53 protein-coding genes and 1 riboswitch (1 of these 54 only partly in view) are annotated in these 56868 nt (G+C 73.0%); of the genes, 23 read left to right on the forward strand and 30 right to left on the reverse strand.

Features of this window, described 5'->3' with window-relative positions:
* The first annotated feature begins 922 nt into the window (after window positions 1–922).
* Entirely contained in the window at window positions 923–2140 is a 1218-nt protein-coding gene (gene serB, locus IO36_RS27635) for a phosphoserine phosphatase SerB (protein WP_037623739.1), read from the forward strand.
* Between the two features lie 72 nt (window positions 2141–2212).
* On the opposite strand, the gene IO36_RS27640 is transcribed toward serB, so the two are convergent.
* From IO36_RS27640 to IO36_RS27650, 4 genes are all read right to left on the reverse strand, one after another.
* Window positions 2213–2731, reverse strand: a complete 519-nt coding sequence (locus IO36_RS27640; RefSeq protein ID WP_037623740.1) for a SixA phosphatase family protein — start codon at window positions 2729–2731, stop codon at window positions 2213–2215.
* A 157-nt stretch (window positions 2732–2888) separates the two neighbouring features.
* On the reverse strand, window positions 2889–3104 hold the full coding sequence (locus tag IO36_RS27645; protein WP_037623741.1) for a hypothetical protein: 216 nt from the start codon (window positions 3102–3104) through the stop codon (window positions 2889–2891).
* A 592-nt stretch (window positions 3105–3696) separates the two neighbouring features.
* Window positions 3697–3813 (reverse strand): SGM_5486 family transporter-associated protein, encoded by a 117-nt coding sequence (locus IO36_RS49025; RefSeq protein ID WP_107065829.1) that lies wholly within the window; start codon window positions 3811–3813, stop codon window positions 3697–3699.
* A gap of 61 nt (window positions 3814–3874) precedes the next feature.
* On the reverse strand, window positions 3875–5302 hold the full coding sequence (locus IO36_RS27650) for a CynX/NimT family MFS transporter (RefSeq protein ID WP_037623742.1): 1428 nt from the start codon (window positions 5300–5302) through the stop codon (window positions 3875–3877).
* A gap of 100 nt (window positions 5303–5402) precedes the next feature.
* Between IO36_RS27650 and IO36_RS27655 the strand changes: the two genes are divergently transcribed.
* Window positions 5403–6089: a FadR/GntR family transcriptional regulator gene (locus IO36_RS27655; protein WP_037623744.1), complete on the forward strand. Its 687-nt coding sequence runs from the start codon at window positions 5403–5405 to the stop codon at window positions 6087–6089.
* 54 nt (window positions 6090–6143) lie between these two features.
* Here IO36_RS27655 and IO36_RS27660 read toward each other — a convergent pair whose 3' ends face one another.
* From IO36_RS27660 to fabG, 3 genes are all read right to left on the reverse strand, one after another.
* On the reverse strand, window positions 6144–6527 hold the full coding sequence (locus IO36_RS27660) for a hypothetical protein (RefSeq protein WP_037623745.1): 384 nt from the start codon (window positions 6525–6527) through the stop codon (window positions 6144–6146).
* Between the two features lie 158 nt (window positions 6528–6685).
* Window positions 6686–7453, reverse strand: coding sequence for an enoyl-ACP reductase FabI (fabI, locus tag IO36_RS27665; RefSeq protein WP_037623747.1), 768 nt, complete (start codon window positions 7451–7453; stop codon window positions 6686–6688).
* 3 nt (window positions 7454–7456) lie between these two features.
* The gene (gene fabG / locus IO36_RS27670) at window positions 7457–8161 is read right to left on the reverse strand and encodes a 3-oxoacyl-[acyl-carrier-protein] reductase (protein ID WP_037623748.1); all 705 of its coding nucleotides are present in this window, start codon (window positions 8159–8161) and stop codon (window positions 7457–7459) included.
* A gap of 271 nt (window positions 8162–8432) precedes the next feature.
* Between fabG and IO36_RS27675 the strand changes: the two genes are divergently transcribed.
* From IO36_RS27675 to tyrS, 3 genes are read left to right on the forward strand one after another with little or no spacing between them, the layout of a single operon-like run.
* Window positions 8433–9956, forward strand: coding sequence for a TldD/PmbA family protein (locus IO36_RS27675; RefSeq protein WP_037623749.1), 1524 nt, complete (start codon window positions 8433–8435; stop codon window positions 9954–9956).
* Window positions 9953–11347: a metallopeptidase TldD-related protein gene (locus IO36_RS27680; protein WP_037623750.1), complete on the forward strand. Its 1395-nt coding sequence runs from the start codon at window positions 9953–9955 to the stop codon at window positions 11345–11347. Before IO36_RS27675 ends, IO36_RS27680 begins: the two co-directional genes overlap by 4 nt.
* A 44-nt stretch (window positions 11348–11391) precedes the next feature.
* Complete coding sequence (gene tyrS / locus IO36_RS27685) at window positions 11392–12660, forward strand: tyrosine--tRNA ligase (protein WP_037623751.1); 1269 nt, start codon at window positions 11392–11394, stop codon at window positions 12658–12660.
* A 73-nt stretch (window positions 12661–12733) separates the two neighbouring features.
* Here the strand turns inward: tyrS and IO36_RS27690 are convergent, their stop codons facing one another.
* Complete coding sequence (locus tag IO36_RS27690) at window positions 12734–13018, reverse strand: GlsB/YeaQ/YmgE family stress response membrane protein (RefSeq protein WP_037623844.1); 285 nt, start codon at window positions 13016–13018, stop codon at window positions 12734–12736.
* A 241-nt stretch (window positions 13019–13259) separates the two neighbouring features.
* Here IO36_RS27690 and IO36_RS27695 point away from each other — a divergent pair, with 241 nt between their 5' ends.
* Both IO36_RS27695 and IO36_RS27700 read left to right on the forward strand, forming a co-directional pair.
* The gene (locus IO36_RS27695) at window positions 13260–13649 is read left to right on the forward strand and encodes a DUF3099 domain-containing protein (RefSeq protein ID WP_037623752.1); all 390 of its coding nucleotides are present in this window, start codon (window positions 13260–13262) and stop codon (window positions 13647–13649) included.
* Window positions 13650–14001: 352 nt separating this feature from the next.
* Window positions 14002–14253 (forward strand): hypothetical protein, encoded by a 252-nt coding sequence (locus tag IO36_RS27700; protein ID WP_037623753.1) that lies wholly within the window; start codon window positions 14002–14004, stop codon window positions 14251–14253.
* A gap of 155 nt (window positions 14254–14408) precedes the next feature.
* Here IO36_RS27700 and moaA read toward each other — a convergent pair whose 3' ends face one another.
* The 3 genes from moaA to IO36_RS27715 all read right to left on the reverse strand — a co-directional run bounded on the left by moaA (window position 14409) and on the right by IO36_RS27715 (window position 17595).
* A complete protein-coding gene (gene moaA / locus IO36_RS27705) occupies window positions 14409–15398 on the reverse strand; it encodes a GTP 3',8-cyclase MoaA (RefSeq protein WP_037623754.1) in 990 nt (329 codons plus the stop codon).
* Window positions 15399–15604: 206 nt separating this feature from the next.
* Window positions 15605–17242 (reverse strand): solute symporter family protein, encoded by a 1638-nt coding sequence (locus IO36_RS27710; protein WP_037623755.1) that lies wholly within the window; start codon window positions 17240–17242, stop codon window positions 15605–15607.
* The gene (locus IO36_RS27715; RefSeq protein ID WP_037623756.1) at window positions 17239–17595 is read right to left on the reverse strand and encodes a DUF485 domain-containing protein; all 357 of its coding nucleotides are present in this window, start codon (window positions 17593–17595) and stop codon (window positions 17239–17241) included. Before IO36_RS27715 ends, IO36_RS27710 begins: the two co-directional genes overlap by 4 nt.
* Before the next feature lie 407 nt (window positions 17596–18002).
* Here IO36_RS27715 and IO36_RS27720 point away from each other — a divergent pair, with 407 nt between their 5' ends.
* Together IO36_RS27720 and IO36_RS27725 are read left to right on the forward strand one after the other, a co-directional pair.
* Window positions 18003–19532: a S8 family peptidase gene (locus IO36_RS27720; RefSeq protein ID WP_037623757.1), complete on the forward strand. Its 1530-nt coding sequence runs from the start codon at window positions 18003–18005 to the stop codon at window positions 19530–19532.
* A 107-nt stretch (window positions 19533–19639) separates the two neighbouring features.
* On the forward strand, window positions 19640–21247 hold the full coding sequence (locus tag IO36_RS27725; protein ID WP_051901006.1) for a CoA transferase: 1608 nt from the start codon (window positions 19640–19642) through the stop codon (window positions 21245–21247).
* 54 nt (window positions 21248–21301) lie between these two features.
* Here IO36_RS27725 and IO36_RS27730 read toward each other — a convergent pair whose 3' ends face one another.
* The 8 genes from IO36_RS27730 to IO36_RS27765 form a co-directional block, all read right to left on the reverse strand.
* A complete protein-coding gene (locus tag IO36_RS27730) occupies window positions 21302–22345 on the reverse strand; it encodes a zinc-dependent alcohol dehydrogenase family protein (protein WP_037623759.1) in 1044 nt (347 codons plus the stop codon).
* Between the two features lie 38 nt (window positions 22346–22383).
* The gene (locus IO36_RS27735) at window positions 22384–23055 is read right to left on the reverse strand and encodes a lysoplasmalogenase (protein ID WP_037623761.1); all 672 of its coding nucleotides are present in this window, start codon (window positions 23053–23055) and stop codon (window positions 22384–22386) included.
* Entirely contained in the window at window positions 23052–23927 is an 876-nt protein-coding gene (locus tag IO36_RS27740; protein ID WP_037623762.1) for a sterol desaturase family protein, read from the reverse strand. Before IO36_RS27740 ends, IO36_RS27735 begins: the two co-directional genes overlap by 4 nt.
* Before the next feature lie 122 nt (window positions 23928–24049).
* Window positions 24050–24709, reverse strand: a complete 660-nt coding sequence (locus tag IO36_RS27745; RefSeq protein WP_051901009.1) for a VIT1/CCC1 transporter family protein — start codon at window positions 24707–24709, stop codon at window positions 24050–24052.
* Between the two features lie 242 nt (window positions 24710–24951).
* On the reverse strand, window positions 24952–26298 hold the full coding sequence (locus IO36_RS27750) for an amidohydrolase family protein (protein WP_078943476.1): 1347 nt from the start codon (window positions 26296–26298) through the stop codon (window positions 24952–24954).
* Complete coding sequence (locus tag IO36_RS27755; RefSeq protein WP_037623764.1) at window positions 26295–27578, reverse strand: amidohydrolase family protein; 1284 nt, start codon at window positions 27576–27578, stop codon at window positions 26295–26297. The genes IO36_RS27750 and IO36_RS27755 overlap by 4 nt, the downstream gene beginning before the upstream one ends.
* A gap of 9 nt (window positions 27579–27587) precedes the next feature.
* Window positions 27588–28472: an SDR family NAD(P)-dependent oxidoreductase gene (locus tag IO36_RS27760; RefSeq protein WP_037623766.1), complete on the reverse strand. Its 885-nt coding sequence runs from the start codon at window positions 28470–28472 to the stop codon at window positions 27588–27590.
* On the reverse strand, window positions 28472–29269 hold the full coding sequence (locus IO36_RS27765; protein WP_037623767.1) for an acetoacetate decarboxylase family protein: 798 nt from the start codon (window positions 29267–29269) through the stop codon (window positions 28472–28474). The genes IO36_RS27760 and IO36_RS27765 overlap by 1 nt, the downstream gene beginning before the upstream one ends.
* A gap of 296 nt (window positions 29270–29565) precedes the next feature.
* On the opposite strand from IO36_RS27765, the gene IO36_RS27770 reads away from it, so the two are divergent.
* The 6 genes from IO36_RS27770 to IO36_RS27795 all read left to right on the forward strand — a co-directional run bounded on the left by IO36_RS27770 (window position 29566) and on the right by IO36_RS27795 (window position 37151).
* The gene (locus IO36_RS27770) at window positions 29566–32145 is read left to right on the forward strand and encodes an MXAN_6230/SCO0854 family RING domain-containing protein (protein WP_037623768.1); all 2580 of its coding nucleotides are present in this window, start codon (window positions 29566–29568) and stop codon (window positions 32143–32145) included.
* A 155-nt stretch (window positions 32146–32300) separates the two neighbouring features.
* Window positions 32301–33296 carry a DEDDh family exonuclease gene (locus tag IO36_RS27775; RefSeq protein WP_037623769.1) on the forward strand — a complete coding sequence of 332 codons (996 nt, stop codon included), beginning with the start codon at window positions 32301–32303 and terminating at the stop codon, window positions 33294–33296.
* Window positions 33297–33374: 78 nt separating this feature from the next.
* A complete protein-coding gene (locus tag IO36_RS27780; protein ID WP_078943477.1) occupies window positions 33375–33608 on the forward strand; it encodes a hypothetical protein in 234 nt (77 codons plus the stop codon).
* An 85-nt stretch (window positions 33609–33693) separates the two neighbouring features.
* On the forward strand, window positions 33694–34482 hold the full coding sequence (locus IO36_RS27785; protein ID WP_037623771.1) for an SURF1 family cytochrome oxidase biogenesis protein: 789 nt from the start codon (window positions 33694–33696) through the stop codon (window positions 34480–34482).
* A gap of 84 nt (window positions 34483–34566) precedes the next feature.
* Window positions 34567–36381, forward strand: a complete 1815-nt coding sequence (locus tag IO36_RS27790) for a glycoside hydrolase family 15 protein (RefSeq protein WP_051901007.1) — start codon at window positions 34567–34569, stop codon at window positions 36379–36381.
* A gap of 14 nt (window positions 36382–36395) precedes the next feature.
* Window positions 36396–37151, forward strand: coding sequence for an SDR family oxidoreductase (locus IO36_RS27795; protein ID WP_037623772.1), 756 nt, complete (start codon window positions 36396–36398; stop codon window positions 37149–37151).
* A gap of 278 nt (window positions 37152–37429) precedes the next feature.
* Here the strand turns inward: IO36_RS27795 and amaP are convergent, their stop codons facing one another.
* From amaP to IO36_RS27820, 5 genes are all read right to left on the reverse strand, one after another.
* Window positions 37430–38008 carry an alkaline shock response membrane anchor protein AmaP gene (amaP, locus tag IO36_RS27800; RefSeq protein WP_037623848.1) on the reverse strand — a complete coding sequence of 193 codons (579 nt, stop codon included), beginning with the start codon at window positions 38006–38008 and terminating at the stop codon, window positions 37430–37432.
* A gap of 5 nt (window positions 38009–38013) precedes the next feature.
* Window positions 38014–38700: a DUF6286 domain-containing protein gene (locus tag IO36_RS27805; protein WP_037623773.1), complete on the reverse strand. Its 687-nt coding sequence runs from the start codon at window positions 38698–38700 to the stop codon at window positions 38014–38016.
* Window positions 38697–39119, reverse strand: coding sequence for an Asp23/Gls24 family envelope stress response protein (locus IO36_RS27810; RefSeq protein ID WP_037623774.1), 423 nt, complete (start codon window positions 39117–39119; stop codon window positions 38697–38699). The genes IO36_RS27805 and IO36_RS27810 overlap by 4 nt, the downstream gene beginning before the upstream one ends.
* 3 nt (window positions 39120–39122) lie before the next feature.
* Window positions 39123–39308, reverse strand: coding sequence for a hypothetical protein (locus IO36_RS27815; RefSeq protein ID WP_037623775.1), 186 nt, complete (start codon window positions 39306–39308; stop codon window positions 39123–39125).
* Between the two features lie 82 nt (window positions 39309–39390).
* A complete protein-coding gene (locus IO36_RS27820) occupies window positions 39391–39876 on the reverse strand; it encodes an Asp23/Gls24 family envelope stress response protein (RefSeq protein WP_037623776.1) in 486 nt (161 codons plus the stop codon).
* 87 nt (window positions 39877–39963) lie between these two features.
* Here IO36_RS27820 and IO36_RS27825 point away from each other — a divergent pair, with 87 nt between their 5' ends.
* On the forward strand, window positions 39964–40761 hold the full coding sequence (locus IO36_RS27825) for a hypothetical protein (RefSeq protein WP_037623777.1): 798 nt from the start codon (window positions 39964–39966) through the stop codon (window positions 40759–40761).
* A gap of 160 nt (window positions 40762–40921) precedes the next feature.
* On the opposite strand, the gene IO36_RS27830 is transcribed toward IO36_RS27825, so the two are convergent.
* From IO36_RS27830 to IO36_RS27840, 3 genes are all read right to left on the reverse strand, one after another.
* Complete coding sequence (locus IO36_RS27830) at window positions 40922–41725, reverse strand: enoyl-CoA hydratase/isomerase family protein (protein ID WP_037623778.1); 804 nt, start codon at window positions 41723–41725, stop codon at window positions 40922–40924.
* A 142-nt stretch (window positions 41726–41867) separates the two neighbouring features.
* Entirely contained in the window at window positions 41868–42089 is a 222-nt protein-coding gene (locus IO36_RS27835; RefSeq protein ID WP_006123601.1) for a helix-turn-helix domain-containing protein, read from the reverse strand.
* 372 nt (window positions 42090–42461) lie between these two features.
* Complete coding sequence (locus IO36_RS27840; protein ID WP_037623779.1) at window positions 42462–44060, reverse strand: ABC-F family ATP-binding cassette domain-containing protein; 1599 nt, start codon at window positions 44058–44060, stop codon at window positions 42462–42464.
* Window positions 44061–44320: 260 nt separating this feature from the next.
* Here IO36_RS27840 and ypfJ point away from each other — a divergent pair, with 260 nt between their 5' ends.
* Window positions 44321–45208: a KPN_02809 family neutral zinc metallopeptidase gene (ypfJ, locus tag IO36_RS27845; protein ID WP_037623780.1), complete on the forward strand. Its 888-nt coding sequence runs from the start codon at window positions 44321–44323 to the stop codon at window positions 45206–45208.
* A gap of 96 nt (window positions 45209–45304) precedes the next feature.
* Window positions 45305–45718 carry a VOC family protein gene (locus tag IO36_RS27850; protein ID WP_037623782.1) on the forward strand — a complete coding sequence of 138 codons (414 nt, stop codon included), beginning with the start codon at window positions 45305–45307 and terminating at the stop codon, window positions 45716–45718.
* 46 nt (window positions 45719–45764) lie between these two features.
* Here IO36_RS27850 and IO36_RS27855 read toward each other — a convergent pair whose 3' ends face one another.
* The 3 genes from IO36_RS27855 to IO36_RS27865 form a co-directional block, all read right to left on the reverse strand.
* Window positions 45765–47174, reverse strand: coding sequence for a hypothetical protein (locus IO36_RS27855; protein ID WP_209441278.1), 1410 nt, complete (start codon window positions 47172–47174; stop codon window positions 45765–45767).
* A gap of 202 nt (window positions 47175–47376) precedes the next feature.
* On the reverse strand, window positions 47377–48504 hold the full coding sequence (locus IO36_RS27860; protein ID WP_037623785.1) for an alpha/beta hydrolase family protein: 1128 nt from the start codon (window positions 48502–48504) through the stop codon (window positions 47377–47379).
* 366 nt (window positions 48505–48870) lie between these two features.
* Window positions 48871–49611 carry a class II aldolase/adducin family protein gene (locus tag IO36_RS27865; RefSeq protein ID WP_037623787.1) on the reverse strand — a complete coding sequence of 247 codons (741 nt, stop codon included), beginning with the start codon at window positions 49609–49611 and terminating at the stop codon, window positions 48871–48873.
* Between the two features lie 537 nt (window positions 49612–50148).
* Here IO36_RS27865 and IO36_RS27870 point away from each other — a divergent pair.
* From IO36_RS27870 to cobN, 5 genes are all read left to right on the forward strand, one after another.
* Entirely contained in the window at window positions 50149–51390 is a 1242-nt protein-coding gene (locus tag IO36_RS27870; protein ID WP_037623788.1) for an inorganic phosphate transporter, read from the forward strand.
* Window positions 51391–51410: 20 nt separating this feature from the next.
* Window positions 51411–51629 carry a hypothetical protein gene (locus IO36_RS27875; protein ID WP_037623789.1) on the forward strand — a complete coding sequence of 73 codons (219 nt, stop codon included), beginning with the start codon at window positions 51411–51413 and terminating at the stop codon, window positions 51627–51629.
* A gap of 137 nt (window positions 51630–51766) precedes the next feature.
* Window positions 51767–51907: riboswitch (cobalamin riboswitch) on the forward strand.
* Between the two features lie 107 nt (window positions 51908–52014).
* Entirely contained in the window at window positions 52015–52986 is a 972-nt protein-coding gene (locus IO36_RS27880; protein WP_037623791.1) for a cobalamin biosynthesis protein, read from the forward strand.
* Complete coding sequence (locus IO36_RS27885) at window positions 52983–54575, forward strand: cobyric acid synthase (RefSeq protein WP_037623792.1); 1593 nt, start codon at window positions 52983–52985, stop codon at window positions 54573–54575. The genes IO36_RS27880 and IO36_RS27885 overlap by 4 nt, the downstream gene beginning before the upstream one ends.
* Window positions 54572–56868, forward strand: the 5' portion of a protein-coding gene (gene cobN / locus IO36_RS27890; RefSeq protein ID WP_037623793.1) for a cobaltochelatase subunit CobN. It continues 1360 nt past the right edge of the window; the window shows 2297 of its 3657 coding nt (coding positions 1–2297); the start codon lies at window positions 54572–54574; its stop codon lies off the right edge, out of view. The genes IO36_RS27885 and cobN overlap by 4 nt, the downstream gene beginning before the upstream one ends.

Raw genomic sequence — 56868 nt, forward strand, 5'->3', positions numbered from 1 at the left:
GGGGGGTGGGGGGTGCGGGGGGTGAGGTCGAAGCTGGTGTCGTTACCGGCTCCGGCTTCGGCTCCGGCTCCGGCTCCGGTGAGGTGGCTGGGCCCTATCGGCCTCGGGGGTCGTACCGGGCGCCGAATCCTGACACCAATCCGTATCTGAGGGTGCCGGACGAGGTGCGGGAGCCCGAGGATCGGGCGCCGGGTGATGTGTACGGGGCACCGACGATGGTGGGGCCGGTGGAGCCGTCCTCGAAGCGCAGGCCGGACGGGCCGCCGCCGCTGCCTCCTCCCCCGCCGCCGATTCCGCCGCCGCCGGGCGAGGGACCGCGTCGACCGCGGCGCTGAGGCACGCGTCGGCGGTTCGGGTCCGGTGGGTGGGTCGGGGCCGCGCCGGTACATCCGCCCGTATCCGAACGGATCGAACCGGGGTGAGAAGGTGCGGGCGGCTTCCGATCCATCCGGATACGGGCATCTGATGTACCGGCACGTCCCCTCCCGAGCACGGCCGACTGCGGGTGCATGGTGGCTGACGCCGTGGCCTCGAAGCCGGATCCCGGCCGCGGGAGCACCGTGGCCCCATGGGTGACGCCGGATCCCTAGCGGGAGCGTCGTGGCTGAGCCGTGGGCTTCGGTTGACTCTGACGCCCCCGGGCACCTTGCGGCTCCGGCCGGGGAAATTCAGCCCCTCCGGCGTTTGAGGAGCGGGGTCTGGGGCGGAGCCCCAGGGGTGGGACGGGTAGGGGCGGAGGGGGCGAGAAAGGCTTGGCTTGTAGGGCGTGGCCGCTGGGCTGGGGTGGCTGGAGGGTGCGGGGCTCGGCGGGTGGGTGGGGTTCTTCATCCTGGGGATTCCCGGGTGTCACCCAGTGTTCCGTGTCCGCTAGGCGGACCGGGCGGGCGGGAGGCACTGGGTGCCGGATACGGTGGGAAATACCATGAGCGCTTCACATACCCCTGATGTGCCCACTCTTCTTGTCAAGATCTTCGGCAAGGACCGGCCGGGCATCACCGCCGGACTCTTCGACACCCTCGCCGCCTTCTCCGTCGACGTGGTCGACATCGAGCAGGTCGTCACCCGCGGCCGGATCGTGCTGTGCGCGCTCGTGACCGAGCCCGCCGGGGGCCTCGAGGGCGATCTCCGGTCGACCGTCCACAGCTGGGCCGAGTCGATGAAGATGCAGGCCGAGATCATCTCCGGCCTCGGCGACAACCGCCCCCGCGGCCTGGGACGTTCGCTGGTCACGGTGCTCGGGCACCCCCTCACCGCGGAGTCCACGGCCGCCATCGCCGCCCGGATCACCAAGACCGGCGGCAACATCGACCGCATCTTCCGCCTGGCCAAGTACCCGGTGACCGCGGTCGAGTTCGCGGTGTCCGGTACGGAGACCGAGGAGCTGCGCACCGCGCTGGTCACCGAGGCCTCGGCACTCGGTGTCGACATCGCGGTCGTCGCCGCCGGCCTGCACCGGCGGGCCCAGCGTCTGGTCGTGATGGACGTGGACTCCACCCTCATCCAGGACGAGGTGATCGAGCTCTTCGCGGCGCACGCCGGCTGCGAGGCCCAGGTCGCCGAGGTCACGGCCGCCGCGATGCGCGGTGAGCTCGACTTCGAGCAGTCCCTGCACGCGCGGGTGGCGCTCCTCGAAGGGCTCGACGCCTCCGTGGTGCACAAGGTGCGCGAGGAGGTGCGGCTGACGCCGGGCGCACGGACCCTCATCCGTACGCTGAAGCGGCTCGGCTTCCAAGTCGGTGTCGTCTCCGGCGGGTTCACCCAGGTCACCGACGATCTGAAGGAACGGCTCGGGCTGGACTTCGCCCAGGCCAACACCCTGGAGATCGTCGACGGGAAGCTGACCGGCCGGGTCACCGGCGAGATCGTGGACCGGGCCGGCAAGGCTCGGCTGCTGCGCCGCTTCGCCGCCGAGGCCGGGGTCCCGCTGGCCCAGACCGTGGCGATCGGCGACGGCGCCAACGACCTCGACATGCTGAACGCCGCCGGCCTCGGCGTCGCCTTCAACGCCAAGCCGGTCGTACGGCAGGCCGCGCACACCGCGGTGAACTTCCCGTTCCTCGACACGGTCCTCTATCTGCTGGGCGTCACCCGCGAAGAGGTCGAGGCCGCCGACATGCACGTGGACGACGCCCCCCGCTGAGGGGCGGTCCCGTGACGGACGGGGGCCCGGCACCGTGGCGGTGCCGGGCCCCCGTCCTTCGTCGGGACGGGTTCACTCCGTGGGAGCCCAGTATTCGGTCAGGACCGCCGATCCGGGCTCCAGGGACTTCCAGGGGCCGTCGAAGGTGAGGACCGCGAACGCGGCGGTGTGGAAGCCGTGGGCGTTCATCCGGGCACGGGTGTCACCCTCCGCACGGCCCGCCAGGATCTCGGTGAGGCCGTGCATGCCCGGGTTGTGACCGATCAGGATCGCGTTCTGGGTGTCGTCCGGGGTCTCGTTGATCACCGCGATCAGCTCGCCGGGCGAAGCTTCGTAGATCCGCTCCTCGTAGACCGTTTTCGGCCGGTGCGGGAGCTCCTGGACGGCGTGCTTCCATGTCTCGCGGGTCCTGATCGCGGTGGAGCACAGGGCCAGGTCCAGGGGGATGCCGCTGTCCGCCAGTTTGCGGCCGGCTATGGCGGCGTCCATGCGGCCCCGGTCGGCGAGCGGCCGCTCATGGTCGGAGACCTGGGGCCAGTCGGCTTTCGCATGCCGGAAGAGGATGATCCTGCGGGGTTCTGCGACGCTCATGCGTCCCAGCTTCGCACGAAACATGCCATGGGGCGCAGGGAGTTGATGCGGTGCCCCGGCGGGGGTGACGCCCCGCCCCGTCAGGGGTGATGACGTGCGCCTCGGGGGCGTGCGGGCCCGGCTGCCGGGCTCCGGGGAGCGGGCCGGGTTCCTGGGATCAGGAGGCGTTGTGCTGGACCGCCTGCTGGACGCGTTCGAACAGATGAGTGATCGCCGGGTCGCCGGTCGCCGCGTGCGCGTCCACCGGGTTGAGGATCATGATCAGCAGCGTGATGAAGGCGAGCGTGGGCAGGGCGAGGGCCCACCAGGGCAGCCGGATGTCGACACGGCCCGTGGTCGCCGGGTGGGGCCGGGTGTGCGTTGGGGCCGACATGCCGCCTCCGTGAGTCTTCGCGTGCTCCCCGACCGCGATTGCGGTCACGATTCGAAGGTACGGAATCCGCGGTCGCGGGCCCATCCGGTGATCCACCCACTTGACCCTGACACCCACCCCCTAGGGGATGGGGGGGTTATCCCCACCCCGGGTCCCGGGTCGCGGGTCGCGGGTGCGGTGGGAGGGGGCGGGGGCGGGGGCTGCCGGGCATGTGGCGGTGGTCTGCGGCGGGGCGCCGTCGGGTGGGGGCTGCCCCGGCCACGGCCTCGTGCGGTCGGTCGGTGGCGGCCACGCGGACAGGTGGGTTCCCTCGGGCGCGGGGGCCTGCCGGCCGGGTCCGCGGCGGGGGTCGGGGTCCTGACGGCCGGCACGCGGGGCGCTCCCCGCAGGCGCGCGGGCCCATCGGCAAGCGCGAGGGCTCATGGGCGGGCATGGAGGCCCTGACGGCTATCGGCTGGCGCGGGCTCGGTCGCCGGTCGCAGGAGGCAGCGGGCTGCCGCGCAGGCCCCGTGGGCCGGCGGGTCGCCTCGCAGGTCATGGGGGCTGGCGTACCGCCCCGCAGATCACCGGGACCGGCGTGCCGCCCCGTGCCTCACGGGGACGCGACGGACGCGATGATCCCGATGATCACCGTGATGGCCAGCATCGCGCCGAGCACGATGAGCAGCTTCTTCTGGCCGTTCTGGGGGTTCGGGTCGAGCACAGGCATGCGGTCAGTCTCGCATCCCCCGCCCGCCGTGCCGTCGCCGGGGCCCGTTCGCGGCGGCCGGTCAGCCGGCGGCCTCGTCCTCCACCGTACGGTCGCGGCCGGCCAGGATGCCGACCGCGATCTGCGGGATCATCAGCCCGGCCATCAGCGCGATGGGCAGGCCCCAGCCGCCGCTGTGCTGGTAGAGCACGCCCACGAGCAGGGGGCCCGGGATCGAGATCAGATAGCCCGCGCTCTGTGCGAACGCCGACAGCTTGGCCACACCCGCGCCGGTCCTGGCCCGCATGCCGACCATGGTCAGGGCCAGCGGGAAGGCACAGTTGGAGATGCCCAGCAGCAGGGCCCAGGCCCAGGCGCCCGCCGCCGGGGCCAGGTACAGGCCCGCGTATCCGGCGAGTCCGCACAGGCCGAGGACGACCACGATGGGACCCTGCCGGGGCAGTCGGGTGGCCAGGCGCGGGATGACGAAGGCCAGCGGCACGCCCATGACCATGGTGACGGCGAGGAGCAGTCCGGCGGTGCCCGCGGCGACGCCCGCGTCCCGGAAGATCTGTGCCATCCAGCCCATCGTGATGTAGGCGGCGGTGGCCTGGAGGCCGAAGAAGACGGCCAGGGCCCAGGCGGTCCGGCTGCGGGTGATGCGCAGGTCGTCGCCGTCGGTGGACGCGTGGCGGGGGACGGTGCGCGCGGCGGGCGCGGCCGGATCCTGGGTGCCGGTGGGGGCCATGGCGGCAGGGGGCACGGGGGCGTCGGCTCGGAGCGCGCCGGGTGACGTCGTCGCGCGGTCGGCCGCGCCGTGCGTCCGTGTCAGCACGATCCAGGGCAGGACGGCCGCCGCCGCGAGGCCCGCCCACACCACGAGGCCGAGGTGCCAGTCGTCGCCCAGGGCGCCGGTCAGGGGCACGGTCACCGCGGCGGCGGCCGAGGTGCCGAGCGCGAGGGCCATCGAGTACAGCCCGGTCATCGAGCCCACCCGGTCGGGGAACCAGCGCTTGACGATCACCGGCATCAGGACGTTGCTGACGGCGATGCCCATGAGGGCGAGCGCGCTGGCGGCAAGGAAGCCCGCCGTACCGCCGAGGTAGGGCCGTATGACGAGGCCCGCCGTGATGGCCGCCATGCCCGCACAGACGACGGCGGCGGGCCCGAAGCGGCGGGCGAGCCGCGGTGCCGTGATGCCGAAGACGGCGAAGCACAGGGGCGGTACGGAGGTGAGCAGTCCGGCGACGCTGCCGCTCATGCCGAGTCCGTCGCGCACCTCCTCGAGGAGGGCTCCGAGGCTCGTGATGGCCGGGCGCAGGTTGAGGGCGGCGAGCACGATGCCGGCGACCACGAGCCGTATCGTCCACGCGCTCGGAGCGGGCGGCTCGGCCGCCGGGTCCGCGAGGGAACGGGTGTCCGCGAGGGGACGGGTGTCCGCGGCGGGGCGCGGCAGCGGCGGGGACGGGGTCGGGGTGCGGGTTTCCTCGGGGGCCATGAACCCCATCATAGAATCATGGGATGATTGGCTGTCCAATCCCGCTGCGTTACTCTCCGGAGCCTCCGGCCTCGCGCGAACGATCACACCCGGGCCCGTACGAAGGACCGTCATGCCGCTGAGCCATCCCCGCCGTTCGGCCCTGTCCGAGCAGGTCATCGCCGAGCTGCGGAACCAGATCACGTCGGGCGAGTGGCCGGTGGGCTCCCGTATCCCCACCGAGCCGGAGCTCGTCGACCAGCTCGGCGTCGCCCGCAACACCGTGCGCGAGGCGGTCCGGGCGCTCGCCCACAACGGGCTGCTGGACATCCGGCAGGGGTCGGGGACGTACGTCGTGGCGACGAGCGAGCTGGCGGGCGTGATGCACCGCCGGTTCGCGGACGCCGACCCCCGGCACATCGCCGAGCTGCGGTCCACGCTGGAGTCGAGCGCGGCGCGGCTGGCCGCCGAGCGGCGCACCGAGCGCGATCTCAAGCAGTTGGAGGCTCTTCTGGTGCGCCGGGAGGAGGCCTGGGAGTCGGGCGACGCGGAGGCCTTCGTGGCCGCGGACGCGACCTTCCATCTGGCGGTGGTGGCCACGTCCCGCAACGACGTGATGACGGCGATGTACGCCGACCTCGGGGAGGTGCTGCGGGACTGGCTGCGGGTGGACGTCGGCAAGGAGCTGACGCCGGAGTCGTACATGGACCACGCCCTGCTCGTCGACGCGATCCGGGCGGGTGACGCGGACGCGGCGGCCGCGGAGGCGGCGAGCTACCCCTTCCAGTGCCGGCCCGGCCCGGCGGCCGGCACGGAGTGAGGGTCGCGGCGTGAGGGGGCGCACCGGTCCGCCTCGCACCGGAAACCTCGCGGCTCACTCCTCGTGGGTGATCCAGACCGTTCGGATCTCCTCCCAGCAGCGGCCCGTCAGCCGGACCGTCATCGCCGGTCCGACCTCGACGGGGTCGCTGTCGGTGTCGATGTCCCACCAGCGGGCGCATTCGACGTGCAGAGCGACGTGGTCGGTGCCCACATAGGGGTTGTGGCAGTACGCGACGACATGGGAGCCGGAGACGACGGTCCGGCACTCGGCGCCGAAGGGCTGGGGAACGGCGGGCGGCCCCGCCGTGTCGCCGCCCGCCGGGCGGGGGCCCTGGCTCACGCCCCCCGCGCGCGGGTGCGGCATCGCGTCGTGCGGGACGGCCAGGACCAGGGCGACAGCGGCGAACACCGGAGCAAAGCGGCGGGACAGGCGCACAAGGGGACCTCCTCGGCCGTACGGCTGCGGGGCGGGCGGTGCGTACTCCCAGGGTGCCGTCGGCGGGGTCCGGGCCGCCCGGCCGACTGGGCCGAACGGGCGACGCCCCGCTCCCCGCGAGCGGCGGGGAACGGGGCGTCGGAACGAGCGTGAGGCGGTTACGCGCCGATGGCGTGCAGGCCGCCGTCCACGTGGATGATCTCGCCCGTGGTCTTCGGGAACCAGTCGCTCAGAAGGGCGACGACGCCCTTGCCGGCCGGCTCCGGGTCCTTCAGGTCCCACTCCAGCGGGGCGCGGGTGTCCCACACGGAGGCGAGCTCGCCGAAGCCCGGGATCGACTTGGCGGCCATGGAGCCGATGGGGCCGGCGGAAATGAGGTTGCAGCGGATGTTCTGCTTGCCCAGGTCGCGGGCCATGTAGCGGCTGGTGGCCTCCAGGGCGGCCTTGGCCGGGCCCATCCAGTCGTACTGCGGCCAGGCGTACTGCGCGTCGAAGGTGAGGCCGACGACGGAGCCGCCGTTCTGCATCAGCGGCAGGCAGGCCATCGTGAGCGACTTCAGGGAGAACGCCGAGACGTGCATGGCCGTGGCGACCGACTCGAACGGCGTGTTCAGGAAGTTGCCGCCGAGGGCGTCCTGCGGCGCGAAGCCGATGGAGTGCACGACGCCGTCGAGGCCGCCGAGCTCCTCGCCGACGACGTCGGCCAGGCGCCCCAGGTGCTCTTCGTTGGTGACGTCGAGCTCGATGACCTTGGTGGGCTTCGGCAGCTTCTTGGCGATGCGCTCGGTCAGCGTGGGCCGCGGGAACGCGGTCAGGATGATCTCGGCGCCCTGCTCCTGGGCCAGCTTGGCGGTGTGGAAGGCGATGGAGGACTCCATCAGCACACCGGTGATCAGGACGCGCTTGCCCTCAAGAATTCCGCTCATGGTTCAGTGACCCATTCCCAGTCCGCCGTCAACCGGGATGACGGCTCCAGTGATGTACGAGGCGTCGTCCGAGGCGAGGAACCGCACCGTCGCGGCGATCTCCTCGGGCTGCGCGTAACGGCCGAGCGGCACCTGGGACACGATGTTCGCGCGCTGCTCCTCGGTGAGCGCCTGCGTCATGTCGGTGTCGACGAAGCCTGGCGCGACGACGTTGAAGGTGAGATTGCGCGAGCCGAGCTCCCGGGCGAGCGAGCGCGCGAAGCCGACGAGGGCGGCCTTGGACGCGGCGTAGTTCGCCTGGCCCGCCGAGCCGAGCAGCCCGACGACGGAGGAGATCAGCACGACGCGGCCCTTCTTGGCGCGCAGCATGCCGCGGTTGGCCCGCTTGACGACGCGGAAGGTGCCGGTGAGGTTGGTGTCGATGACCGAGGTGAAGTCCTCCTCGGACATACGCATCAGGAGCTGGTCCTTGGTGACGCCGGCGTTGGCGATCAGGACCTCGACCGGGCCGTGCTCGGCCTCGATCTCCTTGTAGGCCTGCTCCACCTGCTCGCTGTCGGTGATGTCGCACTTGACCGCGAGGAAGCCAGCCGGCGGCTCACCGGAACGGTACGTGATGGCGACCTTGTCGCCTGCGTCTGCGAATGCGCGGGCGATGGCGAGGCCGATGCCCCGGTTGCCTCCGGTGACGAGAACCGAGCGGCTCAACGGATCACCCTTTCGTTAGCGGACTGAAACCCCTGCAGTACAGGCGCCTTCCTCGAAAACCTATCGGTCCGCCCGGCCTCTCAGGGAATCGGGCACCGACAGTGGGTTCGGGCGACTGCTGTCGGGTCTCTACAGAAATTCGCGGGCGTACGCCCGGAAGACGGACGGCCCCCGGCCGAAAGACGCGCCCGGTCACGCCAAAGGCGTGGCCGCAGGACCCGCCCGCGCGACATGATCGGACCTGACGGGCCACGACAACAGGGAGACCTCGGTGCCTCATTCCATCGACGAAGCCTTCACGGCGCTACCGCTGCGCGCCCTCGCCGACGCCGCGCTCGCGCGGGCGCGGGCGCTGGGCGCCGAGCACGCGGACTTCCGCTTCGAGCGGGTGCGCAGCGCGTCCTGGCGGCTGCGGGACGCCAAGCCGGCCGGGTCGTCGGACACCACGGACCTGGGGTACGCGGTGCGGGTCGTGCACGGCGGGACCTGGGGGTTCGCGTCGGGGGTCGACCTGACGATGGACGCCGCCGCGAAGGTCGCCTCGCAGGCCGTGGCGATGGCCAAGCTGTCGGCGCAGGTGATCAAGGCTGCCGGGTCGGAGGAGAGGGTGGAGCTGGCCCGGGAGCCGGTGCACGCCGAGAAGACGTGGGTCTCGTCGTACGAGATCGATCCCTTCTCCGTGCCGGACGAGGAGAAGGCGGGGCTGCTGGCCGACTGGAGCGCGCGGCTGCTGGCGGCCACGGGCGTCAACCACGTCGACGCGTCCCTGCTGACCGTGCACGAGAACAAGTTCTACGCCGACACCGCCGGGACCGTGACCACGCAGCAGCGGGTGCGGCTGCACCCGCAGCTGACCGCGGTGGCCGTCGACGACTCCAGCGGCGAGTTCGACTCGATGCGGACGATCGCGCCGCCGGTCGGGCGCGGCTGGGAGTACCTGCTGGGCACCGGCTGGGACTGGGACGCGGAGCTGGAGCGGATCCCGGAGCTGCTCGCGGAGAAGATGCGGGCACCGAGCGTCGAGGCGGGGGTGTACGACCTCGTCGTCGACCCGTCCAACCTGTGGCTGACCATCCACGAGTCGATCGGGCACGCCACCGAGCTGGACCGCGCGCTCGGCTACGAGGCCGCGTACGCCGGGACCTCGTTCGCCACCTTCGACCAGCTCGGCAAGCTGCGCTACGGCTCGGATCTGATGAACGTGACCGGTGACCGCACCGCCGAGCACGGCCTGGCGACCATCGGGTACGACGACGAGGGCGTCGAGGGCCAGTCCTGGGACCTGGTGAAGGACGGGACGCTCGTCGGCTACCAGCTGGACCGGCGGATCGCGAGCCTGACCGGCTTCGAGCGCTCCAACGGCTGCGCGTACGCCGACTCCCCCCGGCACGTGCCCGTGCAGCGCATGGCCAACGTCTCGCTGCAGCCGGACCCCGGCGGACTGTCCACCGAGGACCTGATCGGGGGCGTCGACCGCGGCATCTACGTCGTCGGCGACCGGTCCTGGTCCATCGACATGCAGCGCTACAACTTCCAGTTCACCGGCCAGCGCTTCTTCAAGATCGAGAACGGCCGGATCACGGGCCAGCTCCGTGATGTCGCGTACCAGGCGACGACCACCGACTTCTGGGGTTCGATGGCCGCCGTGGGCGGCCCCCAGACGTATGTCCTCGGCGGTGCCTTCAACTGCGGCAAGGCCCAGCCGGGCCAGGTCGCCGCGGTGTCGCACGGCTGCCCCTCCGCCCTGTTCAAGGGCGTCAACATTCTCAACACCACGTCGGAGGCCGGTCGATGAGCGCGCGTACGAGCAAGCCGCACGAGGTCGTCGAGCGTGCCCTCGAGCTGTCCCGGGCCGACGGCTGTGTGGTGATCGCCGACGAGCAGTCCACGGCCAATCTGCGCTGGGCGGGCAACGCGCTCACCACGAACGGGGTCACGCGCGGGCGCACGCTCACCGTGATCGCGACCGTCGACGGCCGCGAGGGCACCTCGTCCGGGGTGGTCTCGCGCTCCGCGGTGACCGCCGACGAGCTGGAGCCCCTGGTGCGGGCGGCCGAGGCCGCGGCGCGGGGCGCCGGTCCCGCCGAGGACGGCCGGCCGCTGGTGACGGGCGTACCGGAGTCCCCCGACTTCGCGGACGCGCCCGCCGAGACCTCCTCCGGCGTGTTCGCCGACTTCGCGCCGGCGCTCGGCGAGTCCTTCGCCCGGGCGCGGGCGGGCGGCCGCGAACTGTACGGTTTCGCCAACCACGAGCTCGTCTCCAGCTACCTCGGCACCTCGACGGGGCTGCGGCTGCGGCACGATCAGCCGAACGGCACGCTGGAGCTCAACGCCAAGTCCCCGGACCGTACGCGGTCGGCGTGGGCGGGACGCTCGACGCGGGACTTCAAGGACGTCGACCCGGCCGCGATGGACGCGGAGCTGGCGGTACGGCTCGGCTGGGCCGAGCGGCGCGTCGAACTGCCCGCCGGGCGCTACGAGACCCTGCTGCCGCCGACCGCGGTCGCGGACCTGCTGATCTACCAGATGTGGTCGGCGGCCGCCCGGGACGCGGCGGAGGGCCGGACGGTCTTCAGCAAGCCCGGCGGCGGCACCCGCATCGGCGAGCGGCTCAGCGAGCTTCCGCTGACGCTGCGCAGCGACCCGAACGAGCCGGGCCTGGAGTCCGCCCCCTTCGTGCTCGCGCACTCCTCGGGCGACGACGCCTCCGTGTTCGACAACGGACTGCCGCTGAAGGCCACGGACTGGATCCGGGAGGGCGAGCTGCGGCATCTGTCGACCACCCGGCACAGCGCCGCGCTGACCGGGCTGCCGGTGACGCCGTCGATCGGGAACCTCGTCCTGGACGGGGGCGAGGACCGCTCCCTGGAGGAGATGGTCGCCGCCACGGAGCGCGGGCTGCTGCTGACCTGCCTGTGGTACATCCGCGAGGTGGACCCGGCGACGCTGCTGCTGACCGGGCTCACCCGGGACGGCGTGTACCTCGTGGAGGACGGCGAGGTCGTGGGCGAGGTGAACAACTTCCGGTTCAACGAGTCGCCGGTGGGGCTGCTGGGCCGGGCCACGGAGGCGGGGCGGACGGAGAAGACGCTGCCCCGCGAGTGGAGCGACTGGTTCACCCGGGCCGCGATGCCCGCACTGCGGGTGCCGGATTTCAATATGAGTTCTGTCAGCCAGGGCGTATAACCTCGTACCTGATTCACGAGACCACCCGAGGAGATACGAGAACCGTGACGGACATCGTCGACGAGCTGAAGTGGCGGGGCCTGTTCTCCCTGTCCACCGACGAAGATGCTTTGCGCAAGGCGCTCGCGGACGGTCCCGTCACGTTCTATTGCGGCTTCGACCCGACCGCGCCCAGCCTGCACGTCGGCCACCTGGTACAGGTGCTCACGATGCGCCGGCTGCAGCGGGCGGGGCTGCGGCCGCTGGCCCTGGTGGGCGGGGCGACGGGCCAGATCGGCGACCCCCGGCCCACGGCCGAGCGCACCCTGAACGACCCGGAGACGGTCGCGAACTGGGTGACGCGGCTGCGGTCGCAGATCGAGCCGTTCCTGTCCTTCGAGGGCGAGAACGCCGCGGTCATGGTGAACAACCTCGACTGGACGGCCGGGCTGTCGGCGATCGAGTTCCTGCGGGACATCGGCAAGCACTTCCGGGTCAACAAGATGCTGACCAAGGACTCCGTGGCCCGCCGGCTGGAGTCCGAGGAGGGCATCAGCTACACGGAGTTCAGCTACCAGCTGCTGCAGGGCATGGACTTCCTGGAGCTGTACCGCCGCCACGGCTGCACCCTGCAGCAGGGCGGCAGCGACCAGTGGGGCAACCTCACGGCGGGCCTGGACCTGATCCACCGCCTGGAGCCCGCCGCCCAGGTGCACGCGCTGGCGACGCCGCTGATGGTCAAGGCCGACGGCACCAAGTTCGGCAAGACCGAGGGCGGCGCCGTCTGGCTCGACCCCGAGATGACGACGCCGTACGCGTTCTACCAGTTCTGGCTGAACGTGGACGACCGTGACGTCTCGACGTACATGCGCATCCTGTCCTTCAGGTCCCCCGAGGAGCTGGCGGAGCTGGAGAAGCAGACCGAGGAGCGTCCGCAGGCCCGGGCGGCCCAGCGCGCGCTGGCCGAGGAGCTGACGACCCTGGTGCACGGCGCCGACCAGACCACCGCCGTGATCGCCGCGTCGAAGGCGCTGTTCGGCCAGGGCGAGCTGACCGACCTGGACGAGCGGACCCTCGCGGCCGCGCTGTCCGAGGTGCCGCACATCCAGGTCGCCGAGGCGGGCCTGGTCGTGGACCTCTTCGCCGAGGTCGGGCTGGTGGCGAGCAAGTCCGCCGCCCGCCGCACGGTCAAGGAGGGCGGGGCCTACGTGAACAACGTGAAGGTCGGCGCCGAGGACGCGGTCCCCGCCAAGGAGGACCTGCTGCACGGACGCTGGCTCGTGCTGCGCCGGGGCAAGAAGAGCCTGGCCGCGGTCGAGGTCACCGGCGGCTGAGCGTTGTGACGACAGCGAAGGGCGGGGGCCGCTTCCGGGAAGCGGCCCCCGCCCTTCGTCGTGTTCGGGCGGGTCACGCCCGCTGCTGCACCTTCTTGTTCCCCCACAGGGCCATGTACATCATGTCGCCCAGCGCCACGATGACGATCGCGGCGATCAGCTGGAACAGGTGACGGGTCCAGTCGATGCCGGCCGTCGCCTCGACGCCGAAGGCCCGCGCGAGGGCGTTGCCCACGATGGCACCGAGCATGCCGAAGATGGTGGTCAGCCACAGCGGGCTGTGCTGCTTGCCCGGGATGATCGCCTTGGCGATCAGGCCCAGTACGAACCCCACGATGATCGCCCACAGCCAGCCCATGTCCGCCTCCTCGTACCGCTCCGCGTGAGCCGTTACGGTCAGTGTCCGGCCGTCCGCCATACGGCGCATGTCGGGCCGGGCCGTACGCGCTACGGCGCACCGGTTCCACCCGGACAGGACGTGCCCCGGTCTCGAAGGCGGCGCAGGCGCGGCGTACGGTGGAAGCAGTCCCGGCCCGCCTCCCCGACGGGTTCGTGCCGGGTACGGACCGGGAGCGTCCGACACAGGCAGGTGGTGGAGTGTGATCAGGAAGCAGAGCAACGTCCAGGTCTTCCGGATCACCGGAGCCAGACAGAGCCTGGACGACGACGTGCGCGGCCGGCAGCGCCGCTATGTCATCTCGATGTCCGTCCGTACGGTGTCGGTGATCCTGGCGGCCGCCCTGTGGAACGTCGAGCGGCCCGTCGCTCTGGTCGCTCTGGTCCTCGGGATCCTCCTCCCCTACATCGCGGTGGTCATCGCGAACGCCGGACGCGAGAACGCGCCCTCGCTGCCCTCGACGTTCGTCTCCGCTCCGCTGCGTCCGATGATCGCCGCGCCCCGCGAGGACGACCCCGACGAGCCGTTCCGGAAGGACGCCGGGACCGGCTCCGCGACGCCTTCGGGGGCCGAGCCGAACACCTCGGGCTGAGACCGGACCGGAGCCGGGGCGCGCGTGAACTCGCCCCGGGACAAGGCCGGTTCAGCTTCGGACGAAGGCCCGCGCAGGCGCCGGAAACGGAATGGCGCCGCACGGGCAAGCTCAAGAAAAGCTCAGATCAATCATGTTGTTCCGGTGCCGGGCGACGGGTTACCCGTGACATACTTCGTACGCGCTCCGCATCCCCCGTCGGAGCGACGGACCGACGCCGGGCAGCTCCCCCCGTGGCTGCTCGGCGTCGCCTTTGCAGCCACCCGGAGCACCGCCCGCGGCCGTCGCGCCGCCCGCTTCCCCGACCGCGCGGAGCGTGGGTCACGAGGCCTCGGCTAGGGTCGGCAGGGTGATGTCGAACGCCCCCGGATCCGGCCCCTCCTCCCCCGTCTGCTCGGCCAAGGCCTGCCGTGCGGACGCCGTGTGGGTGCTCGCCTGGAACAACCCGAAGCTGCACACGCCCGAGCGCCGCAAGACCTGGCTGGCCTGCGAGGAGCATCGCGAGCACCTGTCGCAGTTCCTCGGGGTGCGCGGGTTCCTGAAGGACGTCGTGACCCTGGACGAGTGGGAGGCCTCCGGGCCCGCGGAGTCCGAGGGGCGCTAGGGCGTGTTGCGAAAGTCCCGCCTGCCGCGCGACGCCATGCACGCACTCTCGCCGCACCGGGCGAAAGCCCAAGTACATCCAGTACGAGGACTTCCGCCCGGCACGCCGAGAGCACGCACCTGACGCCGCCCGGCCCGCCCTTCCCGCCGCGCCGGTCAGCCGCCGATCGCGGACATCGGGCGGTCGGGCTGCACGAACGACGGGTCGTCCAGGCCCGCGCCCGCCTTCTTGCCCCACATCGCCGTGCGCCAGATGCCGGCGATCTCCTCGTCGGGCACGTCCGAGCGCAGCGCGCCGCGCAGATCCGTCTCCTCCGTGGCGAACAGACAGGTGCGCACCTGGCCGTCGGCGGTGAGCCGGGTGCGGTCGCAGGCCGCGCAGAACGGGCGCGTGACGGAGGCGATCACACCGACGCGGTGCGGGCCGCCGTCGACGATCCAGCGCTCGGCGGGGGCGGAGCCCCGTTCGCCGGCGCCCTCATCGGTGAGACGGAAGCGGGTGCGCAGCGAGGTGAGGATGTCACCTGCGGTGACCATGCCGTCGCGCTTCCAGCCGTGCTGGGCGTCCAGGGGCATCTGCTCGATGAAGCGGAGTTCGTAGTCGTGCTCGACGGCCCAGGCCAGCAGGTCCGGGGCCTCGTCGGCGTTCAGGCCCGGCATCAGGACCGAGTTGATCTTCACGGGGGTGAGGCCGGCCGCGTGGGCGGCTTCGAGGCCCTCGATGACGTCCTTGTGCCGGTCGCGGCGGGTGAGGGTCTTGAAGACGTCGGGCCGCAGGGTGTCCAGCGAGACGTTCACCCGGTCCAGGCCGGCGGCCTTGAGGGCGGCCGCGGTGCGCTTGAGGCCGATGCCGTTGGTCGTGAGGGACATCTGCGGGCGGGGGGCGAGGGCCGCGACCCGCTCGACGATGCCGGGCAGTCCGGGGCGCAGCAGGGGCTCGCCGCCGGTGAAGCGGACCTCTTCGATGCCGAGGTGGGTGACGGCGATGCCTATCAGGCGGACGATCTCGTCGTCGGTGAGCAGGTCGGGCTTGGCGAGCCACTGCAGGCCTTCCTCGGGCATGCAGTACGTGCAGCGGAGGTTGCAGCGGTCCGTCAGTGAGACACGCAGGTCGGTGGCCACCCGGCCATAGGTGTCGATGAGCACGTGGGCCCCCTCCCTCGTCGCCGATCTCTTTCTCCCGATACCTGCGAGCCTACGTGACGCCACCGACAACGACAGCGGCCCGATCCCACGAGACGCGGCGCGGGCCCGTCGTAGAGACCTACCAGTGGTGATCCACCGGTGTCCCCCGACGGGCCCGCGCGATGCCGGTGTCCAGGGCCGGGCGGACGGGAACCGCCCGTCGGGACCTAGTGGGCTCCGGTGCCGGTCAGGGCGCGGACCTCCAGTTCCGCGTACTTGCCGGCGTCCGGTTCCTCCTTGGAGAGCAGGGTGCCGAGCCAGCCCAGCAGGAAGCCGACCGGGATGGAGATGAGGCCCGGGTTCTCCAGCGGGAACCAGTGGAAGTCGACGTCGGGGAACATCGAGGTGGGCTTGCCCGAGACGACCGGGGAGAAGAGCACCAGGCCGACCGCCGTGGCCAGGCCGCCGTAGATCGACCAGAGCGCGCCGGCGGTGGTGAACCTCTTCCAGAACAGGCTGTACAGGATCGTCGGCAGGTTGGCCGAGGCCGCGACCGCGAAGGCCAGGGCGACCAGACCGGCGACGTTGAGGTCACGGGCGAGGGCGCCCAGCAGGATGGACACGGCGCCGATGCCGACCGTCGCGTAGCGGGCTGCCTTCATCTCCTCCTTCTCCGACGCCTGTCCCTTCTTGATGACGTTGGCGTAGATGTCGTGCGCGAAGGACGAGGACGAGGCGAGCGTCAGTCCCGCGACGACCGCGAGGATCGTGGCGAAGGCGACGGCGGAGATGGTGGCGAGCAGGATCGCGCCCCAGTTGGAGTCCACGCCGCCGAGGTGCAGGGCGAGCAGGGGTGCCGCCGTGTTGCCCGCCTTGTTGGAGGCGATGATCTCGTCCGGCTTGATGAGCGCCGCGGCGCCGAACCCGAGGGCGAGGGTCATGAGGTAGAAGGCGCCGATGAGGCCGATCGCCCAGTTGACCGACTTCCGCGCGGTCTTGGCGGTGGGCACGGTGTAGAAACGGATCAGGATGTGCGGCAGGCCCGCGGTGCCGAGGACCAGTGCCATGCCGAGCGAGATGAAGTCCAGCTTGGTGGTCGACGTGGCGCCGTACTTGAGCCCTGGTTCCAGGAAGGGCGAGCCCTTGCCGCTGTTCTCGGCCGCCTTGCCGAGCAGGTCGGAGATGTTGAAGTGGAACTTCAGCAGGACCAGGAAGGTGAGCAGCAGGGCGCCGGCGATGAGCAGGACCGCCTTGACCATCTGCACCCAGGTGGTGCCCTTCATGCCGCCGATGGTGACGTACACGATCATCAGGACGCCGACGAGCGCGACGATGCCGATCTTGCCGCCGTCGCTGGTGATGCCGAGGAGCAGCGAGACGAGGACGCCCGCGCCGGCCATCTGGGCCAGCAGGTAGAAGATCGACACGACGATGGTGGAGGTGCCTGCCGCGGTGCGCACGGGACGCTGGCGCATGCGGTAGGCGAGGACGTCGCCCATCGTGTAGCGGCCGGAGTTGCGCAGCGGTTCGGCGACCAGGAGCAGGGCCACGAGCCAGGCGACCAGGAAGCCGATGGAGTACAGGAAGCCGTCGTAGCCGAAGAGGGCGATGGCTCCCGCGATGCCGAGGAAGGACGCGGCGGACATGTAGTCGCCGGAGACGGCGAGTCCGTTCTGGAATCCGGTGAACTGGCGTCCGCCCGCGTAGAAGTCGGCGGCGTCCTTGGTCTGGCGGCCGGCCCAGACGGTGATGACGAGGGTCGCGGCGACGAAGACCGCGAACAGGGTGATGATCAGCGGGCGGTGCTCGCTCGCCTCGCCCGCGGCCAGCAGGACCGGGTGCGCGGTGTTCTGTACGGGGCTCATGCGCCACCCTCCATCCGGGACTTGATGGCGTCGGCCTTGGGGTCGAGGTGAGCGGCCGCGTGCCGCGAGTACCACCAGGCGATGAGGAAGGTGGTGAGGAACTGGGCGAGGCCGAGCACCAGGGCGACGTTGACGTTGCCGAACAGCTTGGTGCCCATGAAGCCGCCCGCGTAGTTCGAGAGCAGCACGTACAGCAGGTACCACAGGATGAAGCCGACGGTCAGCGGAAAGGCGAACGAGCGGTGGGAGCTGCGCAGTTCACCGAACTCGGCGCTCTGCTGCATCTCGACGAACTTCTCGGTGGACGGGAGCTGGGCTCCGGTGTGCGCGGGCGGTGGTGCGTCGGTGGCCACGGTGTCTCCTCGCGTTGCGGGTGCGGTTACGACGGTGGACGGGGGAAGGTCGGGGGCCGCGGACGGGGACGGTTCGGGTTCGGACATGGACTTCGACCTCACATCGGCGGGCGTCACGTGACGGACTGCGACCGTTCGCATCCTTTCCGTGATCCAGGTGGCGGGCTCGATCGTCCTCGGGCTCCCTGCCCGAGGTCACGGCGCCACGCGTGGACCGGTTCAACTCGCCCGGGTTCTTTCGGAAGTCGTCGTCGCGGGTCGCCGGGTTCTTTCGGAAGTCGTCGCCGTAAGTCATTGCTGGCCCGGGCGGCGGGAGGATAGCTTCTGGCTGCGCCATTCCGTCATGTACCTGCCCGGGCACCATCCGTGTTCGGGCAGCTCGGTTTTCCGGATGATGTGGAGATCCCATGGCTCATCTGCGTTCCAGACACCGTCTCGCGCTCGCCGTGCCGGTCGTTCTGTCGCTCACCGCCTCGCTCGGCTTCCTGCCGGGCGTCGCGGCGGCCACGCCCCTCGCCGCGCCCGCCGCCACCACCACCGCGGACGGGCCGAACCTCTCCTACGTGGTCAACACGACGACGGACCACCGCACGATCGAGTCGGTGAAGCGGGCGATCGGCGCGGCCGGCGGCACGGTCGTCATCGCCTACGAGCAGATCGGCGTGATCGTCGTCCACTCCGCGAACCCGGACTTCGGCCCGCGGATCCGGGCGGTGCGCGGGGTGCAGTCGGCCGGTGCCACCCGTACCTCGCCCCTGCAGGCCGCGGGCACGACGGACGAGGGCGCGGTGCAGGTGCTGTCCGCCGCCGAGGCCGCCAAGGTCGCCAAGACCGCCGAACCGGGCCAGGAGCCCCTCGAGGCGGACCAGTGGGACCTGCGCGCGATAGGCGCCGACAAGGCTGCTGCGGTCGACCCGGGCAGCAAGAAGGTGACCGTCGCGGTCATCGACGTCGGCGTCGACGACACGCACCCCGACATCGCGCCGAACTTCTCCCCCTCGCAGTCCGCGAACTGCGTCGGCGGCAAGCCGGACACGACGTACGGCGCCTGGCGCCCGGTGGACGCCGCCCACTACCACGGCACGCATGTCGCCGGTGAGATCGCGGCGGCCCGCAACGGCGTCGGCGTCGCCGGTGTCGCGCCGGGCGTGAAGGTCTCGGGCATCACGGTGGCCGAGCCGGACTCCACCCAGCTGTTCTACCCGGAGAGCGTCGTCTGCGCCTTCGTGTTCGCCGCCGACCACGGCGTCGAGATCACCAACAACAGCTACTACGTGGACCCGTGGCTGTACAACTGCCTCGACGACCCCGACCAGAAGGCCATCGTCGACGCCGTCAACCGCGCCCAGCTGTACGCCCAGCGCAAGGGCACGCTGAACGTCGCCGCGGCGGGCAACTCCAACGACGACCTCGACTCCGACGCCCTCACCGACGCCTCCAGCCCCGACGACTCGACCGCCACGACGCGGACCGTCGACCCGCACAAGTGCTTCGACATCCCGACCCAGCTGCCCGGCGTCGTCACGGTCTCCTCGACCGGCGTCAAGGGCGCCAAGTCCTACTTCTCCAGCTACGGCGACGGGGTCATCGACGTCGCGGCGCCCGGCGGCGACCGCTACCAGATCCCGGACACGCCCTCGGGCAACGGCCGCATCCTCTCCACGCTGCCGAACAACACCTACGGCTTCCTCCAGGGCACCTCGATGGCGACCCCGCACGTCGCCGGCGTCGCGGCGCTGCTGAAGTCCAAGTACCCCTGGGCGAGCCCGGCCCAGCTCCAGCTGCTCCTCAAGGCCGAGGCGGACAACCCGGGTTGCCCGACCGAGCCGTACGACGGCAACGGCGACGGTGTCGTCGACGCGACCTGCGTGGGCGGCAAGCATGTGAACGGGTTCTACGGAGCCGGCATCGTCAACGCCCTGCGGGCCGTCAAGTAGCGTCCGCCGAGGTTCCCCCGGCCCCGGCCGCCCCCGTGGCGGCCGGGGCCGTGCCGTCGAGGGGCCCGCCTCCTATGTTGATCGCGTCCACGCTGCATAGTGCCCGTATGACGCTTGCACCGATGGCCGCCGTGTGGAAGGAACTGGGCGGGGACCCGGAGCTGCTCTCCGGGGTCTCGACCGTGGCGCGCGCGGGGACGCTCGAATCCAGCCTCCCTGTAAGGGAGTTGGCGCGAGCCTGCGTGGGCGCCTGCGCGTTGGCGGCAGCCGAGCTCGGGGCCCTGCGGGCCGGGCTCGCGTGGGTGCCGGGGGTGGGCGTGGACGACGGCGCCGTCGCCACGGCCTTCGTCAGCGAACGGCATCTGCGGATCGACGGGCGGGCTCCCGTCAGCTTCGCCCCGCTGTCCCGGTTCTGGCGGACAGCGGACGGCTGGGTGCGGACGCACGCCAACTATCCCCATCACCGGGCCCGGCTGCTGGCCGCGCTCGGCGCCCCGGACGACGCGTGCGCCGAGGACGTGGCCGCCCTGCTCGGCGGACGGTCCGCGCGGGAGGTCGAGGAGAGCGTGTACGCCGCCGGCGGGCTGGCGGTCGCGCTGCGCACGCGGGAGGAGTGGGCCGCGCACGACCAGGGCCTCGCGCTGGCGGAGCGCCCGCTGATCGAGTGGGACGGGCCGGGCGGGCGGGGCGGACCCGCCGAGCCGGGCGGGACGGCAGGCGGGACGGCGGGCTGGCGCCCGCGGGGGCTCGGGCCGCTGTCCGGCGGCGGTCCGCTGCTGCCCGCGGCCGGGGTGCGCGTCCTGGACCTGACCCGGGTCATCGCGGGCCCGGTCGCCACGCGCACGCTGGCCCTGCTGGGCGCCGACGTGCTCCGCGTCGACGGACCGCGGCTGCCCGAGGACCCCGACGCGCACGCCGACACGGGCTTCGGCAAGCGCTCGGCGGTCCTGGACCTGGAGTCCGGCCGACGCGACCTCGACGAGCTGCTGGCCTCGGCCGACGTGGTCGTCACCGGGTACCGGCCGGGCTCGCTGGACCGCTTCGGGCTCTCCCCCGAGGCGCTGGCCGAACGCAGGCCGGACCTGGTCGTGGCGCAGGTGTCGGCGTGGGGGACGTACGGGCCCTGGGGCGGGCGCCGGGGCTTCGACAGCCTGGTGCAGGTGGCCACCGGGATCGCGGCGGCCGAGGGATCACCGGAGCGGCCGGGCGCGCTGCCGGCGCAGGCCCTCGACCACGGCACCGGGTACCTGCTGGCGGCGGCCGTGCTGCGGGCCCTGACCGAGCGGGAGCGGTCGGGCCGCGGCCGCGTCGTACGACTGGCGCTCGCGCGCACGGCGTTGTGGCTGACGGACGGGATCGGGCGCCGGGAGGGCCCGGGCGCGGCGCCGGACACCGTGCGGGGAAGGCCGGCCGCGGCACCGGGCCCCTCTCACCGCCCTTCGCCGCCGCTCGCGGCAGGGGAACCGGACACGGGGCCCGCGTCTTCGGCCCGGGAAGGGGGCACCGGCCCGGACACCCCGGCGGCGGAACCCGGTTCCGTACCGGACGCCTCGGCGGGAGAGCCGTACGGCCGCCCGGATGCCTGGCTGGCCGAGCGGAGCGGTCCGCTCGGGGTCGTCCGCCACGCCCTGCCGCCCGTCTCCTTCGCGGGCGGCCCCGTCGACTGGTCCCGTCCGCCGGGCCGCTGGGGGACGGACCCCGCGCGGTGGGCGTGAGGGGACGGGACGCACGGCGGCCCCGGAGAGCGGGGCCGCCGGGCGCACTCCGGGTCAGCCGGTGACGAGGACCTTCAGCGCGGTCCGCTCGTCCATCGCCTTGTAGCCCTCGGGCACGCCCTCCAGGCCGACCGTCATGTCGAAGACCGGCGACGGGTCGATGGTGCCGTCGAGGACGTCGGGCATCAGCTCGGGGATGTACGCGCGCACCGGCGCGACCCCGCCGCGCAGGGCGATGTTCCGGTCGAACATGACGCCGAGGTCGAGGCCCGTGCCGCTGCCGTGGGGCACGCCGACGAAGCCGATGGCGCCGCCGTCGCGGGTGATGTTCACCGCCGTGCTCATGGACTGCTCGGTGCCGACCGCCTCGACGACGCAGTGGGCGCCCTGGCCGCCGGTCAGCGCGCGGACGGCCTCGATCGCCGCCTCGCCGCGCTCGGCGACGACGTCCGTGGCGCCGAAGCGGCGCGCGATGTCGGTGCGGACCTCGTGACGGCCGAGCGCGATGATCCGGTCGGCGCCGAGCCGCTTGGCCGCGAGGACGGCGCACAGCCCGACGGCCCCGTCGCCCACCACGGCGACGGTGGAGCCCTTGCGGACCCCGGCGCCGAGGGCCGCGTGGTGGCCGGTGCCGAGGACGTCGGACAGGGTCAGCAGCGCGGACAGCAGGTGGTCGTCGGAGGCCGCCTCCTTGGGCAGCTGAACGAGCGTGCCGTCGGCGAAGGGGACGCGCACGGCCTCGCCCTGGCCGCCGTCGTAGCCGACGGAGCCCCAGAAGCCGCCGTGCACGCACGACGTGGTGAGCCCGTCACGGCAGTAGTCGCAGACGCCGTCGGACCACATGAACGGCGCCACGACCAGGTCGCCGCGGCGCACACCGCTCACCTCGGAGCCGGTCTCCTCGACGATGCCGAGGAACTCGTGCCCGATGCGCTGGCCGGGCTGCCGGGCCGCCTCGCCGCGGTACGCCCACAGGTCGCTGCCGCAGATGCAGGACCGCAGCACCCGCACGATCGCGTCGGTGGGCAGCTGCACCATGGGTTCTGGCACGTCCTCCACACGCATGTCGAACGGGGCGTGGATGGTGGTGGCGCGCATGGCGAGGATCCCTCTCGTGGAGCGTCTGTGAGATGCGCTCAGGGGGTGGTTGAGCGCATCTCACCGTACGCCGCCACGGTCGGGCGTCGCGCGGCGAGGGGGCCGAGCACGCCTCGGACCAGCAGGAACTGGGCCACGATGTACGTGAGCATGATCCAAAAGGCGGCCTTCGGCAGCTGCGGCCAGTCGGCCACACCGGTGGCGATCAGCGTGTCCGACAGCATGAAGAGGACCCCGCCGAGCGCCGCGACGGGCCCGAGGCGCGTGGCCCCGTACGCCATCGCGGTCAGCAGCAGGCTGTAGCCGGCGACCGGGACGCGCAGCCCGGCCGGCAGGCCGGGCCACAGCAGCACGACGAGGGCGACCAGGGCGGTGGCGTACCCGAGGACGAGCCGCGCGTCGCGGACACGTGCCGTCCGGCGGAACAGCACGAGGTAGCACACGTGCCCCGCCGCGAAGCAGGCCATGCCGGCGAGGAAGGCGGGGCCCGCGTCGGACAGGAGCGCCAGGTCGCCGCACCAGCCGAGGAGCAGGGCCGCGAGGAGCAGCCGGGGCGCGCCGCGCACACCGGCGTACGCGGCGAGCAGCGGCATCAGGAACGCCTTGGCGACCCGGTGCGCGGGGTCGTACCCGGCGAGCAGCGAGAGGACGTCGACGGCCGCCGCCAGCGCGAAGCAGACGAGCAGGACGCGCGCGGATCGAGGGCTCACGCGACGGGCTCCGTGACGGCCGGGGCACCGGCGGCCGCGGGCGGCGCGGGCTGCCAGCCGGGCCCGCCGAAGAGTCGTCCGGCGCGCTCGCGCCAGGTGGCGGCCGCGCGCACGTCCCGGGCGATGGCGGTGTACTCGTGGGTGGCCACGCGCAGCGGGTTGTACGTGGTGATGTTCTTGGTGAGCCCGTAGACGGGCCGCTCGGTCTCCGCGACGAACGAGCCGAAGAGCCGGTCCCAGACGATGAGGATGCCGCCGAAGTTGCGGTCCAGGTAGCCGCCCTGGGAGGCGTGGTGGACACGGTGGTGGGAGGGCGTGTTGAAGGCGAACTCGAACCATCGGGGCATCTTGTCGATGCGCTCGGTGTGGATCCAGAACTGGTAGACGAGGCTGACGCCCGAGCAGAACGCGAGCGCGGCCGGGTGCACCCCGACGGCCACCATCGGGAGGTAGAAGGGCCAGGACGTCCAGCCGGTCCAGGGCTGGCGCAGGGCGGTGGTGAGGTTGAACTTCCTGCTGGAGTGGTGCACGACGTGGCAGGCCCACAGGAGGCGGATCACGTGGTGGCCGCGGTGGGACCAGTAGTAGAAGAAGTCCTGGGCGAGCAGCATCGGCGGGATCGTCCACCACAGGACCGGCACCCGCAGCGGGGTCAGTTCGTAGACCACCGAGTAGACCGCGACGATCGGGATCTTCCAGAGGGCGTCGAAGAACAGGCTGCCGAGCCCCATGCCGAGGCTCGTGGCGGCGTCCTTCTTCTCGTACCCCGCGGCGTCGTCGTCCGGATGGAGGCGGACGCTCACCATCTCGATGACGGCGAGGACGATGAAGGCGGGGATCGACCACAGCACGACGGGGGGCAGGTTCGGCATGGGTGAACCGTAGATGCGCTGGTCGGCCGCGTACAGATGCTGTTACCGATAAGTATGACCGGGGGTACGCGCTTGCTTCTTGGCGATCTCCGCCAAGAGGTGCCGCGCATCCGGCCGGGTGCTCACACTCCGGCCGCTCCGAGCAGGGCGCCGGCCGCGTAGGTGACCGCCATGGCGAGCGCTCCCCCGCCGGTGTTGCGCAGCACCGCACGCCGAGGGTCCGCCGCGCCCAGCCGGGCGCTGCTCCAGCCGGTGAGGGCGAGCGCGGCGAGCACCGAGACCACGGTGACGGTGAGCCGCCACGAGGCCGGCGGCAGCACGATGGCCAGCAGGGGGAGCAGGGCTCCGGCGGTGAAGGCGAGGAAACTGGCCCAGGCCGCGTGCCACGGGTTGGTCAGGTCGTCGGGGTTGATGCCGAGTTCCACGGAGGCGTGGGCCCGCAGGGCGTCCCGCTCGGTGAGCTGTTCGGCCGCGTCGCGGGCCACCTCCCGGGACAGGCCCCGCTGTTCGAGGAGTCCGGTCAGCTCCTCCAGTTCGGCCTCGGGCCGCTCCCTGAGCTCCCGCTTCTCCGTGGCGAGCGCCGCCAGTTCGGAGTCACGCTGGGTGGAGACCGACACGTACTCGCCCGCCGCCATGGACATCGACCCGGCGAGCAGGCCGGCGATGCCCGCGGTGAACAGCGCGGCGCGGTCGCCGGTGGCGCCGGCCACGCCGACGACGAGGCCCGCGGTGGAGACGATGCCGTCGTTGGCGCCGAGGACGGCGGCCCGCAGCCAGTTCAGCCGCGAGCCGAGGGTGCCGCCGTGGGCCTCGCCGTGATCGCCGTCCCGGCCGTCGCGGGGCCTGCCCCCGTCGCCGTCCCGGCCGTCGTCACGGGGCCGGTCCCGGTCGCCTTCCGGGCGGTCGTCGCGGGCCTCGCCGTGATCGGGGTCCTCGTCGTGATCGTGGTCCTCGTCGTGCGTCGGTTCCGTCACACGGGGAGGATCGCACCCGGGGCGGCGCGCGGGACGCACCGACCCGGTGTTCACCACACGCGCACGGAGCCTCCCCTCGCGAACACCGGGCTCGTCGCGTCAGCGGGCGGGGTGTCCAGGGGTTCGGCGATCTCGGCCACGGTGGGTCCCACCTTGGCGGCGATCCCGTCGAGCTGGGCCAGGTCGAAGCCGTAGACGCGGGCCGCGTTGCCGCCGACCATGGCGGCGACCTCCGCACGCGGCAGGCCCGCGTAGGCGAAGCGCAGTCCCTCGCGGGTGTAGGGGTGGGTGCCCTCGTCGTGCGGGTAGTCGCTGCCCCACATGATCTTGTCGAGGCCGATGCGTCCGCGCAGCGGGACCTCGTGCGGGCGCATGAAGCTGGCGCCGACGAAGCAGTGCTCGCGCCAGACCTCGGAGGGGCGCTCGCCCATGGTCGCGGCCAGCCCCGCGCCGAACTTGGACTCGGCCGTGGACGCCCGGCCCGCCGCCGCGACGAGCCGCCCGTGGTAGTAGTCCAGCATGTCGAGCACTCCGGGGATCCAGCCCGAGCCCTGCTCGGTCAGCACCAGTCTCAGGCCGGGGTGGCGGCGGAACGCCCCGCCGAACACCAGGTGCCACAGCGCCCGGTGCGAGAACCAGGTGGTCTCCACCATGTAGACCGCGCGGGCCGCCGGTTCGTCGCCGAGCGGCGGCGAGGCGGAGCCCGCGTGGTGGTTCACCGGGACGCCCAGCTCGGCGCAGGCCGCCCAGATCGGGTCGTACGTCCGCGAGTACAGCTCGGGCAGGCCCGAACCGGGGGGTGTGCCGGGCAGCAGGAGCCCGCCCTTCAGGCCCGCCTCCGCCGACCGGTGGATCTCCCCGACCGCCGCGTCGACGTCGTTCAGAAGGATCTGGAAGACACCCGCGCGCCGGCCGGGCGCCGCCGCGCAGAAGTCGGCGAGCCAGCGGTTGTGGGCCCGCAGCCCGGCCCAGCGCCGCTCGAACTCCGCCACCGTCGGGGCGGGTGCCATGAGGGAGCCCGAGGGGAAGAACGGCGGGATGGTGTTGGGGAAGACGACCTCCGCGACGATCCCGTCCTCCTCCAGCTCGGCGAGGCGCCGCGCGGAGTTCCAGTTCCGGTCGGCGGTGTCGGCGAGCAGGTCCTCGTACGGGTTGACGTAGCCGGCCGCCCAGGCGTCGAAGTCGTCGTGGAACCGGCGCTCCAGGTACGGCCTGTAGTCGAGGAGGTCGGCGCCCGCGTGGCAGTCGGCGGAGACGACGGTGTAGCGCTCCTCGGCACCCGTGCCCTCCGCTCCCGTGCCCTCCGCTCCCGTGCCCTCCGCTCCCGTGCTCCCGGCTCCCGGGCTCCCTGCACCCGGGCCTCCCGCACCCGCACCCGCGGGGTTCCCGGCGCTCACGGGCTCACTCCGAGCACGGGGAAGTCGTGGTCCGTCAGCCAGTGGCGGCCGACCTCGCGCGAGCGCGCCCAGGACGCCTCGACCGCCGTCTGGTCCGCGTCCTGGCCCAGTTCGGCCGGGGTCGGGCCGATCCGACGGGCCAGCGGGGCGAGCGCGCCGACGTCGAAGCCGAACACCTCCGCCGCCGCGAGGCCGAGCATGCGACGGGTCTCGGCGACCGGGATGTCGTGGAAGGTCCGCGCCAGCCACGCCCTGGTGTCGGGCCAGGTGCCCTCGGGGTGCGGGAAGTCGCTGCCCCACAGGATGTTGTCGACGCCGATCTCGTAGCGCTGGGCCAGCTCGCGGCGCTTGGTGTTGGTCGCGCAGACGAACACCTGCCGGTCCAGGTACTCGTGCGGGGGCCGCCTCAGCTCGGCGAACGGTGACAGCTTCTTGCCGCCGTGCGCGCCGAGGTAGAGCCGGTCCATGAACCACAGCAGGTTGGGCAGCCACCAGCAGCCCGACTCGGCGACACCGAACCGGAGTCCGGGGTGGCGTTCGAAGACCCCGGACCAGAGCAGGAACCACAGCGGCCGGGCGGGCCACCAGGTCACCTCGGAGACGTAGATGCCCAGGTGGTCGCCGTACTCGTGGCGCGGGGCCGCGCCGGAGTGGGTGAGGACGGGCATCGCGCACTCGGCGGCCGCCGCCCACACGGGGTCGTAACGGCGGTCGTGGTAGGGCTCCTTGTCGACCCACATGGAGGGGATCATGAGCGCGCCGAGGCCCGACTCCTTGGCGCGGTGCACCTCGGCGACGACCTCGCCGGTCTCCCCGGTGACGGGCAGCAGGGCGACCCCGCAGTGCCGTTCGGGGTGTTCGGAGACGAAGTCGGCGAGCCAGCGGTTGTGGGCCCGCGCGCCCGCCATGCCGAGCGCGGGGTCCTGGTCGCCGGAGAGGCCGAGGCCCACGCCGAACGGGGCCGCGGTGCGGCTGTCCACGGCGTCCGCGTCGGGGAAGACGACCTCGGCCGCCACCCCGTCGCCGTCCAGCTCCTTCAGGCGCTGCGCGGAGTCCCAGCCGCCGCGCAGGCCCTCCTCGTTGTCCTGGAACCACTTGTCGGCGAACGCCTCGTTGCGGATGCCCAGGCGGTTCATCTCCTCGCGGCGCCGGCCCTGGCCCGCGAGGAACTCGTCGAACTCCCGGTGGAACCGGGTGTCCAGATAGGGCCGGTACTCCTCGGTGGGGAGCCCGGCGTGGCAGTCGGAGGAGATGATCAGATACGGGTCCTGTTCGGTCACCGCGCCCCCTCAGTCGAGGATGAAGCTTTCCAGGTAGGACGGATCGGCCCGGTCGAGCATCGACCGCGACCGGGCCCGGATCTGCCGGTCGCTGTGCTCGCTCTCGGGCAGCAGCCAGAAGCGGCCGGCGCCGATCCCCTCGGCGACGAGGTCGGCGACCTCCTCGACCGGGGTGAACCGCACCTCGTGGCCCGCCTCGTTCATCGCGGCCTCCCACTGGGCGAGGCTGCGGTACGGGGTCCTGCGGGGCCGTTCCTTCGCGTACCGCCCTGGCCGGTTGCGGTGCGACTCCCACAGGCCCGTACGGAGCATGTGCGGCCCGGGGAACAGCACGGAGGCGCCCACGCGCGCGTGCTCCGCCTTCAGATGGGCGTACAGCGACTCGGTCAGCGTCACCACGGCCGCCTTGGTGACGGCGTACACGGAGGCGGTGGGCAGCGGGGCGATCCCGCCGTCGCCGGAGGACGTGTTGACGACATGGCCGGGTTCGCCGCCCGCCAGCATCCGGGGCACGAACGCCTGGACGCCGTGGAAGACGCCCCACACGTTGACCGCGAAGGCCCACTTCCAGTCGTTCGGGTCGTGCTCCCACATCCGGCCCTCGGCTCCGGAGCCGACCCCGGCGTTGTTGCACAGGACGTGCACGGCGCCGCAGGTGGCGTACACGTCCTCGGCGAGCGCGAGGACCTCGGAGCGCTCGGAGACGTCCACCACGCGCGCGTGGACGTCGGCGCCCTCCTCGCGCAGTTCCCCGGCCGCCTTCTCCAGCGCGGCCTCCTCGACGTCGGCGAGGACCACCGTCAGGCCGTCCGCCGCGAACCTCCGGGCCATCGCGAGCCCGATGCCGCTCGCCGCGCCGGTGACGACGGCGACCTGTCCCGCGCGCAGTTCCATCAGGCGCTCCCCTCGGGCGGCCCGTCGAGGATCTGCCGGGGATCGTCGTAGCGCTGGTGGATGTACGGCAACAGGGCCTGCGCGCCGACGCGTTCGGCGACCCTGCCCCGCTGGGCCGAGGTCTTCTCGCCGAAGGTGATCTCCACCAGCCGCCGCACGGGCAGGTCGGCGACCGGGTCGTACATCGACTCGCGCAGGAGGACGTCCCCGGTGACCCGTTCCAGTCTCCGGACCTTCTCGTCCCGCAGGCAGTGCACGAGGACCGGGTCCGCGTCGAAGCCCGAACCGTCCACCGCGGGAAGGAACTTGAAGTAGAAGTCCGTCCTCTGCGCCGGCTCCGGCAGGGGCAGGGTGCCGCTCACCGCTCCGCGCACCTCGACGAAGGCGATGCCGTGCCGGGCGAGCACGCCCCGCACGACGAGGCCGTCGCGCTCGACGGTCACCTCGCCGAGCTTCTTGGGCTCGCCGAACACCTCACGGCCGCCGATCAGGGCCCGCTCGTGGGTCATCGGCATGACCAGCGGATACCAGCCCTCGACGTCCCCGTGCGCCGCGGCGACGGCGAACGAGCCCGCGCCCAGGGGGTATCCGGGCAGGTCGACCTTGCTGACGGTGACCCGCACCAGGGGCCGGGCGACGGGTTTCAGCGGGGGCGGCAGCACCGCCGCGACCGCGTCCGGGTCGCTCTCCCAGACGGCGGTCACCCCCGTGGACCAGATGTCGGGGAGCCGGGAACCCGCGGTGCGCGAGGCGGTGATCTCCGCCTCCGTGCGCGCGCCGTACCTCACTCGTGCCATGTCCGTACCGCCCTTCGTAGGCGCTACCTGCTGGGGCGCGCAGCACGCTTGCACCGCCGGGGTGAAAGGTCCATAGCCGTGCGCGGTCCGGGATCCGCCGGTCCTGTGCCGTGACGGGACGGCCGTCCCCCGGGTCCCGGAAATAATCGGTGGCCCCACGGACGGCGTCCTGCCTAGACTCACCGCTCGCGGGGGCGGCTCCGCAAGCGTGCTTCCTTCTCACTTTCTGACACCCGTAGCGCGCTCACTCTCCGCCCCGCCTCACCCACCTTTTCCGGCTCCCGGGGGATTTCCGCTTGTCCGTACTGTCGTCCGTGCTGCTCCGCCGCCTGCGAACCGTCTATGTCGACCAGGCCGGGCCACGGCCGGGGGACCCGGCGACGACGGAGGGCCTGGCCGCCCTGGAGGCCGAACTGCTCGACCGGGGATTCGCCCCGGCGGCACCATTGCGCGCCGCGCTCGCCTGGCTCGGCCCGACGGGACTCGCGGACGCGGGCGGCACACTGATCCGGCAGCTCGACGCGGAACTGGGCGCCGACCGCACCCATATGCCGCTGTTCCGCAGCTTCCCGGCGTCGGTGCCCGACGACACCTTCCAGCTCTACGTGGACCGGGTCTTCACCCTGCTGCTGCAGTGGCCCGCGCAGCCGTGCGTCCTGTGCGCCACCGTCGGCACCGTGCATCCCGTGTCGCCGTGCGCCCATCTGGTGTGCCGCTCCTGCTGGGACGGCGGCGACTACGCCGGCTGCCCCCTGTGCCACCGCCGGATCGACCCCTCGGACCCGTTCCTGAAGCCCGCCCCGCCCCGGGTCCCGCGCGAACTGTCCGTCGGGCCGCTGAAGTTGCTGGCGCTCGGCACCGACCTGCGGGGCGACACGATCACGGCACTGCTCCGTCTCCTGGCCCGCAGGACGCCCCTCCCGCCGCAGGACCGGGACGACGTGAAGCTGCTCCTGGCGCACGCGCCGACCGTCCTGGACTGGTTTCCCGGGGACGTCCCGGTCCGCGAGACGAAGGCGCTGGCGCTCGGGATGCTCCTGCTGGACCGGCGCACGCGCGCTGCCGTGCGCCCGCTGCTCGCCGCGCACCTCACCACGGCCACCGACGTGCTGCGGCTGCTCCAGGTCTGGTCCGGCGGCGAGGCCGATCTGATCGAGCCGCGTCCCTTCCGCACGCTCCCCCGCCCGCTGCGCCGCGAACTCCTCGCCGTCCTGGACGGGTTCGAGGCGTCCTCGCTGGTCGAGGACGTCCTGCGGCATCCGGTCGCGTGGAAGCGCGCCGCGCAGATCCTGCACCCGCACGAGCACCACGAGCGGCATCCGAAGGCCGCCCTCGCCTTCGCGGTGCTGCGCGGCACCGACACCTCCGCCACGCCGCTCGGTGAGGCCCTGCTGCGCACGGCGGCCGAGCACCCGGAGGCGGTCCGTGTCGACGGCTCCCGGATCAAGCCGGACTCCTGGGGCGCGCACACCGAACAGGCGCTGCGCGAGCGGGACCTGCCCCGCGCGCTCGGCCTGCTCGCCGGGCGGCCGGGCGAACTGCTGCGCAGACTCGACCACTTGCTACGCCTGGACGCGCTCGAGGAGCTGCCCGAGGGGTTCTCCGACACCTTGCGACGGGTGCTGCCGAAGGCCGGTCCCGGGCCGCTGCTCGCGGCCCTCGGCCGGCTGCGCGTGCGTCATCTCCCGGGCGAGCGGCGGGTGTTCTTCCCGCGCGGCCGGGTGACCCGCTCCTTCACCCTGGACGACACCCGGGCCCCGCTGGCCGAGGCGGTCACCGAGGCGGTCTGCGCGCTGCTGGAGGAGGAGGCCGTGCGCCGGCTGTCGTCCGCCCCGCGCTTCGACCTCGCCGTCCTCGACGCGGAGCTCTCGGGCCTGGCCGTCCCCTCCGTCGAACGCGCTTCGGCGAAGGCGCTGGTCTCGGTGCCGCGGGGCAGCAGCCAGCCGCTCCCGGAGGGGGAGGTCCTGCGTCTCTTCCTGCACTGGACGCAGCCCTCGAAGGTCCAGGTCGACCTCGATCTGTCGGTCGCCCTGTACGACGAGGACTGGACGTACGTCGGGTTGTGCGACTACACGAACCTGGTCCACGGGGAGCGCGCCGCCGTCCACTCCGGGGACCTGACCTCGGCCCCGGCGCCCGACGGCGCCACCGAGTACGTGGACCTGGACCTCGCGGCCCTCTCGGGCGGCCCGGTGCGCTTCGCCGTGCCCATCGTCTTCAGCTTCAACGACATCGCCTTCGAGCACCTGCTCGACGCCTTCGCCGGCTTCATGGCGCTGCCCTCGAAGGACGGGCGTGACGCCTTCTACGACCCCCGCACGGTGCGTCAGCGCTACGACCTGGAGGGCGACTCGCGCATCCACGTCCCGCTGCTCGTCGACCTGGAGCGCCGTTCGTTCCTGTGGACCGATCTGCATCTGCCGTCGTCCGAGGGCTTCCACAGCGTGTACCGGCACAGCGCCGACCTCGGGCGCGTCGGCCGGGACCTGTTCCGGTACTACACCACGGGCCGTACGACCCTGTGGGACCTCGGGGTGTGGCACGCGGCGGCCCGGACCGACGAGGTCGTGGTGGTCCGGCGCATGCCGTGGACCGGCGAACTGTGGCACTACACGCGCCGGGAGGGCGAGACGGACGTGGCCTTCGCCACCCGGATCCGGGCCCTGGAGCCCCCCGAGTGGAGACGGCCGGCGGAGGATCCGGAGGGGACGGCCGCCGCGGCCGCGGCGAAGAAGCACGTGCTGCTCGCCCTGGTGCACGGCGGGATCGCCCCCGAGGGCGCGAGCGGCGCCCTGTACCGGCTGCTGCCCGGACCGGCCGACGGCTGCGGTCTGACGCCGCTGACGGCCGGGGACCTGGTGGCGGCGCTCGGCTGAGGGGGTCAACGACCCGGCCTCCGGGACCCGTTGCCGGGCCGGTGCTCGCGGGGCCCCTCGGCGGACCCCCGGGACCCGGGGGCGGGGAGCGCGGAGGGCCGGTGCCGGGACGGCGGGGGCCGGGATGTCGGCCCGGGCCCGTATCCTCATTGACCATGCTCGAAGACCTCACGACCGCAGCGCCCCCTGCCTCCTGGCCGGCCGCGTATCCGCAGGGATACGCGGTCGTCGACGTGGAGACCACAGGGCTGGCCCGCGACGACCGGATCATCTCCGCCGCCGTCTACCGGCTGGACGCGCGCGGCGAGGTCGAGGACCACTGGTACACGACGGTCAATCCGGAACGGGACCCCGGCCCGGTGTGGATCCACGGTCTGACGAGCGAGGTGCTCGAAGGGTCGCCGCTCTTCGGGGAGGTCGCCGAGGAGTTCGCCGCCCGGCTCGACGGCCGGGTGCTGGTCGCGCACAACGCGGTCTTCGACTGGTCGATGATCGCGCGGGAGTACGCGCGCGCCGGGCGCGAGGCTCCGGTGCGCCGGCGCCTGTGCACCATCGCGCTCTCCAAGGAGCTGGGGCTGCCGCTGCCCAACCACAAGCTGGAGTCGCTGGCCGCGCACTTCGGCGTCGTGCAGCAGCGCGCGCACCACGCGCTGGACGACGCCCGGGTGCTGGCCGAGGCGTTCCGGCCGAGCCTGTGGGCCGCCGCCCGCGACGGGGTGCGGCTGCCGCTCCTGGAGTGCCTGCCGCTCAAGGAGTGGACCGACAGCGCCGCGGCTCCGCGGATCGGACGCCAGGCGAGCCACGGCTCCGGCGGCTACCCGTCGGGGAGTTGGCGGCCCTCCCGCAAGCGCCCGGCGTGCCCGTATCCGAACCCCGGACGGTACACGGCGGACAAACCGCTCAAACAGGGCATGCGGGTCGCGTTCTCCGGGGACACGTCCATCGACCGCGATCTGCTGGAGGACCGCGCCGTCGAGGCCGGACTTCATGTCGCGACGAGCCTGTCCCGGCTCACCAGCCTGCTGGTCACCAACGACCCGGACTCCGGCACGTCGAAGGTGGTCAAAGCGCGACAGTTCGGGACACCGGTGGTCGACGAGGCCGCGTTCGGACAGCTGCTGCGCGACGTCGAACCCGCGTCGGAAGGGTGACGGGCGTACGGGTGATTGACGGGCGACTCGCCCCGCGCCCGCTCGCCCGCACCGCCCCCGCACCCCACCCTGTGGCGCATGGCGAGATGCGAAGTATGCGGCAATGACTACGGAATGACCTTCGAGGTGCACGCGCAGGGTGCCGTGCACGTCTTCGACTGCTTCTCCTGCGCGATCCACCGGATGGCCCCGATCTGCGAACACTGTCGTGTCCAGGTCATCGGTCAGGGCGTGGAGGTCGAGGGCCACTGGTACTGCGGCGCGCACTGCGCCCGCGCGGAGGGGAAGGCGGGGATCGTCGACAAGGTCTGACCCCCGTCCCCCGGACGGGGCATCGCGCGGCCCTCGGCGGGACCCTCCCGTCGGGGGCCGAATCGTGCCGAGTACCGTCAATGGGGTGTACCGCTTCCTGTTGTCCCGGCAGTGGGTGATCCTCACCCTCGTGGCCCTCGCGCTCATCCCGACGATGATCAAGCTGGGCTTCTGGCAGCTCCACCGGCACGAGCACAAGGTCGCCCTGAACACGGTGATCTCCGACTCGCTCGCCGCGAAGCCGGTGCCCGCGGAGTCGGTCACCGCGCCGGACCGGCAGATCCGCGACGACGACCTGTTCCGCCGGGTCACCGCGAAGGGCCGTTTCGACACCGCGCACGAAGAGGTCGTCCGCCGCCGCACCAACGCCGACGGCGAGGTCGGGTACCACGTGCTGACCCCGTTCGTCCTGGACGACGGCCGGGTCCTCATGGTCAACCGGGGCTGGGTCCCGGCGGACGGGGCGCAGACCGCCTTCCCGAAGATCCCGGCCCCCGCCTCGGGCGAGATCACCGTCACGGGCCGGCTGATGGCCGACCAGACGACCGCCGAGAGCGGCATCAAGAACGTCCGGGGCCTGCCCGCCCGTCAGGTCATGCTCATCAGCAGCGGGCAGGAGGCGCGGCGGCTAGGCAAGCCGGTCCTCGGCGGCTACATCGAGCAGACCGCGCCGGCGCCCCGGGGCGGCTCGCCCGAGCTGATCCCCGACCCCGAGCACAGCGACATCGGCCCGCACATGGCGTACGCGATCCAGTGGTGGCTGTTCTCCGCGGGCGTGCCCGTCGGCTGGGTGGTCCTGGTCCGCCGCGAGCGCCGCGACCGGGCCGAGGCCGCCGCCCAGAGCACTCCCGAGGCGGAGCCGGCGGGCGTGTAGCCGAGGGCGGCCCGTCACACCGCGGGGCCCCACGCCACTCTGGCGGCCCGATTGACCGTTGCCCCGTTCGGGAACCCGTCCACCGTGCACCGACGCATCGAGGACTACGCGCTCATCGGGGACGAACAGACCGCCGCTCTGGTGGGCCGCGACGGCTCCGTCGACTGGCTGTGTCTGCCCCGCTTCGACTCCGCGGCCTGCTTCGCGGCCCTGCTGGGCGACGAGGACAACGGCCACTGGCGGATCGCTCCCGAGGGAGCGGACGTGTGCACCCGGCGCGCCTACCGCCCGGACACCCTGGTGCTCGACACCGAGTGGGACACCCCCGAGGGCTCGGTGCGGGTCACCGATCTGATGCCCCAGCGCGAGCACGCCCCCGACCTCGTCCGCGTCATCGAGGGCCTCAGCGGCCGGGTCCGTATGCGCAGTCTGCTGCGGCTGCGGTTCGACTACGGCTCGGTCGTGCCCTGGATGCGCCGCGCGGACGGCCACCGGGTCGCCGTCGCCGGGCCCGACTCGGTGTGGCTGCGCAGCGAACCGCCCGTACGCACCTGGGGCCAGGACTTCCGCACCCACTCCGAGTTCACCGTGGCGGCGGGCGAGAAGGTCGCCTTCGTCCTGACCTGGCACCCCTCGCACCGGCCCCGGCCGCCCCTGTGCGATCCCTTCGAGGCCCTGGAGACCAGCGTCCAGGACTGGAGGGCGTGGGCGGCGCGCTGCCGCTACGACGGACCGCACCGGGACGCCGTCGTCCGCTCGCTGATCACCCTCAAGGCGCTCACCTACGCGCCGACCGGCGGCATCGTGGCCGCCCCCACCACCTCGCTGCCCGAGGAGATCGGCGGCGTCCGCAACTGGGACTACCGCTACTGCTGGCTGCGCGACTCCACCCTCACCCTCGGCGCGCTCCTGTCGGCCGGCTACCACGAGGAGGCCGAGGCCTGGCGCGACTGGCTGCTGCGCGCGGTCGCGGGCGACCCGGCGGCCCTGCAGATCATGTACGGCCTCTCGGGTGAACGGCGGCTGTCGGAGTACGAGATCCCCTGGCTGTCCGGCTACGCGGACTCCTCGCCCGTCCGGGTCGGCAACAGCGCCGTGGAGCAGCTGCAGCTCGACGTGTACGGCGAGGTCATCGACTCGCTGTCGCTCGCCCGGCGCTCGGGCCTGCCGTCGCGGCCCCACATGTGGCGGGTGGAGTGCGCCATGATGGAGTTCCTGAGGGTGGCCTGGCGGCAGCCCGACGAGGGGATCTGGGAGGTGCGCGGCCCGCGCCGGCACTTCGTGTACTCCAAGGTGATGGCCTGGGTGGCCGCGGACCGCGCGGTGCGCACCCTGGAGGACGACCCGGCGCTCGAGGGCGACATCGAGGCCTGGCGGGCGATGCGCGACGAGGTGCACCGCGAGGTGTGCGAACGCGGCTTCGACCCTGTCCGGAACACCTTCACCCAGTCCTACGGCTCGACCGAGCTGGACGCCTCCCTGCTGCTCATCCCGCGCGTGGGCTTCCTGCCCCCCGACGACCCCCGGGTGGTCGGCACGGTCGACGCGGTCCGCGCGGAACTCGCCCCGGACGGCTTCCTGGTACGCCGCTACAGTGCCGCCACGACCGGGATCGACGGACTCCCGGGCGACGAGGGCACCTTCGTCGTCTGCTCGTTCTGGCTCGCGGACGCGCTGCATCTGACGGGCCGTACGCAGGAGGCGCGCGACCTGTTCGAGCGGCTCATCGGCCTCACCAACGACCTGGGGCTGCTGTCCGAGGAGTACGACCCGGTCGCGGGCCGGCAGCTCGGCAACTTCCCGCAGGCCTTCAGCCACATCGGTCTGGTGGTGTCCGCCCTCAGCCTGTTCGGCTTCGACGAGGTGGACCGGACGGACGGGGTCGTCCCACCGGGATAGGGGAGGATGGGGCCATGGATCTTGGACTGAAGGATCGTGTGTACGTCGTCACGGGAGCCACCCGGGGCCTGGGCAACGCCGCCGCGCGCGAACTCGTCGCCGACGGCGCCAAGGTGGTCGTCACGGGACGCGACGAGGCCACCGCGGCCGGCGCCGCCTCCGCGCTCGGCCCGAACGCGGTCGGGGTGGCCGCCGACAACGGCGCCGCCGAGACTCCGGCCCGGCTGATCGCGGCCGCCCGGGGGCACTTCGGCGGCTTCGACGGCATCCTGATCAGCGTCGGCGGGCCGCCGCCCGGGTTCGCCGCGGACAACACCGACGAGCAGTGGATGGTGGCGTTCGAGGAGGTCTTCCTCGGCGCGGTGCGCCTCGCCCGCGCGGCCGCCGACGAACTCGGCGAGGGCGGGGTCATCGGCTTCGTGCTGTCCGGCTCGGTGCACGAGCCGATCCCCGGGCTCACCATCTCCAACGGTCTGCGTCCGGGACTCGCGGGCTTCGCCAAGTCCCTCGCCAACGAACTGGGGCCGCGCGGCATCCGGGTCGTGGGGCTGCTGCCGTCCCGGATCGACACGGACCGGGTGCGCCAGCTCGACGGCCTGTCCGCCGACCCCGAGGCCACCCGGGCGGCCAACGAGGCCCGTATCCCGCTGCGCCGCTACGGCACCCCGGAGGAGTTCGGCCGCACGGCCGCGTTCCTGCTCTCCCCCGCCGCGTCGTACCTCACGGGCCTCATGCTGCCGGTGGACGGCGGGATGCGAAGCGGGTTCTAGGACCCCGGCACAACAGAACACCGGCCGGGGCTCCAGGCCCCCGGCGGGCCACGCGGCCCGGCGGGGCACAGGGGAACGCCGGGCGGGGTTCCGGCCCCGGGCTGGGGACGGCGGCACGCGGGGCGGATCTCCAGCCCGCTGGCGCGCACGCCAGAACACTGGGCGGATTCCGGCCCCCGGCGGCGCACGGCGGCACGCGGGGCGGATCTCCAACACCCGGCGGAGCACGGCAGAACGCCGGGCGGGGTTCCAGGACCCTGGTCATGGCCCACGGCCCGTCACGTCACGCGTTCGGCGCGGTGCTTGACGCCGCGCAGCCGGACCTCCGCCGGGAGGGCGGCCAGGCCTGCCGAGTCCCGCGCGTGCGCGAGCGCCTCCTCGGTCAGCAGCCGCAGCGCGTGCCCGGGGTCCACGTGCGGTTCCAGCAGGAGCCGCACCCGCGCCTCGGGCAGACTGCGCCGGCCGGTCAGCCGGACGTCGGCGTGATCGACACCGCCCAGCCGGGAGGACTCGGCGGCCAGCACACCCTCCAGGGCCCGTCCGCGCAGCAGCGCGCCCGCGCCGTCGCCGGTGTCGACCAGCACGTCGGCGAGCCTCCGGCGCCGTACGACGGCGACCAGCCACCACAGGGCGAGCAGCAGGAGCACCGCGAGCGCGGCGATGACGGCGGGCCACCACCAGCCCTGGTCCCGCCACTTCATCCGCCGGGCGGTGCTGAGCAGCACGTCGTGCCGCCCCTCGTAGATCCACCAGGACGGCGGCCGCACGCCGAGTCCGACGGCCAGCACGGAGCCGCCGAAGACCAGCAGGACGAGCCCGATGAAGCCGATCAGTACCCGGTTGACGATCCGCAGCACGGACCTCACCCCTTCCGTCCGGGGCGCGCGACGTGCACCGAAAGGGCGGGCGAACGGGAGAGGCCCAGTCCCCTGATGCCGTCGGCGAGGGTGGTGTCGAGGTCGGCGCGCACGTCGTCGAGTTCCCGGAAGTGCGCCAGCGCCCGGACGTCCACCTTCCGGCGCTTCACCCGCACGCGGACCGACTGCACACCGGCGATCTCCATGGCACGGTCGCGGAGCGCCGTCGCGGCGGCTCCCCGGTGCAGTCCGGCCCGGACGTCGGCGTGGGTGCGCCGCATCGGCAGCACGTCCCGCAGTCCGGGTGTGGCGGCCAGGACGAGCAGCCACAGTCCCAGCACGGCGGCGATCCCGGCGCCGACGAGGACGGCGGTGTCGTCGAGGGGCCGTTCGGCGAGCTGCCGGGCCAGCCAGGTCCGCCAGTACAGCGCGGTGCGTCCGGCGCGCACGGCCACGACGTCGTAGAGGAAGGCGCCCGCGGCGACGAGGAGCACGAGCGCGAGGATGCCCGCGGGGATCCGGCGGGCGGACCAGAAGCGGCCCTGGCGACCGTCCTCGTCGCCGGTGGTGTCCAGCGGTTCGTACGCGGCGGCGGAGGCGGACTGCCCGAGGGCACCCGTGCCGTCCCCGTCGCCGGACTTCTCCAGGACGGGCGTCTTCCGGGTGTCCTCGGAGCCCTGGGGCTCGCTCATTGCGTCCTCCCCCGTACCGCGCCGGACTCGGGTGTCAGATGCAGCCGCTCCACCTGGACTGCCACCTCGGGCACTTCCATGCCCGCCAACGCCTCTACCCGCTCGGTGACATGACGACGCACCGCGCCGCACTGGGCGCCGATGTCGGCGGGGTATCCGAGCTCCAGGCTGACCCGGACCCGGGCGCTGTGCGTCGGGGTGCCGTCCGTGCCCCCGGTGCCCGACGCCTGCCGCCGTACGACGACCGACGCGTGCGGGGGGACCGCGTCGGCGGGCGGCGGGGGCAGCGCCTCGCGGGCCGCGCGCGAGGCGATCTTCGCGACGACGCGGTCGGCGATCCTGGTGGCGCCCCGCTCGGGGGGCGGGACGGTCACGAGGGCCGGCCGCGGCGCGCCGGGCGGCTCGGGGTGATCGGGCACGTGTCACCGCCGCCGGTCGCCGCGGGCGCGGAAGAAGTCGCCGATGTCCAGGTCCCCCTCCAGGAGCCGCCCGACGACGAACCCGACGGCCCCCAGCGCGGCCACCAGGAGGAACGCGCCGAAGCCGCCGAAGTACCCGGCGAAGGCCAGCGCCATTCCGGCGATCATGCCGATCACGGCCAAGCTCATGGTGCGCTCCTCAGCGGTCGGTGGCCGGGTCACTCAGGGTGCGGCGGGCCGGGGTCGGGGGCGTTCCGGCGGCCCCGGGGGGTCACTGGAGCCGTGACTCCGGCTCTTCTTCCTCTTCCTCGGGAAGCTTCACGTCACTCACCGCGATGTTGACTTCCACCACTTCGAGCCCCGTCATGCGCTCGACGGCGGAGATGACGTTCTCCCGCACGGCCCGGGCCACGTCGGAGATCGACACGCCGTAGTCGACGACGATCTCCAGGTCGAGCGCCGTCTGCAGCTCTCCGACCTCGGCCTTGACTCCGCGCGTCACCGATTTGGTGGACCCGCCGGGCACCCGGTCGCGTACGGCTCCGAAGGTGCGGCTGAGCCCGCTGCCCATCGTGTGGACACCGACCACGTCCCGGGCGGCGAGCCCGGCGATCTTCTCCACGACTCCGTCGGCGATCGTGGTCCGTCCCCGGGTGGCGGGGTCTCCGCCGCCGCGCCGGGTGGGCTTGCGGGTCTGCTGGGACTCCTTCTCGGTGTCGGGGCTGTCCGTCCGGTTCCGCTCGGTCATGTCGGTCATCGCCGTACGTCCCTTTCGGTCGTCCTCCTCTGCTCACAGTAGGTCGGGTCGCGCCGTCGCGCGCCGTGGATGAGGCACGCTGGAGCAATGACGGCGGACCGGTGGACACAGGCGGTACGGGATCGGCTCGGGCTCGGCAGACTCCTGCCGCTGGGGCTCGCGCTCGACGGCGCGTGGATCACGGAGCAGGCGGCCGCGTCGGTGCTGCGGCGCGAGACGGCGGCCGTGGCGGGGGTGCGGCTCGGGGCGCTGCGGCTCGCGCTGGCCGACCCGGACGGGGCCGGTGAGCCGGCCGTGCCGCCGCCGCCCAGTGCCCTGCCGCCGGGTCCGCTGCGCGTCACCGCGGAGTTCGCGGTCGCGGCGGATCCCGGGTTCCCCGGCGCCGAGCCGCTGCCGGCCGTCGCGGCCCGGCTGCGCCTGGCCGTGGTGTCCGCCGCGACCCGGCTGCTGGGCCTGGACGTCGCGGAGGTCGACCTTCGGGTGACGGACCTGCTGGAGGAAACTCCCGCGGAAGACGGCGTACGGGTGAATCCCCGGGCCGGTTCGGCCGACGGGACCCGGGACGCGGCCGGCGAGTCGGGGCCCCCGTCGGTGCCGAGGGACCCCGAGGAGGCCCGGATCGCGGCGGCGGTGTCGGCCGTTCCGGGGGTCACCCGGCTGACGGACTCGCTGGGCCGGCCGGTCCACGTCGAAAGCGTGCCCACCGTGGAACCGGCCCTGCCGCGCCGCCACGTCCGGGTCGAACTGGAGGTCTCCGGGGACGAACGCGCGGTGGACGTGGCCCGGGCGGTCAGAACAGCGGTCACCGAATCCACACGGGACACCCCGTCGGTGGCGGTCCTGGTGACATCCGTGACCTCGGGTACCCCGTCCCACCGACCGTGACCGTCGCGGGGCGGGGCGCACCCGCCCGGGAACATGCCCTCGCGAACGCGGTCTCCGGGTGCGCCCTTCTCTGGGCCGGTCGGGGTGGCGGGGCGCCCGGCGGCGCCGGGTGCCCGCCTGGAGGGGGCGCGCCGAAGAGAATTCGTGCGCGCCCGGAGGGCTATTCGCCGACGCCCGCGAGGTCGCGGAGCCTGCGGGCCTGGGAGGCGCGCTCGGCGGTGCGCTGCTCCTCGTAGGTGCGCTCCTGGGCACCGCGCAGCAGCGCCTTCGTCTCGATCACGGCGTCCCGGGGCGCGGCCAGCAGCGCCGCGGCCAGGTCGGCGACCGCCGCGTCGAGCTGGTCGCCGGGCACGGCGAGGTTGGCGAGCCCGGTGCGCTCGGCCTCCTCGGCGAGCACGAAGCGGCCCGTGGCGCAGATCTCCAGCGCACGGGCGTACCCCACGAGGGCGACCAGCGGGTGCGTCCCGGTGAGGTCGGGCACCAGCCCGAGGCTGGTCTCGCGCATGGCGAACTGCACGTCGTCGGCGACGACGCGAAGGTCACACGCGAGGGCGAGCTGGAAGCCGGCACCGATGGCATGCCCCTGGACGGCGGCGATGGACACGATGTCGCTGCGCCGCCACCAGGTGAACGCCTCCTGGTACTCGGCGATGGTCGCGTCGAGCTCGGCGTCCGAACCGCGCGCGAGGTCGATGAACGACGGCTCGCCGTCGAACCCCTCGGGCGTGAACGCCTGCCGGTCGAGCCCCGCGGAGAAGGACTGGCCCTCGGCCCGCAGGACGACCACCCGGACGGAGCCCGGCAGTGACCGACCCGCCTGCGTCAAGGCCCGCCAGAGAGCAGGACTCTGGGCATTGCGCTTGGCCGGATTGGTCAGCGTCACCGTGGCGGTCGCGCCGTCGACGGTGAGCCGTACGCCGTCCTGGTCGAGTACGGGGTCGAGATCCTTGTCGAGCGAAGCCATGGGGTGCCTCCGATGGGTGCGGTCGGATCAGGGGCGCGCCTCGCACGGCGAGGAACGCACCTAAGTGACTGCACAGTAACCACCCGGTCGGTCACCCGACCGACCGGGTGGTCACCACCGAAGCCGATGGGGACGCCCGGCCTCAGGCCGAGGCGGCCTTCTTGCCCCGCGTCGCACCGCCACGCCCTCGGAGCGTGACGCCCGACTCGCTGAGCATCCGGTGGACGAAGCCATACGAGCGGCCGGTCTCTTCGGCCAGCGCTCGGATGCTCGCACCGGAGTCGTACTTCTTCTTCAGGTCTGCCGCGAGCTTGTCGCGCGCGGCGCCGGTAACCCGGCTGCCCTTCTTCAGAGTCTCGGCCACCCGGTCCTCCTCATGGGAAGTGCGCTCTGGACTCTCATGATCACCCCTTTCGGGCGTCATGGCCACCCATTCGGCAAGGTCCGTAAGACAAGGTTTTGACGACAGGAGTCCGTCCCCACGAGTGGAACCAGTGATTCCGGGTGGTGCGGCCCCTGCGCCCGAACGGGTCCTCCGGCGAAGTACCTGGTCAGCGACGCAGGACGGCCGAGCCCTTGGGAACAAAGGACTCGGCCGTGAAATCGATGTACGACACACCGCGGTACGAGGAGATCTCACACAGATGATGGATCACGGATCGGCCGAATGATCCATACGCAGTGGATCACTCCATCGATCAGGCGCCGCCGGCCCCGCGAGGGGGCCGGGCGGGACTCAGGCGAGGGCCACGAGGTCGGCGTAGTCGGCGCCCCACAGGTCCTCGACGCCGTCCGGGAGCAGGATGATCCGCTCCGGCTGGAGCGCCTCGACGGCACCCTCGTCGTGGGTGACGAGGACGACGGCGCCCTTGTAGGTGCGCAGCGCGCCGAGGATCTCCTCACGGCTGGCCGGGTCGAGGTTGTTCGTCGGCTCGTCGAGCAGCAGGACGTTCGCGGACGAGACGACGAGGGTCGCGAGCGCGAGCCGGGTCTTCTCGCCGCCGGAGAGCACGCCGGCCGGCTTGTCGACGTCGTCCCCGGAGAACAGGAACGAGCCGAGGGTCTTGCGGACCTCGACCAGGTCCAGGTCGGGGGCGGCCGAGCGCATGTTCTCCAGGACCGTGCGCTCGGGGTCGAGGGTCTCGTGCTCCTGGGCGTAGTAGCCGAGCTTGAGGCCGTGGCCCTCGACGACCTCTCCGGTGTCGGGCTGCTCGGCACCGCCGAGCAGGCGCAGGAGGGTCGTCTTGCCGGCGCCGTTCAGGCCGAGGATGACGACGCGGGAGCCCTTGTCGATGGCCAGGTCGACGTCGGTGAAGATCTCCAGCGAGCCGTACGACTTCGACAGGCCCTCGGCCATGAGCGGGGTCTTGCCGCAGGGCGCGGGCTCCGGGAAGCGCAGCTTGGCGACCTTGTCGGAGACGCGGACGGACTCCAGGCCGGAGAGCAGCCGGTCGGCGCGCTTGGCCATGTTCTGCGCGGCGACCGTCTTGGTGGCCTTGGCGCGCATCTTGTCGGCCTGGGCGTTGAGGGCGGCGGCCTTCTTCTCGGCGTTCTGCCGCTCGCGCTTGCGGCGCTTCTCGTCGGCCTCGCGCTGCTGCTGGTAGAGCTTCCAGCCCATGTTGTAGACGTCGATCGTGGCGCGGTTGGCGTCCAGGTAGAACACCTTGTTGACGACCGTCTCGACGAGGTCGACGTCGTGGGAGATCACGATGAAGCCGCCGCGGTACGTCTTCAGGTAGTCGCGCAGCCAGACGATGGAGTCGGCGTCGAGGTGGTTCGTCGGCTCGTCGAGCAGCAGGGTGTCGGCGTCCGAGAAGAGGATGCGGGCCAGCTCGATACGTCGGCGCTGACCGCCGGAGAGCGTGTGCAGGGGCTGGCCGAGCACGCGGTCGGGGAGGTTGAGCGCGGCGGCGATGGTCGCGGCCTCGGCCTCGGCGGAGTACCCGCCCTTGGTCAGGAACTCCGTCTCCTGGCGCTCGTACTGTCGCAGGGCCTTCTCGCGGGTGGCGCCGGAGCCGTTGGCGATGCGCTGTTCGTTCTCGCGCATCTTGCGGATCAGGACGTCGAGGCCGCGGGCCGACAGGACGCGGTCGCGCGCGAGGACGTCGAGGTCTCCGGTGCGCGGGTCCTGCGGGAGGTAGCCGACCTCGCCGGAGCGGGCGACGGTTCCGCCGGCGGGCTGGCCCTCGCCGGCGAGGACCTTGGTGAGCGTCGTCTTGCCCGCGCCGTTGCGGCCGACCAGGCCGATGCGGTCACCCTTGGTGATGCGGAAGGTGGCGGACTCGATGAGGATGCGGGCACCGGCGCGCAGCTCGATACCGGAGGCGGAGATCACGGACAGACTCCAGAGCGGGATTGATGGCGGGGTGGACGGCCGAGGACGTTCACGCCGTCTAATGCGCGAGGAGAGTGGCCATGGGCCAAGTCTAACGGGGCGGTGCAACCAGTTTTCCGGGTGTGTGGTGTCCGGCACCTGTGATGCTCGCCCCCTTCCGGGGGTCCGGCGGCCCCGTCGCCCGTTCGGACCGCGGCCCGGGGCCGGGTGCCCGAGGGCGTACGAGGATGGCGCCACGGAGCGACGAAGGCGGTGTGCCCATGCGGTTCGACGACGACGCCGGCCTGGACACCTCCGAGGTGCAGGACCGGCGCGGCGGTCGCGTCCCCGGCGGCGCGAGGCTCGGCGGCGGTCTCGCCGCGCTGATCGCGCTCGTCCTCGGACTGCTCTTCGGGGTGGGCCCCGACCGGCTCGGGCTCTCCTCGGACGGTGACGGGCAGGGGGCCACCGGCTCCTCCCTCGCGGAGGTGCAGCGGTCCTGCCGGACGGGGCGGGACGCGAACGCCCGGGAGGACTGCCGGACCGTGGCGGTGGTCAACAGCGTCCAGGACTACTGGACCCGGGAGTTCGCGCGCCGGGGCGGCGCGTACACCCGCGCCCCCACGGTGTTCTTCGACGGCCGGGTGAACACCGCGTGCGGCACCGCGTCCTCGGCCGTCGGGCCCTTCTACTGTCCCGGCGACCGCAAGGTGTATCTGGACCTCGGCTTCTTCGACGACCTCCGGACGAAGTTCGGCGCCGGCGGCGGACCGTTCGCGGGGGCCTACGTGGTGGCGCACGAGTACGGGCACCATGTGCAGAACCTCACGGGCGCCCTGTCCCGCGCGAAGGGCGGCGGGACCGGTGCCGGCGGCGACGCGGTGAGGACGGAGCTCCAGGCCGACTGCTACGCGGGGGTGTGGACGCGGCACGCGACCACCACGCCGTCCGCGTCGACGGGAAAGCCGCTGCTGACCTCGCTGACGGACGCCGACGTCCGGGACGGGCTGGACGCGGCGGCGGCCGTGGGCGACGACCGGATCCAGTCGCGGTACCAGGGCCGGGTGACTCCGGAGACCTGGACGCACGGGTCGGCGGCGCAGCGGCAGCGGTGGTTCTACCAGGGCTTCACCAGCGGCGACATGGCGCAGTGCGACACGTTCCGGTGAGCCGCTCCGCCGGGACACGGGGCGTTGTCAGTGGCCGGTGCCAGACTGGGCGGCGTACCGGATCAAGGCAATGCGTGACGAGACGGAGGTATCGGCATGGCCGGCACGAACGGCGGGCGCCCGAGCATCTACCCCTCGATGCTGTACGCCGACGCGAAGGGGGCGATCAGACAGCTCACGGAGGCCTTCGGCTTCACCGAGCTGTCGGTCTACGAGAGCGAGGACGGCTCGGTGATGCACGCCGAGCTGGTGCAGGGCAACGGCGCGGTGATGCTCGGCTCGAAGGGACGCGGGGGCCGCTTCGACGAGGCGATGAAGAACGCGGGCCCGTGCGGGGTCTACATCGTCGTGGACGACGTCGACGCACACCACCGGCGGGCGGTGGAGCACGGAGCGGAGATCCTGATGGCCCCGACCGACCAGGACTACGGCTCGCGCGACTACATGGCCCGCGACCTGGAGGGCAACATCTGGAGCTTCGGCACCTACGCCCCGGAGACGGGCGCGTAGGACCGCTCCGGGGTCCGGCCCGGGGGGCGTCGGCCGGCCGGGCCGGTCAGCTCCCCCCGGTGTGCACCTGGAAGGCGGCCCTGCGCACGGCCTTGGCGAGCGCGGGGTCGGGGTGCGCGGCGGCGAGAGCGACCAGCACCTGCACCGTGCGCGGGTGGCCGACCGCGCGCACCTCGTCGAGGAGCGCGGGCACGGTGGGCTGCACCGCGGACTCCAGGTGACGGACGAGGAGCGGGGCCTCGCCGTGGTCGGCGACGGCCGCGGCGGTGTCGACCCACAGCCAGGTGGACTCGGCGCGGGTGAGGACCTCGTGGGCGTCCTCGGGGTCGTAGCCGTCGTGCTCGGCCAGCCACAGCAGGGCGTACGGGCGCAGCGAGGTCTCCTCGGCGACCGCGCGCACCTCGGGCTCGGCGGGGGCGCCGACCACGCGCAGTGCCTCGAAGGCGAGGCCGCGGGTGAGGGCGTCCTCGCCGCGGGCCGCCTCGATGAGTTCGGTGACGGCGCCGCCGACCGGGCGGGCGGCGAGCCAGGCCCGGTACTCGGCGCGGGCCGCGTTGGGGCGGAGCTGGGCGCAGCCGCGGAGCATGTCCTCGGCGGACTGCTCGATGTTGCCGGCGGGGCTCTGCGCGGCGACGCAGATCTGCTCCAGCTTGACCCAGACCGCCCAGCTGCCGAGCCCGGTGAGGGTGGCCTGTCCCTCGCCGTAGGTCAGCGCGCCGACGTGGGCGAGGGCTCCCAGGGCCCAATCGAGGAGCGGGGCCAGGGGTGCGTCCGGGACCTCGGCGGGTTCCGGGGCGGGCTCGGTCGCGGGCTCGGGGCCGTAGGTGATCTCGCAGCGCTCGGTGCGCAGTTCCGTGACGCGCTGGCCGAGGAGGTCGAGGAGCTGGTCCACCGGGACGGGCCCGTTGGAGAGCTGGAGGAAGGAGAGCACCTGGGGCATCGCGGAGACGACCTCGGCGACGGCCGCGGGCTCGCCGTCCGCCGGTTCGGGGTAGGCGAGGGACCAGGCGTCGAAGAGGGCGACCCAGCCGCGCAGGACGGCGCTGTCGTCGCGGCTCCAGGCGCGCAGCCGCCATCCCGGGCGGGCGTCGTCGCCGTGCACCTCGATGAGACCGGCCAGCCGGGCGGTGTCCCAGTCGCCGCGGACCTGCACCGGGGTGAGTCCGAGATCCGAGGCGGCCCGGTGGGCGGTGGCGTCGGAGAGGGTGCCCTTGCCGTCGGGGTTCGCGGTGTCACGCCCCGGGCGCAGGGCGGCGTCGGCCCAACGGGCCACCCGGGCCGCGTCGGACAGCCGTGTGCGCGCCATGCGGGCGAGCTCCGCGGGCGGCGGTGTGCCTTCCGGCGGCCGCGGCGCGGGGCGGCGGGTGCGGCGCTGGGTGACCGCTCGGGGGGCGGTCGCGAGGGACCGCGGGCTGACGAGTCGGAGCCTGGAGTCGCGCGGGTTACGGGACGTCACGAGTGCAGTCTTGCGGTTGACAGTCCGAAAACCCAAACGGAATGCCCTCGCAGGCCACGGGCACACCGGAGGCCGGACCGTTCCCGGGGTGCCCGGCACGCGGGAAACGGCGCGGCGCGGAGTTGTCCCGGCCTCAACCGGAAGCGTCTTCCCGGGCGGGCTCGGGGAGCCGTGCCGGCGCCCTTCCGGCGGGCCCCGCGCCCTACATCAAGGGGACCAGGAAACGGCGCAGGGCTTCCTCGTAGGCCGCCGGGTCGGCGTTCCACATGGCGCCGTGCGGGGCGTCCGGGACGGTGTGCAGGGTGACCAGGTCGGGGCGGCTCGCGGCGAGCCGGCGGGAGGCGCCCCAGGGGGCGATGCGGTCGTCGGGACCGTGCACCAGCAGGGTCGGCACCTTGACCTGGTCGGGGTGGGCGGCGTGCGCGATGCGGTCGCCGCGAACGCCGGTGCGGCCCTGTGCGGCACGCACCGCCAGCGGCAGCAGGAAGGCCGGGGTGTGGCGGGCGCCGGCGAGGGCGCGCAGGGTGGTCTCCCAGTCGAGGACCGGCGAGTCCAGGACGAGGCCGGAGATCCGCTCGCGCAGGGCGGAGTGGGCGGCGGCGCGCAGGGCCATGGTGGCGCCGGTGGACCAGCCGTAGAGGACGACCCGCTCGGCGCCGAACCGCACGGCGTAGCGGATGGCGGCGTCGAGGTCGCGCCACTCGGTCTCGCCGAGGTGGTTCAGTCCGTCCGGCGGGCGGGGTGCCCCGAGGTCGCCCCGGTAGGCGAGGTCGAGGACGGGGAAGTGCCGTCCGTTCAGGAACCCCATGAGGTTCATGGGCTGTTCCCGGGTGGTGCCCAGGCCGTGCACGGTGATGACCCAGGTGTCGCGGACGGCGGGTACGAACCAGGCGGGCAGGGCGCCGAGTTCGCCGGGCACGTCGACGTCGGCGTGTTCGAGTCCGAGGGCGGATCCAGGGTCGCCGACGTAGAGGTTCGGGGTGAGCCACACCTTGTCGCCGGGTTCCAGGGAGCCGTGCGTGACCCGTTCCAGGGTGCGTACGACGGTGTCGGCGGTGTGGGGCACGGAGTTCTGGAGGGGGCCGACGACCGCGTGGGAGCCGTCGCCCGCCAGGCCGTAGGTGCCCGGGCGCCGGGAGGCGAGGGCCCTGGTGAGGGTGATGCCGCCGGCCGTCGTGGCGTGCACGGTGAGCCGGGGCTCGGTGGGCAGGGGTTTGCCGGGCCGCGTCTTGAGCGCGGCGTCGCTGGCGAACCGGCCCGCCGCCACGGAGGCCGCGCCCGCGGCTATGGCTACGGTGACGGCCGCTGCCGTGGCTCTTAGGGTGCGCACCCGACCAGTTTCCCGGGGGCGACGGCCATCGGCCAGCGGAGGCGCCTCCTGGGGTGACGCGCGGGGCCGGCGAGGCCTGCCGGACGGACGCCCACCAGACCGGCACGGGTGGCGCCCGCGGAGCCCACGGGGGCAAGCACGGGCGGGGCCCGCGGGGCAGGCCCGGTCGTCGAACGAGGAGGCGGCAGCCCGCACGCCCGGCGCCCGGGAAGCCGGCACGGCCGGGGCCCACGGAGCCCGCCCGACCGAAGCCCGCAGCACCGGCACCGCGCACGGCATGTGCCCGCGGTCCAGCACAGCTGATGCCCCGGAGCCCTCACCGCGGGCGCCCGCAGGATCCTGCGCGGCCGGGGCCCGCGGCCGGGCTCAGCCCTTCTGGCCGTACCCCTTCAGCCGCTCCCCCGCCTCCGCGAGCTGGTCCGGTGAGAGGAGGGTGGGGGCGAGGCCCGGGACCGAGGAGGCCAGGAGCCAGACGCGGCACATCCATTCCAGCTGGGCGGTGCGGTCGTACGCCTGGTCCAGCGAGGCCCCGTGGGCCAGGGTGCCGTGGTTCTGCAGCAGGCAGGCGGTGCGGCCGGCCAGGGCCCGGAGGGTGTTCTCGGCCAGTTCCGGTGTGCCGTAGGGGGCGTAGGGGGCGACGCGGACCGGGCCGCCCATGGCGGCCGCCATGTAGTGGACGAGCGGGAGTTCGGGGACCAGGAGCGAGGCGGCCGTCGCGTGCGGGGCGTGGGTGTGGACGATCGCCCGCGCGTCGGTCGCGCGGTACACGGCGAGGTGCATGGGCAGTTCGCTGGTCGGACGCAGCGAGCCGAGGACCTGCCGGCCGTCGAGGCCGACGCCGACGAGGTCCTCCCGGGTCAGCCGGTCGTAGGGCACGCCCGTGGGGGTGACCAGGACGGTGTCGCCGACGCGGACCGAGACGTTGCCGGAGGTGCCGACGACCAGTCCGTCGGCGACCGTGCGCCGGGCCGTCGCCACCAGCTCGTCCCAGGCCCGTCCGAGTGCGTCCTCCGTGTTCCGCGGAGCAGTTGCCTGCCGTCGGCCGGCCCGGCCGGTCGTCCCCGGCCGCTCATGCCCGTCCGCGGCGTCCCCGTTGCGCTCATTCATGACGCGATCCTGCCAGGCGCCGCCCCGAACGCACCCCGTACGGGCTCGCCCGGGGACGCTCGAGGGACGCACGGGGGACGGAAGACGGACGGACGGGGGGTGCATCCGGCCACCAAGTCCTCATGGTTGTATGTGATTTACATCACGTCATACCGATGGAACGCCTACGTAATCCCGGTCGGACATTTACGGCGGATCACACCCCGTGGTCGACCCGCTACGAGCCGGTCAGGGCCCCGACGCCACCCCCGGGACGGCCATTTCGACCCCTCGGCGGGTGTGACGACGGCTACAGCCTGGGCGTGACGGGGATCTCGTCTCTCAAACCTGTCTCGAGCCACCCGGTCGGACCGGTCCCGAGAGGCCAATCGGAGCACGGAATTCCGCATCCGTTCGAGCCCCGCGAACCACGCCCCGACACAAGCGGAATGAGGGTCCACCGTTCGGGACACCGTTGCGCCCGACCCAGTTCACCTTCCGTTCACCCAGGTTGCCTACGGTCCACCTGCCACTGACGTCCAACAGAAGCCTGGGTAAATGGAACACATCACGCTCCTCCTCGGAATCGTGATCGTCACCGCTCTCGTGTTCGATTTCACGAACGGTTTCCACGACACCGCCAACGCGATGGCCACCACCATCTCGACCGGCGCACTCAAGCCCAAGGTCGCGGTGGCCATGTCCGCCGCCCTCAACCTTGTCGGCGCCTTCCTCTCCGTCGAGGTCGCCAACACGATCTCCAAAGGCCTCGTCGACGAGACGGGCATCCGGCCGGAGGTGATCTTCGCCGCCCTCGTGGGCGCGATCCTCTGGAACCTGGTGACCTGGCTCGTCGGACTCCCGTCCAGCTCCTCGCACGCCCTCATGGGCGGTCTGGTCGGCGCCACCATCGCCTCCGCCGGCACCGGCGCGGTGCACGGGGACGTCCTGGTCGGCAAGGTGCTCCTGCCCGCCGTCGCGGCACCGATCGTCGCGGGCCTCGCGGCGATGGTCGCCACCCGGCTGTCGTACAAGCTCAGCGGTGACGCCGACACCAAGGCCACCAAGAAGGGCTACCGCGCCGGCCAGATAGCCTCCGCGGGCCTGGTCTCGCTGGCCCACGGCACCAACGACGCGCAGAAGACGATGGGCATCATCACCCTGGCCCTGGTCGCCGGTGGCGCCGTCGCTCCCGACTCCGACCCGCCGGTCTGGGTCATCCTCTCCGCCGGTCTCGCGATCGCGCTCGGCACCTACCTGGGCGGCTGGCGCATCATCCGCACGATGGGCAAGGGCCTGACCGACCTCCAGCCGCAGCAGGGCTTCGCCGCCCAGACCAGCGCGGCCACGGTCATCCTGGCCTCGTCGCACATCGGCTTCTCCCTCTCCACCACGCACTCGGTCTCCGGTTCCGTGATGGGTGCGGGCCTCGGCCGCAAGGGCGGTGTGGTCCGCTGGTCCACCGCCACCCGCATGGTCGTCGCCTGGGTCCTCACGCTGCCCGCCGCCGCCCTGGTCGGCGCCCTCGCCGAGTGGGTCACCGGATTCGGCACCTGGGGCACCGCGCTCGTCGCCGTCTTCCTGGTCGCGTCCAGCTTCGCGATCTGGCGCCGCTCGCGCCGCGAGGTCATCGACCACAACAACGTGAACGACGCCGAGGAGCCCGCCGGAGTGGTGACGCAGGCCATCGCCGCCGTCACCCCGCCCCCGGCCGGCACCGTCACCGACGGCCTCACGGCCACCATCCCCGCTCCGGCCGAGCCCACGGCGAACCCGTCGGCCCCGTCGCGCGTGGCCTGAGACCCGAAGGAAGAAACAGCATGAGCATCGACTGGTCAGCCCTCGGTTCCGTCTTCGGGGTCAGCCTCGGAGTGACCGTGGCCCTCGTCGCCCTCTTCACCCTCGGCGTCGCCGGCCTCTCCAAGAAGGAGTCGTCCCAGGGCGGTTCCGCCGTCGCGGCGGCCACCGGCGCCTACGTCTGCTTCGCGGCCTGCGCCGCGGCGGTGGCGTACGGCATCTCCCTGATCATCACCAAGTAGCCCGCTCGGCGCGGCCCGGAACCGGGTCGCGCCGAGCGGAACCGCGCGTGGGGCGCGGGACGGATCACCGTCCCGCGCCCCACGCGTATGTGGGCCTGCGCACACTGTCCCTCCGCAGGTCAACAGCCAGTTGACGGCCGTTCTCGCCCCGTGGTGGACTGCCGGAGCCAAGTACGGCGGCATGAGAGGAAGCCGGTGCGAATCCGGCGCGGTCCCGCCACTGTCATCGGGGAAGAAACTCCCCGGGAGCCAGGAACTCTCACCGCCGGTCTCGTCGAACCAGGGCGTGGACACCCTGAGTGAGGACATATCGCCATGCGCGGCTGCCCGTTGCCCGTTCCGCTGAGTACGAAGGTTCCGCCGCACCCCACGGCCGGCTGACCCCGTGCGTGCCGATCGCGTCTTCGCGTACGGCGCCGCCGCCGGCCTTCTCGGCGACCTGCTGCTCGGCGATCCCCGCCGAGGGCATCCGGTCGCCGCGTTCGGGCGGGCCGCCGCGACCGTGGAGCGGACCCTGTGGCGCGACCACCGCGGGTGGGGCGCCCTGCACACCGCCGTCTGCGTCGGCGGCGCCACCGGACTCGCCGTGCTCGCGAGCCGTCGTGTCCGTACCTCGCCCGCCGCGTCCGTCGCGCTGACCGCCGCCGCCACCTGGTCCGTCGTCGGGGGAACCTCCCTCGGCCGCGAGGCGCGGGCGATCGGCGGCGCGCTCGCCGCCGGTGACCTCGCCGTGGCCCGGGAGCGGCTGCCGCACCTGTGCGGACGCGACCCGCAGGCGCTGGACGCCGACGGCGTCGCGCGCGCCGTCGTCGAGTCCGTCGCCGAGAACACCTCCGACGCCGTCGTGGGCGCCCTGGTCTGGGGCGCCGTCGCCGGCGTGCCCGGACTCGTCGCCTTCCGCGCGGTCAACACCCTCGACGCCATGGTCGGACACAAGTCCCCCCGGTACCGGCGCTACGGCTGGGCCTCCGCCCGGCTCGACGACCTGGCCGGCTGGCCGGGAGCGCGGCTGACCGCCGTCCTCGCGGCCGTGGCCGGGCCCGACCCGCGCGGCGCCCTGCGTGCCTGGCGCGCCGACGCCCGCCGGCATCCGAGCCCCAACGCCGGTCCCGTGGAGGCCTCGTTCGCGGGCACCCTCGGCGTCCGGCTCGGCGGCACCCTCGCGTACGGCGGGCGGGTCGAGCACCGGCCCGTGCTCAACGGCACGGGGCGCGCCGTCGAGGTCCACGACATCGAACGGGCCGTACGGCTCTCCCGGCGCGTCGGCTGGCTCGCGCTCGGGGTGAGCGCCGCCGCCCGGATCCTGCTCGGCCGGACCGGACGGGCTTCGTCCACCAGGAAGGGACGCACCGTATGAGCGGCGGGCTGCTGATCGCCGGGACCACCTCCGACGCGGGCAAGAGCGTCGTGACCGCCGGGATCTGCCGGTGGCTGGCGCGCCAGGGCGTCAAGGTCGCGCCGTTCAAGGCGCAGAACATGTCCCTGAACTCGTTCGTGACCCGCGAGGGCGCCGAGATCGGGCGGGCGCAGGCCATGCAGGCGCAGGCCGCCCGGGTGGAGCCGACCGCGCTGATGAACCCCGTGCTGCTCAAGCCGGGCGGCGACCGCACCAGCCAGGTCGTCCTGATGGGCAGGCCGGTGGGCGAGATGAGCGCGCGCGGGTTCTTCGGGACGGCCGGGTCCGGGACCGGCGCCCCGGGGAGCGCGTCCCCCGGGGACCGGTTGCGCGGGGGGCGCCAGGAAGCACTCCTCGCGACCGTCCTCGACTGTCTGGCGACGTTGCGGGGCACGTATGACGCGGTGATCTGTGAAGGCGCCGGGAGTCCGGCCGAGATCAACCTGCGGCGCACCGACATCGTGAACATGGGGGTGGCGCGCAACGCCGGGCTTCCCGTGCTCGTCGTCGGCGACATCGACCGGGGCGGGGTGTTCGCCTCGTTCTTCGGGACGGTCGCGCTGCTGTCTCCCGAGGACCAGGCGCTCGTCGCCGGGTTCCTCGTCAACAAGTTCCGCGGTGACGTGAGTCTGCTGGAGCCGGGGCTGGACATGCTGCACGGCCTCACCGGGCGGCGCACGTACGGCGTACTGCCGTTCCGGCACGGGCTCGGGATCGACGAGGAGGACGGACTGCGGGTCTCGCTGCGCGGGGCCGTCCGCGAGTCGGCGGTCTCCTCCCCCGTCGGCGAGGACGTCCTGCGGGTCGCCGTCTGCGCGATCCCGCTGATGTCCAACTTCACCGACGTGGACGCGCTGGCCGCCGAACCGGGTGTCGTCGTGCGGTTCGTGGACCGGGCCGAGGAACTGGCCGACGCCGATCTGGTCGTCGTGCCCGGCACCCGCGGCACGGTCAAGGCGCTCCGGTGGCTGCGCGAGCGCGGCCTCGCGGACGCCATCGCGCGCCGGGCCGCCGAGGGGCGGCCCGTCCTCGGTGTGTGCGGCGGTTACCAGCTCCTCGGCGAGCACATCGAGGACGAGGTCGAGTCCCGCGTCGGCCACGTCGACGGGCTCGGACTGCTGCCCGTACGCGTGCGGTTCGCGCGGGAGAAGACCCTGGCCCGGCCGGTGGGCAGGGCCCTCGGCGAGCACGTCGAGGGGTACGAGATCCATCACGGCGTCGCCGAGGTGACGGGCGGCCGGACGTTCATGTCGGACGCCGACGGAGCGGGCCTGGACGGCTGCCGGGTCGGCGCCGTGTGGGGCACGCACTGGCACGGGTCACTGGAGTCGGACGGTTTCCGGCGGGCCTTCCTGCGCGAGGTGGCCGCCGCCGCGGGCCGCCGCTTCGTGCCGGCCCCCGACACGTCGTTCGCGGCGCTGCGCGAGGAGCAGCTGGACCGGCTCGGCGACCTGATCGAGGAACACGCGGACACGGACGCGCTGTGGCGGCTCATCGAGTCCGGCGCGCCGCAAGGACTGCCCTTCATTCCACCGGGAGCACCCGCATGAGCACTGTGTTGTTGTTGTTGTCGACCGCCGACACGGATCTGCTGGCCGCCCGTGCCAGCGGCGCCGCCTACCGGATCGGCAATCCGACCCGGGTGGACGTCGGCGCCGAACTGCCCGCGCTGGTCGAGGGCGCGGACCTGGCCGTCGTGCGGCTGCTCGGCGGCAAGCGCGCCTGGGAGGACGGGCTGGCCTTTCTGAAGGCGTCCGGGATCCCGACCGTGCTGCTGGGCGGCGAGTCGGTGCCCGACGCCGAACTGATGGCCGAGTCGTCGGTGCCCGCGGGCGTGGTCGCCGAGGCGTTGCGCTACCTCGTCGAGGGCGGTCCGGCCAACCTCGGGGAGCTGGCCCGGTTCCTCTCCGACACCGTGCTGCTGACGGGCGAGGGCTTCGAGGAGCCGCACCGGACGGCGGAGTTCGGCGTCCACGGCGAGCGTGCCTTCACCGAGGGCCGGCCGACGGTCGGCGTGCTGTTCTACCGGGCGCACGAGCTGTCCGGGAACACCGCGTTCGTGGACACGCTGTGCGACGCGATCGAGGCCCGGGGCGCCAACGCCCTTCCCGTGTACTGCGGTTCGCTGCGCGGGGCAGACCCGGGCCTGTACGGGATCCTCGGCCGCGCCGACGCCCTCGTCGCCACCGTCCTCGCGGCGGGCGGCACCCATGCCTCCGAGGCGTCCGCGGGCGGCGACGAGGAGGCCTGGGACATCGGGGCGCTCGCCGACCTCGACGTCCCGGTGCTCCAAGGGCTGTGCCTGACCTCGTCGAGGGCCGCCTGGGCCGCCTCGGACGCCGCGCTGTCCCCCATGGACGCGGCGATGCAGGTCGCCATCCCGGAGTTCGACGGCCGGCTGATCACCGTGCCGTTCTCGTTCAAGGAGCAGGGCCCTGACGACGTCCCGGTGTACGTCGCCGACCCCGAGCGGGCCGCCCGGGTCGCCGGGATCGCCCTGCGCCACGCCCGGCTGAAGCACAAGCCGAACGCGGAGAAGAAGCTCGGGATCGTCTTCACCGCCTATCCGACGAAGCACTCCCGGGTCGGCAACGCGGTGGGCCTCGACACCCCCGCCTCCGCGGTCCGGGTCCTCGACGCGCTCCGGGACGCCGGCTACGCGCTGACCGAATACCCGGACAACGGCGACGAGTTGATCCACCGGCTGATCGAGGCCGGCGGCCACGACGTCGAGTGGCTGACCGAGGAGCAGCTGGCCGCCGCTCCGGCGCGTGTGCCCCTCGCCGACTACCGGGCCTGGTTCGAGACCCTCGACCCCGCCCTGCGCGAGGGCATGCTGGAGGCCTGGGGCGAGCCGCCGGGCTCCCTCTACGTCGACGGCGACGACATCGTGCTCGCCTGCCTGGAGTTCGGGAACGTCGTCGTGATGATCCAGCCGCCGCGTGGCTTCGGCGAGAACCCGATCGCGATCTACCACGACCCCGACATGCCGCCGTCGCACCACTACATGGCCGCCTACCGCTGGCTGGAGAACAGTTTCGGCGCGGACGCGGTCGTGCACATGGGCAAGCACGGCACGATGGAGTGGCTGCCGGGCAAGGGGCTCGGGCTCGGCGGCGGCTGCGCGCCCGACGCGGTCCTCGGCGAACTCCCCCTGGTCTACCCGTTCATCGTGAACGACCCCGGTGAGGGCACGCAGGCCAAGCGCCGCGGGCACGCCACCGTGGTCGACCACTTGGTGCCGCCGATGGCCCGCGCCGACACGTACGGCGACCTCGCGAAGCTGGAACAGCTCCTCGACGAGTACGCGCTCGTGTCCGACCTGGACCCGACGAAGGCCCCGGCGGTGCGCGCGCAGATCTGGACGCTGGTCAAGGCGGCCGAGCTGCACCACGACCTGCACGTCGACGAGCAGCCGGACGACGGCGACTTCGACGAGTTCGTGATGCACATCGACGGCTATCTGTGCGAGATCAAGGACGTGCAGATCCGCGACGGTCTGCACATCCTGGGCGGCGGCCCGGAGGCCGAACCGCGGGTGAACCTCGTGCTCGCCGTGCTGCGCGCCTCCCAGGTGTGGGGCGGCACGGCGAACGCCCTGCCCGGCCTGCGCGCCGCGCTCGCCGAGCACTTCGGGCTGGTGGAGAAGGAGCTGCTGGCCGAGCCGGGGGCCCCGGTGAAGGCGCCCGTCGAGCTGACGGACCTCGTGGAGGGTCCGGCCCGCACGGCGGCCGACGCGATCGACCTGTTGGAGCAGCTGTGCCGGCGGGCGGCCCTCGGCATGGAGGAGCGGGGCTGGGAGACGGCGGCCGTGCCCGCGCTGGTGCGCGAGGTCCTCGGCAC

The sequence above is a fragment of the Streptomyces aureus genome, assembly GCF_000725495.1.
GTDB classification, from domain to species: Bacteria; Actinomycetota; Actinomycetes; order Streptomycetales; family Streptomycetaceae; genus Streptomyces; species Streptomyces aureus_B.

Bases quoted from the DNA above. Each gene is read 5' to 3' on its own strand.
- serB (WP_037623739.1), top strand. From the start codon at position 923: ATGAGCGCTTCACATACCCCTGATGTGCCCACTCTTCTTGTCAAGATC.
- IO36_RS27640 (WP_037623740.1), bottom strand. From the start codon at position 2,731: ATGAGCGTCGCAGAACCCCGCAGGATCATCCTCTTCCGGCATGCGAAA.
- IO36_RS27645 (WP_037623741.1), bottom strand. From the start codon at position 3,104: ATGTCGGCCCCAACGCACACCCGGCCCCACCCGGCGACCACGGGCCGT.
- IO36_RS49025 (WP_107065829.1), bottom strand. From the start codon at position 3,813: ATGCCTGTGCTCGACCCGAACCCCCAGAACGGCCAGAAGAAGCTGCTC.
- IO36_RS27650 (WP_037623742.1), bottom strand. From the start codon at position 5,302: ATGATGGGGTTCATGGCCCCCGAGGAAACCCGCACCCCGACCCCGTCC.
- IO36_RS27655 (WP_037623744.1), top strand. From the start codon at position 5,403: ATGCCGCTGAGCCATCCCCGCCGTTCGGCCCTGTCCGAGCAGGTCATC.
- fabI (WP_037623747.1), bottom strand. From the start codon at position 7,453: ATGAGCGGAATTCTTGAGGGCAAGCGCGTCCTGATCACCGGTGTGCTG.
- IO36_RS27680 (WP_037623750.1), top strand. From the start codon at position 9,953: ATGAGCGCGCGTACGAGCAAGCCGCACGAGGTCGTCGAGCGTGCCCTC.
- IO36_RS27690 (WP_037623844.1), bottom strand. From the start codon at position 13,018: ATGGGCTGGCTGTGGGCGATCATCGTGGGGTTCGTACTGGGCCTGATC.
- IO36_RS27700 (WP_037623753.1), top strand. From the start codon at position 14,002: ATGTCGAACGCCCCCGGATCCGGCCCCTCCTCCCCCGTCTGCTCGGCC.
- IO36_RS27710 (WP_037623755.1), bottom strand. From the start codon at position 17,242: ATGAGCCCCGTACAGAACACCGCGCACCCGGTCCTGCTGGCCGCGGGC.
- IO36_RS27720 (WP_037623757.1), top strand. From the start codon at position 18,003: ATGGCTCATCTGCGTTCCAGACACCGTCTCGCGCTCGCCGTGCCGGTC.
- IO36_RS27725 (WP_051901006.1), top strand. From the start codon at position 19,640: ATGACGCTTGCACCGATGGCCGCCGTGTGGAAGGAACTGGGCGGGGAC.
- IO36_RS27730 (WP_037623759.1), bottom strand. From the start codon at position 22,345: ATGCGCGCCACCACCATCCACGCCCCGTTCGACATGCGTGTGGAGGAC.
- IO36_RS27740 (WP_037623762.1), bottom strand. From the start codon at position 23,927: ATGCCGAACCTGCCCCCCGTCGTGCTGTGGTCGATCCCCGCCTTCATC.
- IO36_RS27760 (WP_037623766.1), bottom strand. From the start codon at position 28,472: ATGGAACTGCGCGCGGGACAGGTCGCCGTCGTCACCGGCGCGGCGAGC.
- IO36_RS27765 (WP_037623767.1), bottom strand. From the start codon at position 29,269: ATGGCACGAGTGAGGTACGGCGCGCGCACGGAGGCGGAGATCACCGCC.
- IO36_RS27775 (WP_037623769.1), top strand. From the start codon at position 32,301: ATGCTCGAAGACCTCACGACCGCAGCGCCCCCTGCCTCCTGGCCGGCC.
- IO36_RS27780 (WP_078943477.1), top strand. From the start codon at position 33,375: ATGGCGAGATGCGAAGTATGCGGCAATGACTACGGAATGACCTTCGAG.
- IO36_RS27795 (WP_037623772.1), top strand. From the start codon at position 36,396: ATGGATCTTGGACTGAAGGATCGTGTGTACGTCGTCACGGGAGCCACC.
- IO36_RS27805 (WP_037623773.1), bottom strand. From the start codon at position 38,700: ATGAGCGAGCCCCAGGGCTCCGAGGACACCCGGAAGACGCCCGTCCTG.
- IO36_RS27815 (WP_037623775.1), bottom strand. From the start codon at position 39,308: ATGAGCTTGGCCGTGATCGGCATGATCGCCGGAATGGCGCTGGCCTTC.
- IO36_RS27820 (WP_037623776.1), bottom strand. From the start codon at position 39,876: ATGACCGACATGACCGAGCGGAACCGGACGGACAGCCCCGACACCGAG.
- IO36_RS27825 (WP_037623777.1), top strand. From the start codon at position 39,964: ATGACGGCGGACCGGTGGACACAGGCGGTACGGGATCGGCTCGGGCTC.
- IO36_RS27830 (WP_037623778.1), bottom strand. From the start codon at position 41,725: ATGGCTTCGCTCGACAAGGATCTCGACCCCGTACTCGACCAGGACGGC.
- ypfJ (WP_037623780.1), top strand. From the start codon at position 44,321: ATGCGGTTCGACGACGACGCCGGCCTGGACACCTCCGAGGTGCAGGAC.
- IO36_RS27850 (WP_037623782.1), top strand. From the start codon at position 45,305: ATGGCCGGCACGAACGGCGGGCGCCCGAGCATCTACCCCTCGATGCTG.
- IO36_RS27865 (WP_037623787.1), bottom strand. From the start codon at position 49,611: ATGAATGAGCGCAACGGGGACGCCGCGGACGGGCATGAGCGGCCGGGG.
- IO36_RS27870 (WP_037623788.1), top strand. From the start codon at position 50,149: ATGGAACACATCACGCTCCTCCTCGGAATCGTGATCGTCACCGCTCTC.
- IO36_RS27875 (WP_037623789.1), top strand. From the start codon at position 51,411: ATGAGCATCGACTGGTCAGCCCTCGGTTCCGTCTTCGGGGTCAGCCTC.
- IO36_RS27885 (WP_037623792.1), top strand. From the start codon at position 52,983: ATGAGCGGCGGGCTGCTGATCGCCGGGACCACCTCCGACGCGGGCAAG.